We start from the raw sequence: 57,671 nt of genomic DNA, 5'->3' as shown, positions 1-57,671 counted from the left end.
ACGAAGCTCGGGGTCAGCACCCGCATGTACTTGGCCAGGATCACATAGTCAGGCTCATAGCTGTCGATAATGGCGCGAACTTGCTCTTCATGTTCGGTCCGGCTCAGATCATCGTGACTGACGGTGTGGAACGGGATATCGAACTTGCCGGTGAGCTCGGCCAGGGTGTCGTAGTTGCCGATCACCGCGACGATATCCATATCCAGCGCGCCCGCGTAGTTCTTCATCAGAATATCGCCGAGGCAGTGGGTCTCCTTGGTCACAAGGATGACGATGCGCTTCTTGCCCGCCTTGACCAGACGGCGCTGGGCGCCGGTGGGCAGGGCATCATCGAGGTCGGCCAGCAGGGTTTCGTCGTTGAAGCGCCCCTCCAGCTCGGTACGCATGAAGAAGCGGCCATTCTCGTGATCCACAAACTCATCGTTCTTGATGATGTTGAGCTGGTGCTTGTAGCAGATGTTGGTGATCTTGGCGATGAGCCCTTTGGCATCCGGGCAATCCGTGAGCAGTATTTTCTTTTCCATCTCTGTCATTTTCCGTTTGTGGTGTTGGCGCTGCTGTCTGCGCCGGCTGCGTTGTTCAGGCTCTTTTTCGGGCTCTGTTTTTTTGTTTCGGGAACTATGCCATAAACCGATCCGAGCCATAAAGAAATTCGCCAGTCATGGCCTCTCGCGCTGGCGAGCGGGCCGCAGAGCGGGATCCCGGGCGCAATGTTGAAACGCTTTTCAGCCTGCGGGGTATTTTGGCTGGTATCTGCAACCGTTTTTCTTTAGGCTGTCTGCGCTTATTCTCAGGGCGGGGTGCAATTCCCCACCGGCGGTATCCCGATTGACTCGGGGAGCCCGCGAGCGCCCGACTTGGCTGATTGCCGGGTCGGGGTCAGCAGATCCGGTGAGATGCCGGAGCCGACGGTCATAGTCCGGATGAAAGAGGATAAGACAGACCTTGCCGTGTTGGCCCTTGTGGGCTGGCCGCTGCATGCCCGTCTCTGTCTGCCTTTCCATGCCCTGATTCTGGTCCTTGTCTTGTTTAGGAGTTTTACCATGAATCAGTCTCTACTCAGTGAATTCGGTGATCCCGTTGCCCGTGTCGAAGCGGCGCTGTCTGCCTTGCGTGCCGGAGGCGGCGTGCTGGTGGCCGACGATGAAGATCGGGAGAACGAGGGCGACCTCATTTTCGCCGCCGAATCCATGACCAATGAACAGATGGCGTTGATGATCCGCGAGTGCTCCGGCATCGTCTGCCTCTGCCTGCCCGACGAGCGGGTTCGCCAGCTCGAACTGCCGATGATGGTGGAGGCCAACTCCAGCCACTACCAGACTGCCTTTACCGTGACCATCGAAGCGGCGCAGGGGGTCACGACCGGTGTCTCGGCGGCTGATCGCATCACCACCATCCGCGCAGCCATCGCAGACGGCGCCAAACCGGGTGATCTGCACCGCCCGGGTCATGTTTTCCCGTTGCGGGCGCGAACCGGTGGGGTGCTTACCCGCCGTGGTCATACCGAAGCGACGGTCGATCTGATGCAGCTGGCCGGCCTCAAACCGTTTGGTGTGTTGTGTGAATTGACCAAAGAAGATGGCTCGATGGCGCGTCTGCCAGACCTTGTTGCGTTCGGTCGCAAGCACCAGATGCCGGTGCTGACCATCGAGGATCTGGTGCAATATCGTCAATTGTTGTCAGAACGTACAGCCTGAGCCTCATACGAAATTGTAATAAGGCAAAAATTTGGTTAACCTTTGTCCGTGCCCCCACCACACGGCACTCATTTTTTAGACGAATCTGGACAAAAACTGTTCATTCAAAAAAAAATGAGGGTTTTAATGCATTTATCTGTGGTGAGGACTATGCAAAGTAGGATTTTTTTGTGCCATAATCACGCCGCTTGCTAAACGTCTGGCGAGTTCAAGGGAGCTTTAAAAATGAAAAAATTGTTGTTGGTAGGTGTTGTTGGTCTGTCCGCTCTGCTGGGCGGTTGTGCAAACACCAGCGAACTGGAAACTTCCGTTCAGAATCTGTCTAACAAAGTTGACCAACTGGCTCAAGATGTTAGCGCAGTTCGTGCTGATCAGTCCAAAATCGCTGCTGATGTTGCCGAAGCCAAGCAAGAAGCTATGCGTGCTAACCAGCGCATCGACAACATGGCTACTTCCTACAAGAAGTAATCCATGCGAAAAAAATGGCGCAGTTTTGCGCCATTTTTTTTTGCCTGAAATTCACCGTATCTCCACTATTCCCACAGCAACTTATTTCCACAATACCTTCTTCGTACTTGACCCATGAGGTCATGCCGGTCTCCCGACACTCCCCCATCATTACCAGCCAGTTCGATTCCGCTCAGTAGAGTAGACTATAGAGTTTGCGACGGTAGCTCTGTGCCGCCGGTGTGCTGCCCATGGTCGCCAGAATATCGAGATAGGTCTTTCTGGCATCGCCGAATGCCAAATCCCGCTTGAGGATCTCCAGCAGCAGTCCCAACGCATCTTCCTGACGGCCTGCCTGGTTGTATTGCACCGCCAGCTCCTGAGCCAGGGCAAAATCATCAGGCTGTTCTGCATGGCGGGCTTCCAGCGCGCGCAGCTCCGGGCTGTCTGCCGCTTGCAGGGCCAGCGCCAGTCGTGAGCTCAGGGTATGGAAGTGGCCATCCTGCGCCGCCATCGGGATGGTGCCGAGGCGCTCCTGCGCTTCATCCAGCAGGTTGAGGTCGAGGGCAGCTTGAATGAGCCACAGGCTGATGTCGTGACGTTCAGGAGCCAGCTGGTGTGCCTTGGTCAGATGGGCATAGGCGATGCTGGGCTGCTCGTCAGCCAGCGCCTGTTGTCCCTTGGCCAGCAACTCTTCCTCTTCTTTGGGGGCGAAGGCGGAGAAATACTGGCGCAGGGTGGCTTCATCCTGCGGTCCTTCGATGATCCCCTGTTCGTCAGGGCGACCCTGATGGAACAGCACCAATGCGGGCAGGGCGCGCAGGCCGAGCTGGCTGGCCAGCGGTTGCAGTTGGGGATCGTTCATATCCACCTTGGCCAGGGTGACCTGCTCATTGGCGGGCCCAACCAGTGATTCGATCAGCGGTGTCATCCCCTGGCACTCCGGCATCTGCGGAGCATGGAAATAGATGACGATCGGCTTCTTCATGGACGCATCGATAAGTTCAGCGTGAAAATTCTGGGGAGTAATGTCGACGATCATGAGTTGGACTCTTCAGAAAGGGTGTTGAGTAACATGGGGTTAAGCGAGTGGCAATTCAAGCGCTCATCCAGCCGGTAAAAGGTCACGGGGGCTGCCGTCGCCGCGAGACTGAGCCAGCCGCTGGCAAAGGGCCAATCCTGTACCTGATAAGGGGTGTCATCGAGTCGGTTGTCGAGTCGCCACCCTTCCTCCGGGATAAATCGTACCTTCTCCAGCCCCGCCGCTATGCCGCCACCGTGGGCTTTCAGTACCGCCTCCTTGCGTGACCAGAGCCGGTAGAAGGCGCTCTCCTGCTCTTGAGCAGGCTGTGCGCAGAGCCACTCATATTCACTCTGTGCATAAAAGCGGCGGGCCAGGGGGAGGGGATGATGCCGCCGTTTGCCCAGTTCGATATCCACTCCAAGCGGCCCCTGCGGGCAGAGCGCCAACACCAGCCAGCTGCCACTGTGGCTCAGATTGAACTGCCAAGCATCATCATGCAGTCCGGGCTTGCCGTGGGGGCCGTTGCAAAATTGCAGACTGGCGGCAGGTTGTTGCAGCCGCTCAGCCAATAGCTGGCGCAGCAGGGCGCGGCTCACCAGATATTCCTGACGCCGTTCAGGATGGGTCATGGCTTGCCAGATATGTTGCTCATCGGTTGACAGCCATTCAGGCAATTGAGCAAGCAGTTCCTGGCATACCCTGGCCGGTTTTAACAAAAAAAGATCGGTTTCGATCATGATTTTTCACTTTAAAAAGGTGCTGAAGCAGGGATAAAAGCCAGTTATCTAGGAGGCCCAAGGCTCTTTTTGCGATTGTATATTGTTTGGGCATGATCACATTAATTATGAAAAATCGTGCATTTCCTTGCAAAAATGTGAGCTTGATAGGGATTTTCACTTGCCTCGATAGAATTCTTGGATATAGTCGGGTGCTGTTGCCTTATAAATTGCCCTTTGGGGCCGTATTTTAACAAGATTTACTATTTAGCGGGGATAAAGGATTGCGCCACCTGATGCTACTGCTGGTCGCGCTCGGAATGGTGGGTTGTGCCTCGGCACCCCAACCCGAGGTCGCGAGCAAGATCGAAGTTTCCATGGTTGAACCTGTCATCGAACCGGAAGCTTCCCAGACACCTGATGTGAATGAAATCCTGACTGTATATAAAGAGTGGCGTGGTGTTCCGTACCGGATGGGTGGCAGCAGCCAGCGCGGTATCGATTGTTCCGCCTTTGCCCGTGAAGTGTTCCGCAATGCCGTCGGTATCGAATTACCCCGCGATACCCGCTCCCAAGTCCATGAAGGGACGCGCGTTTCCAAGCAGGATCTGGTCGAGGGTGACTTGGTCTTCTTCAAAATCAATCGTCGTCTCAACCACGTTGGTATCTATGTTGGCAATGGTGAATTCATCCACGCCTCGACTCGAGCCGGTGTGACGCGTTCCAAGTTGGATAGCCAATATTGGCGCAACAAGTTCTGGCAAGCTCGCCGGATCGATATCTGAGTCAGGCTGGACAAACGGCTCGCAGTACGGACTGTTTTTCCAACCTCACTTGAACCGGGCTCGATAGCCCGGTTTTTTATTGCCCTCGTTTAGACTTTCCCGAGTCAAATCACTATAGTGTGGGCCCGTTTTCTTCGGCAGGCTCAGCATGAAACCCCGCATCCCATCAGCCGGTGGCCCCAAGTCGGGCGACCGCAAATCCGGACTTCACTCCCGTAATCGCCATCAGGCGGGTTACGACTTTGAGGCGCTCTGCCTGCGAACTCCCGAATTGGCCGCTCATGTCTTTATCAATGACTACGGCACCCGCACCATCGATTTTGCCAATCCCGATGCAGTGAAGTCCCTCAATCGCGCCCTGCTGGCCCATCACTACGGGATTGCCCACTGGGACTTGCCTGCCGGTTACCTCTGCCCGCCTATCCCGGGACGGGTGGACTACCTGCACTGGGCGGCCGACCTGCTGGCCGAGAGCGCAGGCCAGCTCCCTACCGGCAAGGGGGTGAGGGTGCTGGATATCGGGGTGGGGGCAAACTGCATCTATCCGCTACTCGGCTGCCGCGAATATGGCTGGCGTTTTGTGGGATCGGATATCGATCCGGTCTCGGTCAAGGCGGCAACCCTGCTGGCCAAGAGCAACGGACTCGGCAACCAGATTGAGTGTCGTTTGCAGGGTAACCCCAACCATGTGTTTCGCGGCATCATAGGGCCGAAGGAGCGCTTCGCCCTGACGCTGTGCAATCCGCCGTTCCATGCATCGCTGGAAGAGGCGAGCAAGGGGACGGAGCGCAAGCTGCGCAATCTGGGCAAGGAGGTGACAGGCGCTCCTGTGCTTAATTTTGGCGGCCAGAAGGCCGAGCTCTGGTGCGAAGGGGGCGAGGCGGCGTTTCTGGCCAACATGATTGCCCAGAGCAAGGAGTTTGCCACTCAGTGCCTCTGGTTCAGCTCGCTGGTGTCGAAAAAAGAGAACTTGCCGGGGGCGAAAAAGGCGTTGAGCCGGGTGGGGGCGCGTCAGGTACGGGTGATCGATATGGCGCAGGGCAACAAGGTGAGCCGGATCCTCGCCTGGTCCTTTCTGGATGAAGAGGGATTGCGTAGCGGCTGGTCGAGCGTGCGCTGACTCCCCACAACAAGGCCCGATGAGGGCCTTTTTTCATGATGAGCCCCGCGAATTTCCCCTGCTGGCGGCATTTTTGGCAATCGATTTCCTCATTGGCAGATCGTGCTGGTTTACATGGTGTAAGTAGTTACTTCCGCCTTGGTACAGGTGTACGCCGAGATTTTTTTGCACTTACAGCTGAAACTTTAATAAAATAGGACTGGTTAGACCTCTTTACAGGCATTGAATCAAATAGGGATCGGTAGATGAAAGTTGTCGATTTTCTGAAGCGCAAGCGCGAAATTCTGGCGCAGCACCCCTTTGAGCTCAAGGATTGGCTCTCTCCGGCGATCCGCGACTACTGGCGTGAGTTTCAGCAAAAGGCACATCTTCACCCTTTGCTGGGGCGTGTGCTGGACTTGCAAGCCGAGTCCCAGAGCGAGCAGCAACAGGATGCAGCAACCGTGGCACAAGTAGCCAACGGTCAGCCTACCGTGGCTCAGGAACCCGCTGTTGAGCTGGGGGCCGAGGCGGCCGAGCTCTATGCCGCCCTGCAGGCTCGCATTGGTGAAGAGACCCATGTCGGCGAGTGGCTGCACGTCAGCCAGCAGATGATCGATCAGTTTGCTGCAGTGACCGGGGATCACCAGTGGATCCACACCGATCCGGAGCGTGCGGCCGCCGAGTCGCCTTTCAAGACCACCATCGCCCACGGCTTCCTGACCCTGGCGCTGCTGCCGCAGTTGACCGGCTCGGTCGATGAGGCCACCCCCGAGTTCCCGACCGCCCGCATGGTGGTGAACTTCGGGCTGGATCAGGTACGTTTCCCGTACCCCATCAAGGTGGACAGCAATATCCGCGCCCGCACCAAGCTGGCCCGGGTCACCCCCATCAAGGGTGGGCTGGAGCTGCTCAAAGAGATCAAGGTTGAGATCGAAGGGATCCGCCGCCCGGGTTGCGTCATCGAGTCGGTGACCCGCATCTACTTCTGAGCCCCCTCATCGGCATGAATGGTGAAACGGGCCCGCTGTCGTGTGCAACGAACAGCGGGCCCGTTTTTTTGCCTTTTGCTGCAAGGGGTGAGCCGTCAGCCATAGCGCGCCGACCCCAGCTTGATATGACTCACAAAACGGTGCGCCGTGCAGTTAGCCAGCTCTCATTTTGGCGAGTTGGCCGCGTGAGGCGATAGCATGTTATGCCACTATTGGCTTCTTACTCCCGATCCTGGAGACAATAGTGCCCATCAATAACAAGATTATTCTGCCACTGCTGCTGAGCCTCACCATCCTGCTGATCCCGACCCAGTGGATCCCGCTGGAGGGGATCACTGTCATCGAGCAGCGGGTCGTGGCCATTTTCGTGCTGGCCGCTCTCTGCTGGATCCTGGAGCCCATCCCCATCTTCGCCACCTCGGTGCTGATCATCGTGCTGGAGCTGCTGTTGCTCTCCGACAAGGGGCTCTGGTTCATGACTGCCGACAAGGCTGAACCGGGCTTTGGTGAGCTGCTCAAGTCCACCGAGGTGATGGCGACGTTTGCCTCGCCGGTCATCATGCTGTTTCTCGGCGGTTTTTTCCTCGCTATTGCGGCGACCAAATACCATCTGGACGTCAATCTGGCGCGGGTGTTGCTGCGCCCGTTTGGTCAGGATCCCCGGATCGTCATGCTGGGGCTGATGTTGATCACCGCCACCTTCTCCATGTTTATGAGCAATACCGCCACCACCGCCATGATGCTGGCCATCCTTACCCCGGTGCTGGCGGCGTTCCCCGACAAGGACCCGGCCAAAATCGGCTTTGTGCTGGCCATTCCGCTGGCGGCCAACCTCGGGGGGATCGGCACTCCCATCGGCACTCCGCCCAACGCGGTGGCCCTCAAATACCTGACCGGCGAGCATGCCATCTCGTTCGGTCAGTGGATGGGATTTGCGGTGCCCTTTGTGGTATTGCTGTTGCTGCTCGGCTGGTTTCTGCTGGGGCGCTTCTTCCCGAGTACCCTCAAGCGGATGGATCTCAAGATTGAGGGGCGCTTTATGCAGACCCCTCGCGCTTGGGTGGTCTACCTCACCTTTATCACCACCATAGTGCTCTGGCTGCTGGGGGATCTCCACGGCATGAGTTCCTACGTGGTCGCCATGATCCCGGTAGCTGTGTTCCTGACCACCGGCATCATCACCAAGGACGATTTGCACAAGATCTCCCTCGACGTGCTCTGGCTGGTCTCGGGCGGTATCGCGCTGGGGCTGGCGCTGGAGGACTCCGGGTTGGCCGAGCGGCTCATCACCCATATTCCGTTCCACGAATACTCCACGCTGGCGGTGCTGATCGGCGCCTGTCTGCTGGCAGTGGTGATGGCCAACTTTATGTCCAACACCGCAACCGCCAACCTGCTGCTGCCACTGGTGGCGGCACTGGCGGTCAGCATGCCGGAGCTGGCCGAGTGGGGCGGCAGTCATACCCTGATCCTGGCGGTCACCATTTCGGTTTCGCTCGGGATGTCTCTGCCCATCAGTACCCCGCCCAATGCGCTGGCTCACGCTACCGGTCTGGTGGAGAGTCACCAGATGGTGCGTATCGGTGTCATCATGGGGTTGGTCGGCACACTGCTGGCGATGGTATGGATCTACCAGATTGCCGCTTGGGGGCTGATCTGAGCGTACGGCCGGTTTCTCATCTGTTGCCTGCTCCATCATCGGAGAAGTGCCATGGCAGGTGATGACCAAAACAGAAAGAGGAGCCAACTTGGCTCCTCTTTCTGTTTGCAGTTGACTCAGAAACTGGCGCCCAGATTGAGCAGGTGCCTGAATTCGGTCTCTTTGTACTTTTGCTCGAGGCCGACGAAATGCACTTCGCCATCTTCCCACTCCATCTCGCTCGACCAGGAGAGGCGCAGGTGGTCGTTGAAGTAGTAGCGCAGGCCCACGCTGCCGGTCACATCTCGATTCAGAGTGATATAGGGTGAGGGTTGATCCAGATAGAGCAGATAGCGCCCCTGACTGAACAGCTCCAGTTTTTCCCGCCATATCGGGATGGGTTGGCGATAATCCCAGTTCATGCTGGCAAAGGGGTAGTCGATGATCCGGTTGCCTTTGAAGAGCAACCCAATCCCGCTCTCTTCTCTGAAGTAGGCCTTGCGCAGACCCCCTTGTGCTACGAACTCCAGCCGACGGCGCTTCTCGTTCCAGAAGCGGTAACCCGGCCCGGTACCATAGTCGAGGCTGAGGTAGTTGCTTTCCAGCATGTCATATTCGGCATTGAGCGAGCTGCGCACAAACCACTGCTGATCGAAAAAGTAGTCAATGGTCGGGTTCAGTTTGTAGTCGTGGTTATCGGTGGCGCTGTCAGACGTTTCGTAGGAGTACTCTCCGGAGAAGCTGTAGCGCCAGTCCAGATTGGCCAACTCGGTCTTGCCCTTGAAGTTGACGTTGTTGGTGTGCTTGTCCTTGTGTTTGAGCTTGATGTTGAGATCGCCACTACCGGTCCAGAGCCAGGCCTTGCGTTCATCCTGCTCATCCTTGAACAGGGTGAATCCACCTTTGGCGGTCGCCTTGGGTTTATCCTGATGCTCTAGTCGCCAGCGCTTGATGGCATCCCGCTTGACGGTAACGGCACCGGTATAGGGCAAAGAGATGCGTACCGACTCATCGCCAATCTCTTCGATGTTGCCGGTCAGACGATCGCCATTGTTCATCCAGAGAATGTCCTTGGCCCACAAGGAGTGACAGGCCAACAGGAGTAGGAGGGGCAGGTATTTCATGAGGAAAGGTGACTCCGGTGCGACTCGGGCGCTGGTGACTTAACCACTGACAAGCTGGCTGCTGATGGGGCGGGGCAGGCCATTTTTGTTCTCCAGCGCCGCCGTCACCTCATCCTGCATCACGTCAGGTGCGCTGATAAAGCTCTCTATGGCCGGTGATAACATCAGCGGGGCGCCATTTTCAAGCTCCTCTTCGGTGCGGGAGAGCGGGGAGTGTACCTCCAGCCAGCGCCGACCATCCGGTTCGATGGCGACCTTGACCGGTTGATTGATGACCCGCACCGGCGTGCCGATCGGCACAATCTTGAACAGGGCCTCGATATCGTCAGGTCGCAGCCGGATGCAGCCTGCACTTACCCGCAGGCCAACGCCAAAATCCTTGTTGGTGCCGTGGATCAGGTAGTCGCGCTTGCCATAGCCAAGGCGCATGGCGAACTTGCCAAGGGGATTCTCCGGGCCGGGGGGCACCACGGCGGGCAGGGTGATCCCTTTTTGCTCCAGCCAGGATTTGCGCACCATGGGGCCGGGTACCCAAGTCGGGTTGGGATTCTTCTCGATGACGGTGGTGGTCATCTCGGGTGTTTCGCGGCCGATATCGCCAATCCCGATGGGCAGCACGATGACCTCATTCTTCCCTTTGGGGAAGTAGTAGAGGCGCAGTTCGGGCAGATTGATGACGATCCCCTCGCGAGGCACATCAGGCAGCAGCATCTGGGTGGGCAGCGTCAAACGGGTGCCCGGCTTGGGTAAATAGGGGTCTACACCCGGATTTGCCTCAAGCAGTGCCAAAAATCCAATTTGCGTATTTTTGCCAACCAGCTCCAGATGTTCATTCTGCTGGATAATGTAATCCTCCAGCTCACCGATGAGGCGACTCCCGGCAGGTGGCAGCGGGTAGCGTTTGGCCTCTGCCTCTGCCGGCGCGGCGCAAAGCAGGATCGCTGCCAGCAGCATGGAAAGGGCAGGCGTTATGGAGAGGGGCATGAATTTTGGCAATCGCATAAGGAGATCCATCAGTTCAATCGGGGCGGAACATCATCAACACAGCCGCCATAATGGCGCGATTGTTCCTCAATCAGCCCATGATTACCAGCTTGCCGCGCACCCGCAATGATGTGGGGATACATAGGAAACCGGCCAAAATCGGCATCACCCATAAATTTGAGCGCTAAGTAGGAAAAAGAGACGCCTCATGGCAATGGGTGAATATCACGATATGGTTAATGTCGGGTGGATGCAGGGCTATACAGGGTGGCCTCGCAACGCGAACAGCACGCGCCGCATTGTGAGCCTGCTCCCAGATAGCTGATTCAGCCATTTGATATCTAAGAAATTTTTATTGCATCCTCGGCCCAGCTTGGGTAAAAATCTCTCCCCATGGAGAGATGCCGGAGTGGCCGAACGGGATTGACTCGAAATCAATTGTGGCAGCAATGCCACCCAGGGTTCGAATCCCTGTCTCTCCGCCATATAAAAAGCTCAACCTTTTGATTGGGTTGGGCTTTTTCATTTTTTTCTTTTTCTAGTATGCCATTTGGTGTCGGCTGACATACTACCAGGGTGGATTGCATTGGACATCGATCCAGTCATGTGTCCACGTATTTTTACAGATCTAGTTATCGCTTGACTCCGCCTCAAACCGGTGTTTTGTTTACGCTACTTTAATGCGCACTTCCTTCGGCATCAATTTCAGACCCTTCCTGAACATGCAGTAGGGGGTTTGCCCCTCCATCATCCTGCCCTGATGTGGTCGTTGGGTGTTGTAGTGCTCCAGGTAGCTATCCAGGTCTGTCTGCATCTGCTCTACCGACTCATACCAGGTCGTTCTCCCCTTGATACGGAAGTGTTCATCCAGCAAGGTTCGATGCAGTCGCTCGATAAAGCCGTTGCTCTGCGGCCTGCGCACCTTGGTGGTTCGGTGCTCAATCCCCTCCAGTTGCAGGAACAGCTCGTAGGGATGGTGGTCAGGGCGCCCACAGAACTCGGCCCTTTATCCGACAGGATGGTATAGACCTGTGCCTCGTGGGCCTCGAAAAATGGCAGCACCGTTTCATTGAGCACATGAACCGAGGTCACCGGCAGCTTGCTGGTGTAGAGCCACCCCCAAGCGTGGCGGCTGTAGCAGTCCAGCACCGTTTGCAGATACACCTTACCAACTCTCTTGAGCGCGCCGACGAAGAAGGTGTCGATCGCCACCAGTTCCCGGTGTAGTGAACCTCTATCTGGCGTTCGCGGAACTCGGGGCTAAAGCGTTCTAACAGCCGAATTTGCTCGTCATTGAGCTCAATAGTCTGCTCGAGGTGGGTTTTCTCGAGGCGCAACAAGCGGTCGTGTTTGGAGAGCAGGTCATGACGTTGCCACACGCCACGCACACCACCCGCACTGACATTGATACCTTACAGAGCCAGTTCTTGGGCGACCCGCAGCGGGCCGTGAGTAGGCCTGGTGAGGGAGTAATCGAGGATGGCCTGTTCAATCTCGGGTGCAACCCGATTGGGATGAGCCCCTTTACACCCGGGCAATTTGTCGAGCAATCCCTCGGCGCCATAGGTCTGGTAGTTACGGCGAATTTCGTAGAACTGCTGACGGCTGTAGCCGATGAGTTTGCAGGCTTTGCTGACGTTATTGAGCTCTTTGGCGAGCTCTAGCATGCTGAGTTTGCGACGTGCTACTTTCTCGTTGGTGGGCATACGGTGACTCCGGATAACACGGTAGGGGGACCGTTTTGTTATCCGGTTTGAAGCCGTATGACCACTCCCTTTGTGGACAACTATCAGGTGAATACCATCTCCATACACATTATTTCTGCTCCATGATGATCTGCAGCAGATCCCCCTCCAGCAGGGCGCGCTTGACCAGTGCAAAGCCGCCATAGGTCGGCTGGTTCTGGAAGCGGGCTTTCACGATGGGCAGGCCACGGTGGAAGCTCGGCAGGGATTGATGCTCGACGCAGCGACGGATGGCCGGGAAGAGGATCTCTTCGGCGGCGGTGATTTCGCCGGCGATCAGCACCTTTTGCGGGTTAAAGAGGTTGACCGTGATGGCTACCGCCCGTCCCAGATGTTCGCCGACGTTCTCGATGACGCTGCGAGCCAGTTCGTCGCCCGCCAGCGCCGCCTTGCACACCTCCTGAATGGTGATGTGCTTCTCCTGCAGCGAGCTCTGGTGGCCGCGGCTGATAAGCTCCTTCACCTTGTCGATGATCGCTTCGTTGGAGGCGATGGTCTCGAGGCAGCCGAAGTTGCCACAGTGACAGCGCTTGCCGAGCGGCTCGACCTGGATATGGCCGATCTCGCCGACGTTGCGGTTCTGGCCGAGGAACACCTGACCCTTGGTGATGATCCCCGAGCCCGTCCCCTGGTGAACACTCACCAGAATGGAGTCCATGCAGTCGCGGGACTCGCCGAAGAAGTGTTCGGCCAGTGCCAGAGAGCGGGTGTCGTTGCCGACGTAGCAGGGGAGGTTGAAGTGGTTCTCAAGCAGCTTCGCCAATCCCAGATTGCGGATCTGGTACTTGGGGGTGTAGATGACCATGCCGGATTCCGGGTTGACCAGACCCGGCATGGTCAGCGCGATGCTGATGAGGTTGCGACAACGTTCGCGGTTGGCATCGATAAAGGCGCCAATCTCTCGCAGCAGCATGTCGACCACGGGTTGCTGGTCGATCTCGGTCACCTGAATGACGTGCTGGTCGAGCTCCTTGCCATCGAGGTCATAGAGACTCAGTTGCAGGTAGCCGCGGCCCAGCTTGGCAGAGACAAACTGAAAGCGATGTTTGATGGTGGTCAGGGAGATGGCACGCCGCCCGCCGGTTGAGGCTTGCGGAGAGGTCTCCTTGATCAGGCCATGCTCGATCAGTTGCCGGGTTATTTTGGTCACGCTGGCCGGGGCCAGCTGACTCAACTCGGCAATCTTGACCCGGGAGATGGGGCCTTGCAGGTCGATGAGCCGATACACGGCTGCACTGTTGACCTGCTTGATAAGATCTACGTTTGCTATTTGTCCGCCAGTCATGATGTCACTGTTGTGTGTAGTGTCCGTTAACCACGGTCCCACGGACCGTGAAGTCCTGATCGAAGACAGTGAGGTTGGCTACTTTACCGACCTGGATACTACCGAGACGTGAGTCCCATCCAATGGCGCGAGCGGGGTAGAGGCTGGCCATTCTCAGTGCTTCATCGAGCGGTAATCCGACCTGCTTGACCAGATTTTCCACCCCCTCAATCATGGTGAGGGAGGAACCGCCGAGTGTACCATTCTCGTCGACACACTGACCATCGCGTAAAAAGACGGTGGTGCCACAAAAATCAAATTTCTCAAAGCCTTCCGGCGCTCCGGCTGCTGCGGTGGCATCGGTGACCAGCACCAGTCGCTCCCCCAGCGCCTTGTGAGCCAGACGCACGTTGGCCCAGTGCACATGGTGGCCATCGACAATGATGCCCGCATAGACATCCTTGCGATCATAGATGGCGCCCACGACGCCCGGCTCGCGACCGTTGAGGGTCGGAGTCATGGCGTTGTAGAGGTGGGTCGCAAAGCGAATACCGTTATCGAACCCGGCCATGGCCTGATCGTAACTGGCGGCAGTATGACCGGCCGAGACCAGAATGCCCGCTTCCACCAGACGGCGGATATGGGCCGGATCGTTGCGCTCCGGTGCCAGGGTGATTTTGGTGATGGCATCCGCGTTGGCGCAGAAGAAGTCGATCATCTCGTCCGCTGGCTGGCGAATTTGCGCGGCAGGGTGGATCCCCTTGCGCTTGAGGTTGGTGTAAGGCCCTTCCAGATGGACGCCCAGCACCTCGTTGGGGTGTGCAGCCATGTAGTCACGGGTCACCGCAACGGCCTGCTTCATGTCGGCATCCGGACTGGTGATCAGGGTCGGCAGGAAGCTGGTGGTACCGGATTTGAGGTTGGCCGCCTGCATGGTTGCCAGGGTCTCGACCGTGATGTCGGTGTTGAACATCACCCCGCCACAGCCGTTGAGCTGCACGTCGATAAAACCGGCGGTCAGGTTGGCGCCTTTGAGGTCAATCAGCTCGATGCCCGCAGGCAGTTCGGCTAGGTGAGAGATGGCGACAATCTTGTCGCCCTCGATAAGCACCCCGTAGCCGGTCAGCACGCAGCTGCCGGTGTAGAGGGTGCAGTTGGTCAATGCGTACATGACGACTCCTTACAGACGGCCGATGTTGGCGGCTTCCAGCTGCTGGAAGTAGCGAACGGTCTTGACCTTGAGCTCCATGGTGGAGGGCTCGTCGCACACCATCATTCCCTTCGGATGCAGTTGCAGGGTGGAGATGGTCCACATGTGGTTGACGCTGCCTTCCACGGCGGCCTGCAGGGCCAGTGCCTTGCCGTGACCGGTGACCAGGATCATGATCTCTTCCGCATCCATCAGGGTGCCGACACCCACGGTCAGGGCCAGCTTGGGCACCTGCTCCATGTCGCCACCGAAGAAGCGGGAGTTGGCGATACGGGTATCTTCGGTCAGGGTCTTGACCCGCGTGCGGGAGGAGAGAGAAGAGGCCGGTTCGTTGAACGCGATGTGGCCGTCGTTACCCACGCCACCCATGAACAGGTGGATCTTGCCGTAGGACTTGATCTTGTCTTCGTAGCGCTTGCACTCGGCCACCAGATCCTCGGCATTGCCGTTGAGGATGTTTATGTTCTCGGGACGAATGTCGATGTGGCTGAAGAAGTTGTTGTGCATGAAGCTGTGGTAGCTCTCCGGGTGATCTTCCGGCAGGCCGACGTACTCGTCCATGTTGAAGGTGACCACGTTCTGGAAGCTCACTTCACCGGCTTTGTGCAACTCGATCAGGCGCTTGTAGGTGTTGAGCGGAGTGCCACCGGTGGGCAGGCCCAGTACGAAAGGGCGATCGCTGGTCGGCTTGAACGCGTTGATGCGGTCAACGATGTAACGAGCAGACCACAGGCCTACTTGGCTGGCAGATTTCAACGGGATCAGGCGCATATGGGATACCTCTGTGTCGGGTTGCGACCGGTTTGGCGGTGGCAATTGGCTAAGACGGATTCAAGTTGTTTTATAGCGTAAATAAAGATTGCGAACTAAGCCACATCTATCCACCACCTTTATCTTGTTTGGGTGATAACGATCACGATTATCGGTTTATTAATTTGCGCAGCGAAATAAAAGCCCTAGACTGCCAATCAAGCCTTGATGGCTTATGCGTCAAACGTGATAAGCACTTAATTTCTAGAAAAACATTAACTAAGGAGAGGAACCGTGAACATTCTCGGTTATTTGCAAAAGATCGGCCGTGCCCTGATGGTGCCGGTAGCGGTATTGCCTGCCGCAGCGATCCTGATGGGGGTTGGCTACTGGATTGACCCGAATGGTTGGGGTGGTGACAGCGCGCTGGCTGCCTTCCTGATTAAAGCGGGCGCAGCCATTATCGATAACATGTCCGTACTGTTCGCAGTCGGTGTCGCTTACGGTATGTCCAAGGATAAAGACGGTTCTGCTGCTCTGGCAGGTCTGGTCGGCTTCCTGGTCGTTACCACCCTGCTGAGCCCGGGCGCTGTGGCCCAGATCAAGAGCATCCCGGTGGAGCAGGTTCCTGCCGCGTTTGCCAAGATCAGCAACCAGTTCGTGGGTATCCTGTGTGGTGTTATCGCCGCTGAGCTGTACAACCGCTTCAGCAGCGTCGAGCTGCACAAGGCACTCTCCTTCTTCTCCGGTCGTCGTCTGGTACCGATCGTAACCTCCGTGGTGATGATCGTCGTATCTTTCATCCTGATGGCCGTATGGCCGGCAATCTACGGTGGTCTGGTCTCCTTCGGTGAGTCCATCGTGAGCCTGGGCTCTACCGGTGCCGGTATCTACGCCTTCTTCAACCGTCTGCTGATCCCGATCGGTCTGCACCACGCCCTGAACTCCGTGTTCTGGTTCAACGTGGCCGGTATCAACGACATCCCGAACTTCCTGGGTGGTCAGGCTACCATCGATGCCGCTCTGGCCGCTGGCAAGAGCCTGGATCAGGTGAAAGGCGTGGTCGGTATGTACCAGGCTGGCTTCTTCCCCATCATGATGTTCGGTCTGCCGGGTGCCGCTCTGGCCATCTACCACTCCGCCAAGAAAGAGAACAAAGAGAAAGTTGCTTCCATCATGATCGCAGCTGCCTTTGCCTCCTTCTTCACCGGTGTTACCGAGCCGCTCGAGTTCTCCTTCATGTTCGTGGCGCCGGTACTGTATGTCATCCACGCCGTACTGACCGGTATCTCCGTGTTCATCGCTGCCTCCATGCAGTGGATGGCCGGTTTCGGTTTCAGTGCCGGTCTGGTGGATATGGTGCTCTCCAGCCGTAACCCGCTGGCGACCAACTGGTACATGCTGATCCCTCAGGGTCTGGTCTTCTTCGGCCTCTACTACACCGTGTTCCGCGTAGTGATTGCCAAGCTGAACCTGAAAACCCCGGGTCGTGAAGATGATGAAGAGACTGCTCCGGCTGCCGCTCAATCTACCAACCGTACCGAGCTGGCCAAGCAATACCTGGAAGTGCTGGGTGGTCAAGAGAACCTGGTCTCCATCGATGCCTGCATCACCCGTCTGCGTCTGACTCTGAAAGACCGCAGCATCGTCGATGAGCGCAAGCTGAAAGCCCTGGGTGCGGCCGGTGTGGTCAAACTCGGTGAGCAGAACCTGCAGGTGATTCTGGGCCCATTGGCCGAAATCATCGCCGGTGAGATGAAAGCCCTGCGTTAATCGAGCGACTCGCTCACCTCAAGTCTAAGTCCATTGTTGACATAACTAAGGGCCCCGCTCAGGGGCCCCATATAAAAAAGCCAAGAAAATCCAACCTTTACTTCAAATGAGAGCAGCAGTTATGAACTTGAAACATTCTCTGTTAGCCATTGCCATGTCTACCGTTTTTGTCAGCCAGGTCCAGGCAGCCGATGCCGCCAAGCAGGCCGTGGTCGACTCCCTCGCCAACAACCTGGTGGTCAAGTATGAAGTGGTCACCAACGACGGTGCCGGTGCCGGCCTCGATTGCCAGGCGCTCGGTTCCGAGTGGGCGAGCTGTGGCGTTGCCAAGCTGCACCTGACCAATACCGGTGCGGACGTGACCTCCAAAGACTGGAGCATCTACGTCTCCTCCATCCGTCGTATCCAGCGTGTGGATAACGACCAGTTCACCATCACTCACCTGACCGGCGATCTCTATCGTTTGACGCCAACCGAGAAGTTCCAGGGCTTTGCCAAGGATGCCACGGTCGAAGTGCCGCTGGTGGTGGAATACTGGGTACTGTTCGAATCTGACATCATGCCGAACTGGTATGTCGCCAGCGAAGGTGCCGAGCCGAAAGTACTGGCCAGCATGAGCAACATCAATGATGCCAGCACCTACGAGAAGCCGATGCCGGCTGATGGCTGGAAGCGTACCAAGGATGACAAGAACATCCTGATGAACAGCGAGACCCGTTTCGCAGCCAACCAGACCAGTACCCTGCTGCCGGCTGGCAAGATTGACAACCAGATCCTGCCGACCCCGATGAAGCAGGTAGTTAAAGCTGGCCCGCAGGTTGACTTCTCCACCATCAAACTCAATGCCCTGGACTTGCCGAGCGATCGCGCCGAGGCCCTGAAGGCTCAACTGACCAAGCTGGGTGTTACCCTCTCCGACACCGGCTACCCGGTGACCATCAAGCTCGGCAGCAAGCTCAAGCAGGCTGAAGGCTATGACATGACCATCGGTCAGAAGGGCACAGTGATCCAGGGTCGCGACATCGACGGGGCATTCTGGGGTGCACAATCCCTGATCTCCCTGCTGGGTGTTGATGACAAGCTGGTGAGCCCGATGACCGTCGAGGATGCACCGCGCTTTGAATACCGTGGCATGCAGACCGACGTGGCCCGCCACTTCCGCAGCCTGGATACCATGAAGAAGCTGGTTGACCAGATGTCTGCCATGAAGCTCAACGTGCTGCACCTTGGCCTGACCAACGATGAAGGCTGGCGTCTGGAAATCCCGGGTCTGCCGGAGCTGACCCAGGTCGGTAGCCAGCGTTGCCACGACGAGTCCGAAACCAAGTGCCTGATGCCGCAGCTGGGTTCCGGCCCGACCAGCGACAACCAGGGTTCCGGTTTCTACAGCAAGTCTGACTACGTGGATCTGGTGCGTTATGCCAAGGCCCGCGGTGTGACCGTGATCCCCGAAATCAACATGCCGGCCCACGCCCGTGCTGCCGTGGTCTCCATGGAAGCGCGCTACAAGCGTCTGATGTCGGAAGGCAAAGAAGCGGAAGCCAACCAGTTCCGTCTGACTGATCCGGCTGACACCTCCAACGTCACCTCAGTCCAGTTCTACGACAAGATGTCCTTCATCAACCCTTGCCAGCCAGGTGCTGCCACCTTCGTGGCCAAGGTAATGGATGAAGTTGCCCAGATGCACCAGGCCGCCGGTCAGCCGCTGACCGCATGGCACTACGGTGGCGATGAGGCGAAGAACATCATGCAGGGTGGTGGCTATCAGGATCCGGCCGTCACCAAGAAAGAAGAGCTGGTCGCCTGGAAAGGCAACGTCGACTCCAGCAAGCAGGACAAGCCGTTTGGCAAGTCCCCGATGTGCCAGAAGATGATCGACGAAGGCAAGATCAAGGAAGTGGGCGAGCTGCCGGTTTACTTCGCCAAGGAAGTGGGCCAGATGGTCAAAGACCGCGGCTTCTCTACCCTGCAGGCGTGGGAAGATGGTCTGAAGTACGCCAGCGGTGCCAAGGACTTCGCCACCGACAACACCCGTGTCAACTTCTGGGAAACCCTCTACTGGGGTGGCTTCAACGAAGCGATGAAGTGGGCGCACAAGGGTTACCAAGTGGTGCTGTCCAACCCGGATTACCTCTACTTCGACTTCCCGAACGAAGTACACCCGGCCGAGCGTGGCTACTACTGGGCAACCCGTTTCAACGACACCCGCAAGGTGTTTGCCTTCGCCCCGGAAAACCTGCCGCAGAACGCCGAGACCTCGGTTGACCGCGACGGCAACGCCTTCGTGGCCAAGGGTGACCAGGATCCGGTCAAGTTCAAGGGGATCTCCGGTCAGCAGTGGAGTGAAACCGTGCGTACCGATGCTCAGTACGAGTACATGGTCTACCCGCGTATCTTCTCCGTGGCCGAGCGTGCCTGGCACAAAGGTGGCTTCGAGCTGAACTATGTGAAGGGGCGTGAGTTCTCCGGCGAGACCAAGTTCGTCAACAAGGCCACCCTCAACAAAGAGTGGAACCAGTTTGCCAACGTACTGGGTCAGCGCGTGCTGCCGAAACTGGATCAGGCAGGTGTTGAATACCGCCTCTCCGTACCGGGTGCCAAGGTAGTGAACGGTGTGCTGGAAGCGAACGTGGATCTGCCGGGTCTGCCCATCCAGTACAGCCTGGACGGTACCAACTGGAGTGCCTATGACGCAGCAGCCAAGCCGAGCGTGAATGGCAAGGTCTACCTGCGTACCACCAGCTTCGATGGCAAGCGCACCAGCCGCGTCACCGAACTGAACTGATAGCAGTCAACCGTTAACATTAGGTGGGTCGCAAGACCCGCCTTTCCCAAGGGCGATGGCGCATCGGGTTTGGGAAAGGTTGACTGTGCGTGTGAGCCTTTGTTGTGTGTAATTGTCTGTTTTGTGTTTTTCATCACTTTCAGCCCCGCCTAGTGCGGGGCTTTTTTATGCATTTAGTGTGCAATGTGCCAAGCCACGCCGTTTTTAGCGGTGCAATGGCCGGGAAATGGCCCGGAAGTGTCAAATTCAGGTTGAGACAGCGCCCGTAATAAGGGATCATACCCGGCTTGACGGCGGGGGGATGAGGGTGCCAGCCGGCACAACTTCCGCCAGTGACGCTTTTTTGAGGTGAGCCATGAGTCAGGCGAACAGCCCAACTAACTTTATTCGTCAGATCATTGATGAAGATCTGGCCAGCGGTAAGCACAGCAGCGTGCATACCCGTTTCCCGCCCGAGCCGAACGGTTATCTCCATATCGGCCACGCCAAATCCATCTGCCTGAACTTCGGCATCGCCCGCGACTATCAGGGCCAGTGCAACCTGCGTTTCGATGACACCAACCCGGTGAAGGAAGATATCGAGTACGTAGAGTCCATCAAGCAGGACGTACAGTGGCTCGGCTTCCAGTGGAACGGCGAGATCTGCTACTCCTCCGACTATTTCGACAAGCTGCACGGCTACGCCATCGAGCTGATTGAAAAGGGTCTGGCCTATGTGGACGAGCTGACGCCCGAGCAGATGCGTGAGTACCGTGGCACCCTGACTGAAGCTGGCAAGAACAGCCCGTTCCGCGATCGCAGCGTGGAAGAGAACCTGGCGCTGTTTGCCAAGATGAAGAACGGCGAGTTCGCCGAAGGCACCGCCTGCCTGCGCGCCAAGATCGACATGGCATCCCCCTTCATGGTGATGCGTGATCCGGTTATCTACCGCATCAAGTTTGCCCACCATCACCAGACCGGTGACAAGTGGTGCATCTACCCGATGTATGACTTCACCCACTGCATCTCGGACGCGCTGGAAGGGATCACCCACTCCATCTGTACCCTGGAGTTCCAGGACAACCGTCGTCTGTACGACTGGGTGCTGGACAACATCACCATCGACTGCCACCCCCGTCAGTACGAGTTCTCTCGTCTGAACCTCGAATACACCGTCATGTCCAAGCGCAAGCTGAACCTGCTGGTGACCGAGAAGCACGTCGATGGTTGGGACGACCCGCGCATGCTGACCGTCTCCGGTCTGCGTCGTCGTGGTTACACCCCGGCCTCCATCCGCGAGTTCTGCAAGCGCATCGGTGTGACCAAGCAGGACAACATCGTCGAGATGAGCATGCTGGAAGCCTGCATCCGCGAAGACCTCAACGAGCATGCACCGCGCGCCATGGCCGTGCTGCACCCGGTGAAAGTGGTCATCGAGAACCTGGCTGCCGACGAAGTGCTGACTGCCCCGGCCCACCCGAGCAATGCCGAGATGGGTACCCGCGAGTTGAACTTCACCCGCGAGATCTTCATCGATGAAGCGGACTTCAAAGAAGAGGCGAACAAGCAGTTCAAGCGTCTGGTGCTGGGCAAGGAAGTGCGTCTGCGCAATGCCTATGTGATCAAGGCCGAGCGCATCGAGAAAGATGCCGATGGCAAGGTCACCTGCATCTACTGCTCCTACGACCCCGAGACTCTGGGCAAGGATCCGGCCGATGGCCGCAAGGTGAAAGGGGTGATCCACTGGGTCAGCGCCACTCACTCCCTGCCAGCGGAAGTGCGTCTTTACGACCGTCTGTTCAAGGTGCCGAACCCGGGCGCCGAGGATGACTTTGAAGCTGCGCTGAACCCGGAATCCCTGGTGATCATCGAGGGGGCCCGTGTCGAGGCTTCGCTCAAGAACGCCAAGCCGGAGCAGGCTTACCAGTTCGAGCGTGAAGGTTACTTCTGCGCCGACAACAAGCTCTCCAGCCCGGAGCATCTGGTGTTCAACCGCACCGTTGCCCTGCGTGACTCCTGGGGCAAGGTAGAAGGCTAAGCCGATGGGGCAGGGGAGACTCTGCCCTGTGTGCTGCCAGCGGCCTGCGCCGGACAATAAAAAAGCCAGCATCAGCTGGCTTTTTTATTGTCCGTTATCTGCAAGTCGCGGCCGACTTATTCGTCGTGCTTGCACTCACCGGTAGCACAGTGACCGTAGAGGTAGAGGCTGTGGTTGGTGAGACGGATATTGAATTTCTTGGCGATCTCGCGCTGGCGCTGTTCGATCACTTCGTCGGAGAACTCGATCACCTTGCCGCAGTCGAGGCAAACCAGGTGGTCGTGGTGCTCCTGAGTGGCCAGCTCGAATACCGACTTGCCACCTTCGAAGTGGTGACGGGTAACGATACCGGCATCATCAAACTGGTTGAGAACGCGATAGACGGTAGCGAGACCAATCTCTTCACCCAGGTCGATCAGTCGTTTATAGAGATCTTCGGCGCTGGTGTGCTGGCAATCCGGCTGTTGCAGGATTTCCAGGATTTTGACCCGGGGCAAGGTGATCTTGAGCCCGGCCTTTTTTAACGCTTGGTTGTTGTCTGCCATATTCTACTTATTCGCATTCTCGAAGGTGGGGTTATTCTGATGGACTGCCGCAGGAATGGCAACCTTGAACTCGCTTGGCCTGTCATTATAGGTCGTAGCCTCCCTAAAAATAAACCCAGCAATTCAAGGGGTTTAGCCATAAATGGCCGGTTGGATTGAAATAATCAATCGTGTCGTCCGACTTGCTGGCATGGCAGATGTTGATAAGATGTAACTTTCATATTCTGGTCGGATGAGATCCATGGATTGGCTTTTTGACAATGCGGCCTGGGTGCGCCGCGCACTCAACGCCTGGCCCCCTTTCTGGGGTGCCGGTATCAAGATAGAGACCCTGAGCGATGACTTTCGCTACTGCCGGGTGACCCTCAAATCCCGCTGGTGGAACAAGAACGCCAACCGCACCCAGTTTGGCGGCAGCATGTTTGCCATGACGGACCCCATCTATCCACTGATGCTGATGGGCTACTTCAAGAATCGCTACTACGTCTGGGACAAGGCGGGCAGCATCAACTATATCAAGCCCGGCAAGGGCAAGCTGGTGGCCGAGTTCAACCTGACCGAGGGCAAGTTGGCCGAAATCGTGGCGGCGACCGAAGGTGGCAACAAACACTTCCCCGAATTCGAGGTGACGGTACAGGACAAGAGCGGCGAGCTGGTGGCGCAGGTCAAGCGCACCCTCTATGTGCGAGCCAAACCGGAGCACAGAGGTGAATAACAGGGGAGAATGAAGGCAGGCATCGCCACTTGCAGATACAACAAGGGCCCGTCAGGGCCCTTGTTGTCAGAGGTATGAGGGGAAGCGGATTACTCCAGCTCGCCCAGGCACATCTCTTCGTGCAGCTGCTTGCACCAGCCCTTGACGCGTTCGGCAGTCAGCTCCGGCTGGCGATCTTCATCGATACCCAGACCGACAAAGTGCTTGTCATCGACCAGTGCTTTGGAGGCTTCGAACTCGTAGCCGGCAGTCGGCCAGTGACCGATGATGATGGCGCCTTTGGCTTCGACGATGTCGCGCAGGGTGCCCATGGCATCGAGGAAGTACTCGGAATAGTCTTCCTGATCACCGCAACCGAAGATGGCGACCAGCTTGTTGGTGAAGTCGATTTCGCCCAGATCGGGGAAGAAGTCGTCCCAGTCGGCCTGGGCTTCGCCGTAGTACCAAGTCGGGATGCCGAACATCAGCAGATCAAAGCTCTCGATGTCGGCCTTGCTGCTCTTGGCGATGTCACGGACTTCAATCAGGTTTTTGCCCAGCTCTTTCTGGATCATCTTGGCGACAGCTTCGGTGTTACCGGTATCGCTGCCAAAAAACAGACCTACACTTGCCATAGTGTTTAGTTACCCGTATTTGGTGTTAATGCTCAACGCTCAGACTGCAATGTCCACCGCAAAGGCGGACTCAATCTGTTGTTTCAGGATAGATTGGATCAGCTCGGCTCGGCTGATGTTCTGTTGTAACGCAAGTTGGTTCAGGCGCTCCAGCAACTCGGCCTCCACCTTTAACTCTACCCGCTTCAGCCCATTTTCCCGATCGCGCTTAAGCTGGTTACGCTTGTTGATCTTGAGCTGGGTCTCGCGGGGGAGTGGATTGGTCTTTGGCCTGCCGGGGCGCTTCTCATTTGCGAACAGATCCAGTGTTGTTCGATCAGTTTGCTGTTTGGCCATACATCACAGATGAAAATAAGTTAGCCGAGTCCTGAGCCTTCCCAGCCCAGTTCGATCAGCCCCTTGGCGACAAAACCCGCACAACCCAGAAACAGTACCAACCAGACGATAAAACGACCGAAACGGGGCACGTTGCCGCGTTTGAGCACGTCCTGAATGGCCAGGCCAATCAATATGAAAATGGCCACAAAGAATAACTTGAGGCCCAAACTTTCGATCAGGTCGATATGTTCACTTAGCATGGATTGCGCACACTCCTTATGACGGGCGCACTATATCACAAAGGATTTGAAACTGTTAACCGCCTGTCGACAGGAAATCCACAACCAATTTGTTGAACAGAGCCGGTTTTTCCGCGTGCAACCAGTGGCCGGTACCCGCGATGACACGCACCTTTGCCGCCGGGAATTGGGCCAGTGCCGTCTCGCTGTATTGGGGCTGCATGTAATCGGAATCCCCCCCCTTGATAAAGAGCACTGGCCCCTCGAAGCGGCGTTCATCCTCTGGCCAGCCCATGATGTTGGCGTAGTTTTGCTCAAGGGCGGGCACATTGAAGCGCCAACCCCAGCCATGCTCGCCTCTGGCGAAGGATTTGAGCAGAAACTGGCGCACCCCGGCGATCTCGATGTGCTGCGCCAGCATGGCTTCCGCTTCACTGCGGCTTTGCGGCGGCGTGCGCAGTGTGGCGTTGAGTCCGGCGAACACATTCTGGTGGCGGGAGTGGGGATAGGCGACCGGGGCCATGTCGGCCACCACCAGCTTGGTCACCCGCGCGGGCGCCAGCTTGGCGACCTGCATCGCCACCTTGCCACCCATCGAGTGGCCAATCAGGGTCGCTTCGGCAATATTCAGCCGATCCATCAGGGTCAGGATATCGGTCGCTTGCGCCGGATAGCTCATTTCGCTGCTATGAAAGGAGGCTCCGTGGTTGCGCAGATCGACGCTGATGACCCGGTATTGTTCGCAGAGGGCTCGGGCCAGCAGGCCGAGGTTGTCGAGGCTGCCAAACAGGCCGTGGATCAGAATAACGGCCGGGCCCTGACCCTGCTCCTTGAAGTTCAATATGCTGTTTTGTTGCAAAATGACACCTTGTCGGTCGTGGGTGCGTATTGCTGTTTTATTTAACGCACTGGAAAGAAAAGGATTTCGTCCAATAGATTGGGATTTTATGTGGTTTTTTTTCTAAAAAATCCCGTCCGGATCGGCTATCAGTGCGGCTGATCACACACTTGGCCCGCTATTATGCCGTATTCTCGATGAGATTCATGTACATCTGCCAGCCCCTTGCTTGGGCTGTCGGGTTTGCCTATGTATAATCGCCGCATCCGAATTTCGACGAGTCCAGCGCATCCCTATGAAAACCATCGAGCTTGATGACGATCTCTACTTCTATATCGCCAGCCAGACCCGGCACATTGGTGAGAGTGCCTCCGATATCCTGCGCCGTCTGCTGGAACAGCCTGCTCACCAAGGTGTGCCTGTTGCCGAGCCCGTTGCCGTCGCGCAGCCCAGTACGGTAGCCACCCAACAAGGGCTGCAAGCCCTGCTCGATTCCGGTGAGCTGCAAAAAGAAGAGAAGTCCATCAACCGCTTTATGCTGGTGCTGAGTACCCTCTACCGGGATAACCCGGAAGGCTTTACCCAGGCCACCGAAATCAAGGGGCGCAAGCGCGTCTATTTCTCGCAGGATCCCGAGGCTCTGCGTGCCAGTGGCAGCACCACCAAGCCCAAGCCGGTACCGGAGACCCCGTTCTGGGTGATCACCAACACCAACACCAGCCGCAAGCAGAATATGGTGGCCCAGCTGATGGCCAGCATGGGCTATGGCGAAGAGGTGATCGCGCAGGTGTGTGGCGCCATTTAACGATTCTTCAAGACTCAGGCCTTGCCCGCCAAGGCCGCCATTACGCAAGGAAAACGCCATGGCTCAGCATTCCCACGCCGGTCAACCGGCCCGTTTAAGCGACCTGACCAACATCCCCCGTCTGGTCAGCGCCTACTACCTCAACAAGCCGGACATGAGCCGCCCCGAGCAGCGGGTTGCCTTCGGTACCTCTGGCCACCGTGGCAGCGCCCTGCACAGCGCCTTTACCGAATCCCATATTCTGGCGGTGACCCAGGCCCTGGTGGAGTATCGCCAGCAGGCCGGCATCACTGGCCCGCTGTTTGTCGGCATGGATACTCACGCCCTGTCCGAATCCGCCTTTGCCAGTGCGGTCGAAGTGTTGGCCGCCAACGGCGTCGAGACCCGCATTCAGGCTGGCCTCGGCTTTACCCCGACCCCGGTCATCTCTCACGCCATCCTTCGCCATAACGCGGGCAAGCCTGCAGCGCGCGCTGACGGCGTGGTGATCACTCCGTCCCACAACCCGCCGGAAGATGGTGGCTTCAAGTACAACCCGCCCCATGGTGGCCCCGCCGAAGGGGAGATCACCAAGTGGGTCGAGGACCGAGCCAACGCCATTCTGGAAGCGGGTCTGGCTGGCGTGAAACGGATGCCGTTTGCCGAGGCGCTCAAGAGCCCGTTCGTGGTCGAGCACGACTATGTCACCCCCTATGTGGATGATCTGAAGAACGTGCTGGACATGGATGCCATCAAGAACGCGGGCATCAAGATCGGTGTCGATCCGCTGGGCGGCTCCGGCGTCGCCTACTGGGACGTCATCGCCAAGACCTATGGTCTGAACATCGAGGTGGTGAACTACAAGGTCGACCCGACCTTCTCCTTCATGACCCTGGATAAAGACGGCAAGATCCGGATGGACTGCTCCAGCCCGTTCGCCATGGCCAGTCTGATTGCCCTTAAAGACAAGTTCGACATCGCCCTTGGCAACGACCCTGACTACGACCGTCACGGCATCGTCACCAAGTCCGGCCTGATGAACCCGAACCACTATCTGGCGGTGGCGATCCAGTATCTGTTTACCCATCGCACCGGCTGGTCTGCCGATGCGGCCGTCGGCAAGACGCTGGTCTCTTCCTCCATGATCGACCGGGTTGCCGGCGAGATTGGCCGTACCCTCAAAGAGGTGCCGGTCGGCTTCAAGTGGTTCGTGGATGGCCTCTACAGCGGCGAGTTCGGTTTTGGTGGCGAGGAGAGCGCTGGTGCCTCCTTCCTGCGCAAAGATGGCACCGTTTGGATCACCGACAAGGATGGCTTCATTCTGGCGCTGCTGGCGGCGGAAATTCTGGCGGTGACCGGCAAGGATCCGCAGGCTCACTACGACGCACTGGAAGCCAAGTTTGGCCGCTCCAGCTATCGCCGTATCGACGCCCCGGCCAACAGCGCCCAGAAAGCGGTGCTCTCCAAGCTGGATCCTGCACTGGTAGAAGCCTCCACTCTGGCCGGTGAGCCCATCATCGCCAAGCTGACCAAGGCGCCGGGCAACGATGCCGCCATCGGCGGCCTCAAGGTGGTGACCGAGAACGGCTGGTTCGCGGCGCGCCCCTCCGGCACCGAGTCCATCTACAAGATCTACATGGAGAGTTTCAAGGGCGACGCGCACCTCGACCTCATCCAGCAAGAGGCCCAGCAGATCGTCTCTGCTGCGCTGGCCAAAGCAGGTGTATAAGCCACCTTCCAGTCGCTGACCGTTTGTCTAGTCCTGAAATAGGTTTACACATTTTCAACTAGCATTTCTCTACTCAGAACCCCCTATGTACCGCATCGGGGGTTCTGTATTTCAACGCATGATGCGGCCGCTCCGCGTTGTAAATATCCACTGCCTCACGCACCATTTCCCGCGCTTGCGTCAAATCCTGCGGGCTTTGCAACAATAACTCTCCTTTCAAAATCCCGTTCACCCGCTCCGCCAACGCATTCTGGTAACAGTCATACCCATCCGTCATCGAGCATTTCACCCCGTACCGTTCATGTAATGACTGATACAGCCCCGAGCAATACTGCACGCCGCGGTCTGAGTGATGGATTAGCTCCCCGCCGCCACGTCGTTGCTTCAGCGCTTTCTTGAACGCCATCGCCACCGATTCGGCATGCATTCCTTCGTGCACGTGATGGCCCACTATCTTGCGTGAGTAGGCATCCGTCACCAGGCTCAGGTACAGCGGCCCGCTCCTGGCGGGCAGATAGGTGATATCTGCGACCCAGACCTGCTCCGGGGCCACCGGTGTGACCTGCTCTGGCCCCGCCTTGAGCAAGTTGGGATGACGGTAGAAACGGTGAAAACTGTGGGTGGTCTTGTGATACGCCCGTCTGGGCAGCACCAGCAGGCGGTGCTCGGCCAATATCCGAAACAGCCTGTCACGCCCTACCTTGAGCCCGCCATCATCCTGACCCTGGAGCAGATAATGCAACTTGCGAGTGCCCACCCGAGGTTGTCGCAGTCGAACCTGACGCACAAAGCACACCACCTACAATCCCTGTGCATGGCGCTCGTCGGCGACCCGATTGCGCTTGTAGTAAGCCTGCCGGCTTATCCCCAGAAACAGGCAAGCCCTGACAATGGTCAGCCTCTCGACTTGCCGCTGCGAGAGGACTTGCCGGGTCGCTTTTTTACGATGGAGACGCCGTAGTCATTCTTCAGTACATCGACGACGGCCTCAAAGAACTGGGCCTTCTGGCTCATCAGCGCCAGCTGTTGCTCGAGTTCCTTGATGCGCTGTTCGGGCGTCTGGTTGTCGGGGTCAGGCATGGTGATGCTCCTGCCGGCACGTACAGAAGCCCCCTGGCTCCAATCTTGCCGACCATGTTTACGCAACCATACCAGAACGGTGGAGCGGCCCTGAATGCCATAACGCACCTGAGCCTGTTTGTAGGTGAGCTCGCCTTTTTCAATCTGCTCGACCAGTGCCAATTTAAAAGCCAGCGAGTAATCGCGCTGTGTCCGTTTCACACCTTGTCCCATCGGGTTCTCCATTTATTGGGGGGAAAGGTGTAAACCATATTCAGGACGGGACAGTTGACAAAAAAGAGGAGCCGAAGTGGCTCCTCTTGTTTATGCGCGGGTTGAGGTTATCTAGTGTTTACGCCTCGTGACAGATCCCTGTACTCGCTCGGCGAGCTTGCCAACGTTTGAAAAAGGGGCGTGCTGGCAGCTTCATCAGGAACAGGGAGAGCAGGAGCACCCCGATGCCGATCCACTGGCTGACATCCAGGGTTTCACCCACCATCAATACCCCAAGCGACACAGCCATCATGGGATTGGTGAGGGCCAGCATGCCCATCACCTCTGGGCCGTGGTGCTTTAATCCCCACAACCAGGCCCAGTAGCCCAGCGCGGTGTTGAGCAGGATCAACCAGAGTAATCCCGGCGCACTGGCCGGATCCGGTAACGGCATTGGGCCAGCTAGCCACCAGGCGAGCGGGATCAGCATCAAGCCCCCAAGCAGCAATTGCCAGGCGGTCAGCGCCAGCAGATCGTTTACCGGCCAGTGGCGCATCCAACGGCTGGATTGGCCGATCAGCACTGTGGCCAGCATGGCGCATGCAACTCCGACAGGATCCAGATTGGCAGAGGGGTTGAGCAACAGTAATACCCCAGCCAACCCCATTAATCCCAGCAGTAGCCATTTCAGGCTCGGTCGTGTGCCATCTTGCAACCAGGCCAGCAGCATCAGCACCAGCGGCAGGGTGGCACCGAGTGTACCTGCTACTGCCCCCGGCAGCCGGAAAGCCGCAACAAACAGCAAAGCGAAGAAGGCGGCAATGTTGCAAAACGCCAACAGGAACTGCTTGCCCCAGGGCAGAGGCGGCATGCGCGGATGCAACAGTAACAAGAGCAGCCCGGCAGGCAGTGCCCGCCATACGGCAACCCAGTAGGGTGAGTAGTCAGTCAGGTAGAGGCTGACGACAGCATAGGTGCTGCCCCACAGCAGTGGAGCCAGCAAGGCGATCAGCATTGGCATTATTTATCTCTTCATAAAGTATCTTCAAGTGAAGATAAATTAGCGCCAAATTGATTTATCATCAAGTATCTCGATATAAAGATAAGTAGTTGGCGATGGAATCAGATCATGTAGACCTGCTGCTGGCTCAGTGGGCCCGGCAGCGACCGGATCTCGACTGTTCTCCTATGGGGGTGCTGGGTCGGGTAGCCCGGATGGCGGCAATTGCCGGTCGTGAGGTGAGTGAAGAGCTCAAGGAGTGCGGCTTGCTTGGCACGGACTTCGACATTTTGGCGACCCTGCGTCGGTCGGGTGAGCCACTGACGCCGACAGTGCTCTACCAATCGGCCATGTTGAGTTCGGGTGCCATGACGGCCCGGCTCGACAAGCTGGCCGAGCGGGGACTGATAGAGCGGCAAGCTGCGCCCAGCGATCGGCGCAGCCTGCTGGTCTGCCTCACCGAATCGGGCAAAGCGCTTATCGACCGAGCGGTTGAGCTGCACGTGGCCAACGAGCGTCGCCTGTTGGCGCCACTGACCGAAGCGGAGCAGGCTCAGTTAGCGGCACTGCTCAAACGCTGGTTGTTGGAAAACGAATAACAAAAACGGGCCAGCAGGCCCGTTTTTGTTGGCAAATCAGTGCTTGACTCAGTAACCGCCTTTGGCCTTTTTCACCGCCAGCCCCAGCTGCCACACCGCCATGGCGTAGTGGGTGCTGTGGTTGTAGCGGGTGATGGTGTAGAAGTTGGGCAGACCGTACCAGTATTGATAGCCGGTGCCGACATCGAGGCGCAGCAGGCTCGACTCGCTGTGGTTGCCCAGGCTGCTGGTGGGGGTGAGCCCTGCGCGGCGCAGGGTGGCGACCGGGTAGCGGGTCTGGAAGCCATGCTCATAGCCGGGCAGTTGGCCCTGACCGCGCACCGCCACCGGTTGGCCTTTCTCCCAGCCGTGGGCCTTGAAGTAGTTGGCGACGCTGCCGATGGCATCCACCGGATCCCACAGGTTGGTGTGGCCGTTGCCGTCAAAGTCCACCGCATAGCGCTGGAAGCTGGAGGGCATAAACTGGCCATAGCCCATGGCGCCGGCGTAGGAGCCCTTGGGTTCGGTGGGGTCCATCCCCTCGTCGCGGGTCATCACCAGGAAGGCTTCCAATTCGCTCGTGAAGAACTCGGCGCGGCGCGGATAATCAAATGCCAGGGTGGCCAATGCATCCAGAATGCGGGTCTTGCCCATCACCCGGCCCCAGCGGGTCTCCACCCCGATAATGCCGACGATGATCTCCGGCGGCACCCCGTAGATCTGCTCCGCCCGGTTCAGCTCGCTTGCGTATTCACGCCAGAAGTTGACGCCGTTTTGCACGTTGTCGGGGGTGATGAACTTGGCGCGATAGCGGTTCCAGGCACCGGTCGGGCCGGTGGGCTTGGCGGTGGTCGGCGCCTGGGCATCCATCAGGCGGATGATCCAGTCGTAACGCTCTGCCTGTGCCAGCACCTGATGCAGCTGGGCGCTGTCAAAACCGTGCTTCTCGACCATCTTCTGGACGAATCTGTCCACATTGGCGCGATTGGCGAAGTCCCCTTTGCTAATCCCCTGGCTGTAAACGGGGCTGCGCGACGGCGTCTGGTTGATAAAGGCGCTGTTGGGCTGTGGTTTGACCACAGGCTTGGGCGCCGGGGCGCTGCTGCAGCCACCGAGCAGGGGGAATAACGACAGAGTGAGAAGAGAGGCAAGGCGACGCATAGGGTTCTCAAAGAGACTGAAAAAAAGTGCCGTCATGGTAAAACATTGTCATCCCCGTGCAAGTGTTCCGTGTGTCTTGTTTACCGCCAATTCATCGAGCGATGGATTAGCTCTCCGGTGAGGGCGGCGCGGTTCAGCGCTGGGGGTGACGCAGTGTGTGGTAGCCGCTCCAGAGCCGGGTCAGGGTGGTGATGAGGCAGAGCAGGGCAAAGCCGTAGGCAAGCGGGGCGAAGGCGGCAGGCCACAGGCACATCAGCACAAAGAGGGCGATGGTCTCGCTCCCCTCGGTGAGGCCGCCCAGATAGTAGAGGGACTTGTGGTGGTAGACCGGATTGTCGATCCCCCGCTTGCCCGCCATGATGGCAAACGCCAGAAAGCTCGAACCTGTGCCCATAAAGGCAAACAGCAGGGTGGCGGCGGGCAGCGCATTAGCGGGGGCGGCAAGGGCAAAGCCCAGCACCACGGCGGCGTAGAAGATAAAGTCGAGCGTGATGTCGAGAAAGCCGCCGCAGTCGGTGATGCCGGTTTCCCGCGCCACGGCGCCATCGAGCCCGTCCAGCAGCCGGTTGAGCAGGATGGCCGCGAGTGCCCACTGATAGCCGCCAAAGGCCAGCAGCGGCAGCGCCAGCATGCCGATGGCAAAGCCGGTGAGGCTCACCTGATTGGCACTGATCCCCGCACGGCAGAGCGGTTTGGCAAGCTGGGTGAGGGGGCTGCGGATCACGGGGATCAGATGGCGATCAAACAAGGTGAACATTCCTCGGTTAACAGTGGCATTCGGTGAGGTTGAGTATGGTGCCCGGCGCGTCTTCCGCATCGTGGGTCACCAGGATGGCAGGGATGGCCAGCGCCTTGATCTGCGCGAACACCAGTTCGCGAAAAGCGGCCCGCAGCGGCTTGTCGAGGCGGGAGAAGGGCTCGTCCAGTAGCAGGGCGTCGGGTTCCGCCAACAGCGCCCGCAGCAGGCTGACCCGCGCCCGCTGACCCCCTGACAGCAGCTGCGGCAGCTTGTCAGCCTGATCCACCAGCGCGACCTGCGTTAACGCTGTCAGTGCCTTTTCCCGCCGAGCGTATTTTCCCTTGATGGTCGCAGGCATACCGAACATCAGGTTCTCCGCCACCGTCAGATGGTCGAACAGCAGGTCATCCTGAAACAGCATGCCGATGCGCCGCGCTTGCGCAGGCAAGGTGTTGAGTGGCCGCTCGCCGAGCCTTACCTCCCCCTCCAGCCGGATCGGGCCGCTATCTGTCTGCGCGCCGGGCAGTACCCCGGCCAGCCCCGCCAGCAGGGAGCTTTTACCGCAGCCGCTTGGCCCCATCAGGGTCAATACCTCGCCGGGGGCCACTTGCAGGGCGGGCAGCGAGAGCAGCAGATTTTCATCAAGGTAAAGCCGAAGAGGCGTGGTGCTCAGCATATGGCTGTTTCCATCGTGAGAGTTCATCGTGAGCCGCCCCCCTTGAGCGCCGGATTGATCCGCGCCGGCAGCCAGAGTGCCAGCAGATAGATAACGAGCGGCAGCAGCAGTTGCAGCAGGCCGTAGAGCCCCGCCAGCCGCCGGTTTAGGCCGCTGCCGATGGCCACCGCTTCGGTGGTGATGGTGACCACTCTGCCAGCCCCAAACAACAGGGTTGGCAGATACTGGGCCAAACTCACCGCCGCCCCGACGCCGAAGGCAAACAGCAGCGGGCGCGCCAGCAGCGGCGCTTTCACCTGCCTCCAGGCTCGCCATGGCGTAGCCCCCAGCAGCAGGGCGCTCTGGGTGATCCGCGGATCGAACTGGCGATAGGGGCCGTGCAGGCAGAGATAGACATAGGGAAAGACGAACAGCTGCTGGCTCCAGAGCACCCATCCCCAGCCAATGCCGCTGCTTATCGAGCCATGTGCAAGCCAGTCCAGCCCGAGCCGGATGCCAAACAGCAGGCTCGCCTGCGGCAGCAACAGCGGCAGGCAGATAAGCCAGAGCGGCCAGGGGCGGCGGCCGGCTTGTGCCTCCAGACTGCACACCGCCATCATCAGTGCCAGCAAGCCGCTCGTCAGCGCCAGCAGCGCGCTGGTTGTCAGCAGCGGCAGCAGTGTTGGCAGCAGATCCAGCCAGTAGTGGCTGCTCCACTGGCTGGGCCAGAGGGTGGGAAAGGGCCAGCGGCGCGCCAGCGACCAGAGTAGCAGGGCCGCCAGCACCGCCAGATTGAGGATGATCAGGGTCAATGCAAAGCCTGCTGCTAGCCGGTTGGCAAAGGAGTGGGGCGCCGCCCGTTTGCCATCGAGCCAGCAGCCTTTGCCCACCTCTTGATGAAGCCACTCCAGTAATCTGAACAGGGCGATGAGCAGCGCCGTGATGGCGAGCAGCAGCAGGGCGCCGCTGGCGGTGGCGCCGCGCCAGAGCAGATCCGGGTCCTGATACCAAAGCCACAGCCTTACCGCCAGCGGGGCGGGGGCATCGGGCCCGAGCAACTGGGCGAGATCCACCACCGCCACTCCATAGGCTGCCACCGCATAGATGGGCAGGCGCAGTGCTGGCCAGAGCGCCGGCAGCAGCAGGCGCCACCAGACCTGGGGGGCGCTGAAACCGAGGCTCGCCCCCAGCCACTGCTGGCGTGCCAGCTGGATGGGTTGCTGTGCGGCCATGGCCATCAGCAGCAAAAAGGGGGTCTCTTTGAGAACGAGCAGTGCAATCAGCCCGAGCCCCCAAGGGTCGCGAATGGTCTGCCAGTCGGGAGGCAGTTCAAACCCGGTCAGAGCTGGCGAGACGAGTCGCAGCAGCCAGCCGGAGGGGGCGAGCAGAAAGGCAAAACCGATGGCAAAGGCGACGTGGGGCATGGCCAGCATGGGCGAGAGCAGACGACGGAGCAGCCCGAAAGCCCGGCTGTCGCTGTGGGCCAGTAGCAGGGCGGTCAACAGCAGGCTGCCGAGGGTTGAGGCGGCGCCAATCCACAGGCTCAGCGCAGCGGAGTGCCAAAGACCGGATTGGGCGAGCAGCAAGGCGAGATGAGAGGCGGTCATCCCCTCCGCCAGCAGTTGCCACAGCCCCGCCAGCAATGGGATGACGAAGAGCGCCAGATAAATGACCGCCATCCCCGCACGCATAGTGGGGTGGCGTGTCAACCGGCTCCACGGTCGGGAGCGGGCAAGCGGGTGACCAGCGGCACTCATCAGTGACCGTAACGCTCGGCCCAGGCTGCTTCCAGCTTGAGCTGCCAGCTGGGGTGAGGCTCGGCCACCGCTTTGAAGCGCAGTGCCGGTTGCCCTTTGGCGGGGTCAGGCAGGGCATCGGCCCGCAGCACGCTGGGATCACCCCAGAAGGCCGGATTGGCCTTGCGCGCCTGCGCTGTCGGGCTTAGCAGGAAGTTGGCCACCACCTTGGCCCCGGCGCGGGCACTGGCGTTGAAGGGGATGGCGAGAAAATGGCTGTTGGTGAGCGCGCCTTTGCTCATGGCCACTGCCTCCACGCTGGGGGGCAGGGCACCAATCTGGGCAGCGCTTTGCGCCTCCTGCGGGTTGAAGCTGATGGCCATGGCCAGTTCGCCATCATCGAGCAGCTGGCGGGTTTCGGCGGCGCTGGTGGGGAACAGCTTGCCCTTGCGCCAGAGTGCCGGGTGCAGCTCATCGAGCCAGGCCCAGAGCGGTGCTGTGAGCTTGGTAAAGTCGCTCTCGGTCGCCTCCCGATAGAGGGGGGCGGGATCCGGGGTCAACTCCAGCAGGATCTGCTTGAGAAAACTGGAGCCATGGAACTGGGGCGGTTTCGGATAGGTGAAGCGGCCGGGATGGGCCTTGGCCCATGCCAGCAGGGCTGCTGCCGAGGTGGGTGGGCTGGCGACCTCTTCGGTGTCGACCATCAGATTGAGCTGGCCGATGCCCCAGGGGGCTTCCAGCCCTTCTACCGGCAGGGTGAAGTCCTCACTCACCGGCAGGCTGCTGTCGACCAGCGCCATGTTGGGTAGCTCGGCGGTAAAGGGCGCGCCGAGCAGTCCCTGCTCCTTGAGCGCCTTGAAATTCTCGCCGTTGACCCAGAGCAGGTCGATGGGGCCGCCAGCTTGCTTGCCCGCCTGCTTGTTGGCCAGCAGCTGGCTGACGCTCTGGGCGATATCATCCACCTTCACCTGCACCAGCTTGACCTGATAGTCGCGCGCCAGCTCCTGCCCGGCCCACACCAGATAGGCGTTGATCTCCGGGCTGCCGCCCCAGGCGTTGAAGTAGACGGTCTGCCCCTTCGCCTCCTCAAGGGTCTGTTGCCAGTTGCCGTCTGGATTGGCCGCCAACAGCGAGCCGCTGGCGAGCAGTGGCAGGGCGCACAGCAGGGCGTTAAGTCGCTGTTTGAGCCAAGAGTTGCGGTGCGAGTTGAGGTGTGAGCCGAGCAGTGAGAATGGCTTGAGCATAAATGTTTCCCTGATTGTCAGGCGCCACGGCGCCAGCGGTGATAACGGGCCAGCAACGCCAGCATCCGAGTGGGCTGGTGGGCCCGTTTCCATTCACCCGCCACATATTTGTTCCCCTCCATCAGGGTGGGATAGGCGTGAATGGTGCCGAGGATCTTGCCTAGGCCGAGGCGGTGACGCATGGCGAGCACGAACTCGGCAATCCGCTCACCGGCGTGAGTGCCCACTATGGTGGCGCCAAGGATAGTATCCTTGCCCGGGATGGTGAGCACCTCGACAAAACCGTGGCGCTCGCCATCGGCGATGGCGCGATCCAGCTCGGCCAGCTCGAAGCGGGTCGCCTCGAAGGGAATCCCCTGCGCTTCGGCCTCCTTGCGATTGAGGCCGACCCGGGCAATCTCCGGCGTGGTGTAGGTGGCCGCCGGAATGACCCGATAGTCGGCCCGAAAGCGCTTGAACTGGCCAAACAGGGCATTGACCGCCGCATACCAGGCCTGATGGGCTGCGAAGTGGGTGAACTGGTAAGGGCCCGCTACGTCTCCCACCGCCAGTATGCTGGGGAAGTTGGTGGTGAGGAAGCCATCGACCGCTATGGTGCCGCGGGGGGCCAGCTCGACCCCCAACGCTTCGAGCCCGAAGCCGCTGACGTTGGCGACCCGCCCCAGTGCCAGCAGCAGTTGATCCCCTTCCACCACCTGTGTCTCATCGCCACGGCGCAGTTGCAGCCGGATGGGGAGATCCCCCTTGGCTGCGGGCAGATAGTCGGCTCGCTCGGCGCACCAGCCGGTGAGCACCCGCACGCCGTCGTGGGCCAGCTGTTCCGCCAGCAGCTCGGCCACCTCCCGCTCTTCACGGGGCAGCAGCTGATCCGAGAGCTCGACCAAGGTAACGGGCACCCCTAGCATGGCAAAACTCTGGGCCAGCTCGCAGCCGATGGGGCCGCCGCCCAGCACCAGCAGGCGGCGCGGCGGGGTGCGCAGCTGCCAGAGGCTATCCGAGGTGAGGTAAGGCACCTGATCCAGCCCCGGCAGCTTGGGCACCAGCGGTCGGGCGCCGGTGGCGATGACGATATGGCGGCTGGCAAGGCGCTGGCCGTTAACCTCCACCTCCCAGGGAGAGACCAGCCGCGCCTCCCCTTCGATGCATTCCACTCCAAGCCCCTGATAGCGTTCGATGGAGTCGTGTGGCTCGACCTCCTTGATAACCTCAGCCACCCGCGCCATCACCGCCGCAAAATCGGCGCGGGAGTGGCTTGGGCTAAAGCCCAGCTCGTCGGCTTTACGCTGCTCTGCGGCAAAGCGGGCGCTTCGGATCAGCGCCTTGGAGGGGACGCAGCCACTGTTGAGGCAATCGCCCCCCATCTTGTGCTTCTCGATGAGCGCCACCTTGGCCTTCACCGCTGCCGCGATATAGCTGGTGACCAGTCCACCGGCACCGGCACCGATCACCAGCAGGTTGTAGTCATAGCGAGCGGGTTTGCGGTAAGGGGCGAGTTGGCGCCGCAGCGCGAGGTGCGCGGTCAATTTCTTGACCAGCCAGGGCATCAGCCCCAGCAGGGTCAGCGCCACCATCAGGCCGGGGGAGAGGATATTGCCGGTGCTGGTTAACTGGCCAAGCTCGCTGCCCGCCAGCACGTAGACGAAGGTGCCGGGCAGCATGCCAAGCTGGCTGACCCAGTAGTAGGTGCTGACTCTGATGGGGGTGAGCCCCATCAGCAGATTGACCAAAAAGAAGGGGAAGATGGGGATGAGGCGCAGGCTCAGCAGATAGAAGTCCCCCTCCTTCGCCATGCCAGACTGAAAGGTGGCCAGCTTGTCGCCAAAGCGGGCGGTGACCCAGTCGCGCAGCAGAAAACGGGCGCTGAGAAAGGCCAGGGTTGCGCCTATGCTGCTGGCGAAGGAAACCAGCAGCAGCCCCCATGCAACGCCGAACACCGCGCTGCCACCCAGGGTGAGCAGGCTGGCGCCGGGCAGGGAGAGAGCGGTGCTCAGCACATAGATAAGCACGAACAGCAGGCTGGCCGAGACAAAGTGGCTGTCGACCCATTGCGCCACTGCCGCCTGCTGGGCCTGCAAGGCGTCCAGAGTGAGGTAACGGCCAAGATCGAGGGCAAAAAAGGCGCCGATAAGGCCCCCCATTACCAGTGCAAGCAGCAGGCGGGTCCGGTTCATCAGGCGTCCTTGCTGTCTGGCTGGGCAGGGCGTTCCGGTTGCACCGGCAGCTGGCAGAAGCCCTGCGGCGCGATATCGAGGGCGGCGTTGAACTTGGCCGACATGTTCTGGAATGCGATAAGGCCGGTCAGCTCCACCATAGCGTCGTCGTCGAACCAGGGCTTGAGGCGGGCCGCCTGCTCATCGCTCACCCCATCGAGGCCGGTCATCGCTTCTGTGTAGTCGAGCACTGCTTTTTCCCGCTCGTCAAACAAGGGGCTTTCGCGCCAGTTGGCCAGCGCCTCCACCTTCTCGCTGGAGCCCGCTCGCTTTACCAGGGTCATGGCGTTGATGTCGACACAGAAGCGGCACCAGTTGAGCTGGGAGACCCGCACCGTCACCAGAGAGCGCAGCACGGGATCGATGGGAGAGCGCTTGCGGTTGATGACGCCATAGAGGGTGGCGACGGCGGCAAAGAGGCGCGGCGAGCGGCCCCAGCACTTGCCCGGAATAAGTACCTGACCATAGTTGCGCTTCTGCAGCCAGAAAAAGGGGCGGATAAACCAGGCATATTCCCGGTCGGGTTTGACCTCAACGCGCATCAGTTACCTTCTTGTTGTTTCACACTTACGGTTTCAAATTGGGTTTGTAGGCCTGACCAAGGCGCTCGTTCAGGCGGATCAGGAAATCCTCGATCCGCGCCCGGTTGGCGCCCAGATCGCTTTGTCCCTGACGGGAGGCTGATCGCATATCGATGCGGGTCTCTTTGGGGCCAGCAAAGACCCGCAGCGCCACATCATCCTGAAAGCCGAACCAGCCGGTGGTAACCACCGCATCCAGACCATCCGGGCTGGGTCGCACCTGCCAGCCCAGCTCCTGCATCAGTTCGTTGGCTTCAATCAGCACTTCGGCAGGAGAGGCCCTGGTAAAGAGAGGACCGGGTTTTGCCTCAACTGCTTTCAGCGGTGCGCTATTAATTGGCAGATCCTGCGCCGTTCTGAGCTCTGCCGCCCAGCGTAACTGGGGGGGATTGTAGGGATCTGTGCTCACATCGTTGATCAGCGGCATGCGCAGCGCCTGTGCCACAAAGGTCAGCGGCAGCAGCAGTGGCAAGGCGCCAAAGCCGCTGGCATAGCGGTTACGGCTCCAGGGCAGGCGTACCAGCAAGATCAGGGAGACAAGGGCTCCGATGAGACAGATCGCAAAACCGATCCACCAGGGCCAGAGATGAAAGCGGCTGCCGAGGGCGCCAGCGAGCGGGAGTAACCAGGCCAGCAGGGGCCACAAGCAAGAGCGGGGCATAGCACGGGATCCATCGTCGAATGTGGACAATGCCGAGAAGGATAAACTTAATTGCCTGATAACGTTAGTAAATTGATGAGCGTTTGGCGTGGTTTTGGCCAGTTTTGCGAGGGGAATGCATAGGGAGGTGAAGCCCGCCTGAGGGGAGCTTCACCGAGAAGATGGTCAGTTGCGATGACTTAGTTGCGATAGAGCACTTTGATCAGGTGAAAGCCGAACTTGGTGCGCACCGGCCCCAGCACCTTGAGCAGTTCACCCTTGAAGACGGCATCGTCGAAGGGCTTGACCATGTCCCCCTTGTTGAACTCCCCCAGATCGCCGCTGCGTTTTGCAGAAGCGCAGGTAGAGAAGCGCTTGGCCATCTGGCCGAAGTCGGCTCCCTTCTCGATCTTCTCCTTGATCTCCAGACACTGTTTTTCGGTCTTGACCAGAATGTGCTGGGCACAGGCTTTTTTCATCGGGGCGCTCCTGGGAGTGATGGCGAAGGTTGTTAACGCCAAGGGTGGTAGCAAATCGGGGCGCAAGAGTACCCCAATTTGCCACCGGCGTCAGCCATCACAGCCCTCCATTTACCGGCGATCGTCAGCCTTGTTATTGGCGAGCGCGGGTGGCCAGCACGGCGCGGGGGCGCGCTTGCCAGATGATCTCCAGCCCGAGCAGGGCGTAGAGGCTCCAGATGGCCAGCGGATTGAGCCACTCCCCCCCCAGTTGCAGGGTCATCAGAGCGCAACCTGCCAGCAGCAAGGTGATCCCCGGCAGCCGCCAGTGGGCGGGCAGGGGGGCCAGCAGCGCCATCGCCAGCAAAATGCCGAGGCCAAACGGCAGGTTCAGGGCGGTAAAGGCCAGCGCCTGCTGGCCACTCATGCCGGTCAGCAGGGCCAGCAGGGCGCTGCAACAGGCGAGGAAGGTGATGAACTCGAGACGATCGGCAATATAGTCAGCCATCTGTTCGCTACGTGCATGCATGATGTGTCTCCTTCAGTTGATGGTTCAAGTGTGAGGGAGGGACGTCTGCAAAGGCAGCGGGATAATTCGATTGCGCTGAACGAGCAATTCTTAATCACCCGCTACGGCGGGCTTTGGCGTGTGCCGGGCCTGTTAAACGGTGAGGGTGGGGCTATGCCGACAAACTCTGTCGTGGTGGGTTTCTGGTTGCAAAGAGAGGAGGAGAGGTGACAAATGGTGCCTGATGGTGGGGTGAGCCTTATTCAGGGCAGGTCAATTCGCTTCCATCGGGAAAGCGGGCGGCGTCATTGTCAGCAAAATGTGTGATTTGTGGTCAACCTCTTAAAAGATATGGTGAATTTGCCAATGGCGCCGCGCTGTCGCTGGCCGATGCCTATGTTAGGATAAGGTTCGCCATTTTTCTGGCGCGCATTTTTGTGTCACGGCCATGCACTGCATGGCGTGCTGCGCCGCATTCGGGGTTGGCCCGAAAGGGCGCCGGTTTCCTTCACCACAGATTCAGGAATATTGACCTTTGACAGGATGCATTTCATCCCTGCTGGCAGGGCGTTCACTGTCTGGCTCTGCCTTTCGCCGCGGCCTGCGGGTTCTGGGGGTGGGCCTGTTGCTGTCGCTGCTGGCTTCGCCCGCGTTTGCTGCCAAGCTCACCTATCAGGTCAAGGGGTTGAAAGGGGAGAACAAGGATAACGTTGAAGCCTACCTCAATGCCCTGCCGGTCTATCAGGAGCGGCAATACCGCCCGGCCCGCGCAAAAATTACCGAGAGCGTGCAAAAGGCGCTGCAGGTATATGGCTACTACCAGCCGAAAATCACCCTGAGTCGCGACAAGAAAACCCCGTCCAAAGTGGTGATTGAGGTGGATAAAGGGGAGCCGGTCATCGTCTCCCGCCTCGATATTCTGCTGGAGGGGGATGCGGGCAGCGACGAGCTTTACAGCGCCCTGCTGGACAAGTTGCCCCTCAAAGAGGGCGAGCCCCTCAACCACGCCAAGTATGAATCCATCAAGGCGGATCTGGGCAGCCTCGGGCTGGCCCGTGGTTACTTTGATGCCAAGCTGACCAAGAGTCAGGTCAAGGTGTTTCCGGACAAGGGGACGGCGGAGATCTTTATTCTGTTCGAATCGGGCCATCGCTACCGTTTTGGCGAGATCCGCTACGATGCCACCCCCGAAGCGCTTCACCTTATTCGCCCGCTTATCAACATCAAGAGCGGCGACCCCTATCTCGCCATCCGTCTGGCCGAGATGTCGCAGGATGTCTCCTCCACCAAGCTGTTCCGTCAGGTAGATATCAAGCCGGTATTGAGCGAGGCGAGCAACTATCGGGTTCCCATTGCGGTGACGCTGGATAACCGGGTCGATCACGAAATCGAGACCGGTATCGGTTATGCCACCGACGTAGGCCCGCGGATGAGTGCCACCTGGGAGAAGCCCTGGGTCAACCGCTATGGTCATCGTCTGTTTGCCACCGCCAAGGTGTCGGCGCCGGAGGCAGAGCTCAGCTTCGACTATCAGATCCCGGTGGGCAACCCGCTGCGGGACTACTACTCCATCCAGACCGGCTACCAGTACAAGGACAACAACGATACCCGCTCCGATCTCACCACTATCGGTGTGCACCGCTGGACGCGGCGGCCGGAGAGCTGGGATCGGGACGTCTTTATCCGGCTGGAGAACGAGATCTATACCCAGGGTGCCGACGAGGGGAACAGCTTGCTGCTGATCCCCGGGGTCTCCTGGTCCCGGCTGCGGGTGCGCGGCACCCTGGTGCCCGATTGGGGGGATCGCCAGCAGCTGACGCTGGAGTTCTCCGATCCCAGATGGGGCTCCGACATCAGCTTTATGCGGGTGTGGGGGCGCAGCAAGTGGCTGCGAACTCTTGGCGATAACCACAGATTCCTGATGCGGGCCGAGCAGGGGGCCATCATAGGTGACAGCTTCTCGTTGGTGCCGCCGTCTTTGCGCTTCTTTACCGGTGGCGATCAGACGGTGCGCGGCTTTGGTTACGAGAGCATCTCCCCCACCGGGCCGGATGGCAAGCTGACTGGTGGCCGCTACACCAGCGTGGCCAGTCTGGAATACAACTACCGCTTCAGCGAGAAGTGGCTGGGGGCCATGTTTGTGGATGGCGGCACCTCCACCACCGATTACAGTGAGCCCTGGAAAATAGGTACCGGCGTCGGTGTGCGCTGGGTCACCCCCATCGGTCAGGTCAGGTTGGATCTGGCGGTCGGGGTATCGGAAGAGGACAAGCCCTTGCGGCTGCATTTCGCATTGGGGCCTGAATTATGATGTTGTCTAAACGCTTTTTTCTTTGGCCGCTGCGGCTGTATCTTGCGCGGGGGTCTGCATTGTGATCTGGCTAAAACGTATTTTTCTCTGGCTGATGGGGCTGGTGTTCCTGCTGCTCATCGGCGTCAGCCTGCTGGGCTTTACCCATCAGGGCAACAAGTGGTTGTGGCAACAGGCCAAGGGAGCGCTTCCTTCTCTTAAGGGGGAGCTGGTGGCGGGTCAGCTTGGCTATGGCTGGACCCTGGAAGGGGTGGGCTGGCAGGATGAGCTGGTGGATGTCACGGTGGATCGCGCCGTGCTCGACTGGGATCTCGGCAAGTTGCTGCAGGGCAAACTCTGGATCAAATCGCTTGAAGTGACTCATCCGGTGGTGAAGGTGGCCGACTCGGAGCCTGCACCGGAAGAGCCTTCCGAACCCTTTGTCTGGCGCCCGCTGCCACTCAAAATTCAGGTCGACAGCCTCAAGGTGGCCGATCTCGATCTGGCGGTGCCCGGCGTGGCCGTGACCCTGGGGTCCCTCGATATCGGCGCCACCCTCAACCGCAAGGGGCTGATTGTACGCGGCCCGGTGCTCGATAACCTGAAGGTGACGCTGGATGACGCGGCACCCTCCAACACAGCCAAATCCGCCAAGCAGCCGGCCGCTAACGAGAAGCAAGCCGGTGCTGCGGTGGCGCGCAACGACAAGGCCAGCGCCAAGACAGCCAAACAGGGTAAAGGGACGCCAGCTGCGAATACGGCAAAGGCAGCCCCCATTCTCCTGCCCGCCATTCACCTTCCTTTCCCCATCCAGCTGGAAGGGGTCAGTGCGACCCGGGTGCAATATAAGCAGGGCGAGCTGATCGAAGGGCTCGACAAGCTGCTGCTGTCGGCCACTGCTGCCGACGATCGCATCGAGCTGCGCGAGCTCTCGCTGCGCCACGCCATGGCCGATCTGGCGCTCAAGGGACACATCCAGCTCAGTGACGACTACCCGCTGGCGGTGACGCTGGATGCCAAGGCCCGCAAGGGGCTGCTGGATGGCGAGCTGCAGGGTGAGCAGGCCACGCTGGCGCTGAACGGTTCGGTTGGCAAGCTGGGGTTGGCGTTGTCGGCCAAGGGGCCGGTTGCCGCCAATCTCAAGGGCTCGCTGGCCGCCCTCGACCCGGATCTCCCTTTTGATCTGGCCCTCGACTGGAAGAGCCTCGATTGGCCTCTTCACAAGCCAGCCAAAGATGAGCCGAGCTATCGGCTGGACAAAGGGAGCCTGACTGCCAAGGGCAAGCTCTCCGGCTACCAGTTTGCCCTCAATACCTCCGGCAAGGGGACCGATGTCCCCCCCTTCAAGCTCGCGCTGGACGGCAAGGGGGATCTGGAGCGGCTCAGCAAGATCGCCTTGCAGCTCAACGCCCTCAAGGGGGAGCTCAAACTCGATGGCAAACTCGCCTGGAACAAGGGGGTTGAGTGGCAGGGGACCACACTGTTCAAGGGGATCAATCCGGCCGAGCTGCTGCCCGAGCTGAAAGGGACGCTGGCCGGTGAGCTGGAGAGCCGTTTCGTGATGAACGAGGCGGGCCACTGGGAGCTGAAACTGCCCAAGCTCAAGGTGGATGGCAAGCTCAACCAGTATCCGTTGGCCCTCAAGGGGGAGCTCAGCGGTAACGACAAGATGGAGTGGCAGATCCCAGCGCTCTCGCTGCAAAGTGGCCCCAACCAGTTGCAGGCCAAGGGCAGTATCAGCAGCGCCCAGTGGAAGCTCGATGCCAACCTGCAGGCTCCCCAGCTGGGGGGCATCTATCCTGGCCTGAAAGGGGATATCAAGGGACAGGTGAAAGTCAGTGGCAATCAGCAGACGCCAAAAATCGATGCGGATCTGGCCTCCGACCGGCTCTACTATGCCGGCACCGACCTGAAGGGTATTAGCCTCAAGGGCAATGTGGCGATCGGTGCCAAACCGGCCGGTGAGCTCGCGTTGTTGGTGGCGCAGCTGAAACAGGGGGATACCAAGCTCAGCCAGCTGGCCTTGAACCTCAGCGGCGATATCAGTCAGCATCTGTTGACCCTGACCATGAAGGGTGACCCTGTTGCGGCCAACCTCAAACTGGGTGGCGGCGTGCGCGGGGATCACTGGCGCGGGGCGCTCTCCGAGTTGCGGCTGAAAACCCCGCTGCGCCGTTGGGACTTGAGCTCCCCCTGGGCGCTGGATCTCGATCTGCCGCGTCAGCGGCTGGCGATGGGAGATCTCTGCCTCGGCTCCCAGGGGGCCAGCCTCTGCGTCAAGGGGAGTCAGGTCTCCGCTGCCCAGGGCACTCTGGAGTTTGCTTTGAGTGAGTTTGATCTCAAGCGGCTGCGCCCCTGGTTGCCGGACAACTTCCGCTGGCAGGCGATGCTCTCGGCCGATGGGCGTGCCAGCTGGCGTGGCAATCAGCCGACCCTGCATGCGGTGGTGCGTACCACGCCGGGCACTTTTGTGGCAGATGGTCTCAAGACCGACTATCAGCAGCTGGCTCTGGCCCTTGATTTCGAGCGGCAGCAGGCGGCCATTCGCCTCGATTTTGCCTCCAAACAGATCGGCAATATCGATACCGATCTGCTGATCAGGGAGCCCGCCGGTCGCGGTCTGCTCGGTGGTCAGCTCAAGTTTGACGATCTCAAGCTCAATACCTTTGCGCCGCTAATCCCTGAGGTGCGCTCCCTGCAAGGGATCATCTCCGCCGATGCCCGTTTCGACGGCACGCTGGCGGCCCCCCTGCTGTTTGGCCAGCTCAACCTGCGTGATGGTGAAGTGCAAACTCACTCTGACATGGTGACCCTGACCAAGCTGGTGACCCGCCTCAAGATCGAGGGCAACCGCGCCGAGCTAGATGGCTCCATGCTGGTGGGCAAGGGGCCGCTGGCGTTGGGCGGCTGGCTCAGCTGGGCCAAGATGCCGGTCAGCGGCAGTCTCACCATTCAGGGCAAGGATCTGGAAGCGCAATATCCGGGCATGGGCCGGGTCAGAGTCTCGCCCGATATCGCCGTGTCATTGGGAGAGGAGACCCGCATTACCGGTCAGGTGGATATTCCCTGGGCGCGCATTCTGGTCAAGAGCCTGCCGGATTCGGCGGTGGCGGTCTCTGATGATGTGACCGTGGTCTATGATGATCTGCCTCCGGCTCCCAAGCAGGCGAGCCTGCCGCTGGCGATGAAGGTGGCGATCCGCCTTGGCAACGATGTGAAGCTTGATGCCATGGGGCTGAAGACCGATGTCTCCGGCGGTCTCAATATCCGTCAGGATCCCGAGAAACCGCTGGCAGGCAACGGCCAGCTGGTGCTGACCAATGGCCGTTTCAAGGCCTATGGTCAGAACCTCATCATCAAGGAGGGGCGGATCCTCTTCTCCGGTCCGCTGGATCGGCCGTTCCTCAACATCGAGGCCAACCGGGATCCCGATACCATCGAGGGTCAGGTGACGGTCGGGGTGCGGGTGACTGGCCCTGCGAGCAAGCCTGAAATCACTGTCTACTCCGAACCGCAGATGGCGCAGTCGGAACAGCTCTCCTATCTGCTGCGTGGCAAAGGGTTGCAGACTGGCGGTGAGGATGGCGGTTTCAACGGTCTGCTGGTGGCCGGTGCGGTGAGTCAGGCCAACGGCGTGGTGTCGAGTATCGGCGAGTCGCTCGGGATGAGCGATGTCTCCCTCGATACCGCGGGCAGTGGTGACAACACCCAGGTGACTCTGTCGGCCTATCTGCTGCCGGGTTTGCAGTTCCAGTACGGGGTCGGGGTCTTCAGTCCCATCGCCGAATTCAAGCTGCGCTACGAGGTATTGCCAAGGCTCTATCTGCAAGCGATGAGCGGGGTGGCTCAGGCGGTCGATATCTTCTATCGCTTTACTCTGTAACGCTTCATCCCGTAACAGGGCTGATATGAACGTAAACGGGAGGCGCAGACCTCCCGTTTTTTATTGCGCGATTGGCTGCAGGCAAACAGCGATAAGGGGCTGGAGGGCAGAGGAATAACGGATTGGGCAGACCAGAAATGCGAAAACCCGGCGCCAGGCCGGGTTTTCTGAATGATGGTGGAGGGAGAAGGATTCGAACCTTCGAAGGCAGAGCCGTCAGATTTACAGTCTGATCCCTTTGGCCGCTCGGGAACCCCTCCACGGGGTATTGCTTTCAACTTGTCGCACTTGAGAAATGGTGGAGGGAGAAGGATTCGAACCTTCGAAGGCAGAGCCGTCAGATTTACAGTCTGATCCCTTTGGCCGCTCGGGAACCCCTCCACAAGTGCGAGGCGCATACTAACAGATCTTCCGGTTTTGTGAACCCCCAAGCAGGATTTTTCCATTAAAAGAATTGGATTTGTGGCCGATAACCAGTGAAATCGCCATTTTCGAGAGTTATCTCATGCTGCCCAGTTCAACCCGTAATCACCTGCTCGTTGATGAGGGCCAGTTGGGGCAGCGCCTCAACCGTGACCTGCAGCATGGGGATCGGGCTGATTTCCGGCTGCATCTGGCCCTGCTGACCGATGCGGTGGAGGAGCAGCCCTGGTTTGATGCCAAACCGGCGGCCACTTCCCAGAGCCGTGACTGGCGTCTGCACTTTGATCTGCGACCGGCAGAGGTGCTGGTGGCTGAAGGGGTGGGGAGTGACTGCAGTGCCATCAATGAGCGGCTGCAGCAGGGGGGAAGCATGGTGGATGTGCGGCTCTGGCTGGTGCTGCAAACACCGCCGCTGGCGGTCAAACAGCCACTGCTCGATGAGGCTGTCTACGACAACCTGTCACCGCTGGCGCGGGAGCGGTTGCAAGGAAAGCTGGCCGATATGCCGAGGCAGGAAGATCCGCTGGTATTGCTGCCGATCCTCGACCGTTTGCAAGAGGGGGTGGATACCCGGTTGCACTGGCTCAGTTGATGGCGCCTGTTCACTGGTGTAATGCTGTGCTTGTCGGCAAATCACAGGCAACAAAAAGGCGGGTGACCCCGCCTTTATGCTCTTTAGAATTTTTAGCCTTGCGGCATGCTATCAAGCGTCAGCTTCATCCGGTTGCGGCTGCTCTTTGAGCGCGGCATTGGCACGACGGGCAATCGGCTTTTCGGTGTGACGGTTGAGTTGGCGCTCCAGTTTTTGCCCCAGTTCGTTGATGGCGGCGTAGAGATCCTCATGCTCTGCCTGGGCAAACAGTTTGCCGTTGGGGATGCCAGCACTAGCTTCGACAGTGAACATCAGACGCTCTTTGGAAACAATCACATGGGGTGTGATGAGAGGCACCTGAAGACGTTCGAGCTTTTCAAAACGGGATTCGATGCGCTCGCGGATAGCCGGGGTGATGTCGATGATTTTGCTGGTAATTTCGATTTTCATATTGGCCCCCTTCGGGTCGTCTTGCTTGTGTCTCACCTTCAGATTACTCATTGGTAAAGATTGAAATGTGATCCATGTCACATAACCTTCCCTTGGCTATTCAGCAACTTATAAATTGTGATCTTTTCCGGTTTCGTGCCAAAAACAGCTTGAGCTCCATGAAACTGGCAGGCAGTATGACGGGAATAGGATCGTTTCTGTCCCTTCTTGGCAGCACTTCGTGTCGACCTCATGTCCGGTTTTCACTGCTTGATATCGCATGTTTGTACTCTTCCCTCGCAACCTCTGATCTGATGAGCGGCAGGGGGCGTTGCTATGCCTGATTGGACATCAAACGTGGTTGGTTGTTGTGTTGGAGTGGTAAATGAAGCAGCAGGCCACGCAAGTCATGTGGTTTTTCGATCGGCAACATGATCAGTGGAGTCTCTCTGATCAGGGGGCCTACCAGCAGTGGCAAGGGGAGGGCAATCATCCCTGGGCCGCTCGCCTGTTACCGGAAGATGAGGCAGGCTTTGCCGACTTTCTCGTCCGGCTTCATGAATCGTATCTGCCCGAGCAGTTTATCGGCCATCTGAAAGATGATCAGGGGCAGCTCAACCATGTGCTCTGGAGCGGCCAGTTTGTGCCCACCCAGCAGATCTGCTGTGGCTGGCTGGCCCCTCTTGATACCGCCAACAGTGCGGTCTCCTCCCTCAACCTCTCGCTGCCATTGCTGCAAACCACCCTGCTCACCCAGTTGGCGCAGGCGCTCTCTGCCCGCACCGGGCTCGATTTCTTCAATACCCTGGTCAGCCAGCTGGCCCATATCCTCAAGGTGGATGCGGTCTGGGTGGGTGAGTTGTGCGGTGCAGATCGGGTCAAAGTGCTGGCTGCCGACGGGTTGTCGCTTAAAGACTACCCGCTGGCGGGCTCCCCCTGTCAGGAGCTCTACAAGCAAGGGGCCATCTGTTTCGAGGTGATCGACGAGTCGCAGGAGTATCAACCCTGGCTGGCCGCCGGGCAGACTTATTATGGTCAGCCGCTGTTTGATGCCAGAGGCCAACTTCTGGGCCATCTGGCGCTGCTCTATTCGGCCCCGGCAGATACCAGCAATCTCACCTCGGTGCTCAATACTTTCTCGGTACGGATGGTGGCCGAGCTGGAGCGATTGCAATCAGATGCCCAGATGCGCCTCTCTGCCGTTGCATTCGAGACCCACGAAGGGATCATCATTACGGATCCGGGCTTCAAGATCCTGCGGGTCAACAATGCCTTCAGCCAGATCACCGGCTTTGACAGCCAGTCGGTGCTGGGCCTGCATCTGGAAGAGGATCTCTGGCCCAATCTGGGTGGGCTCGGCTACGAGCTCAATACCCTCAGCCGCTGGCAGGGGGAGACCCAGCGTCGCCATGTCGATGGTCACACCTATCCCCAGTGGGAGATAGTGACGCCGGTGCAGGATGAGAAGGGGGTGATCAGCCACTTTGTCATCTGTTTTGAAGATATTTCCGAGCGCAAGGCGGCCGAGCGGCGCATCCAGGATCTCGCCTATTACGACGAGCTGACCGGATTGCCCAATCGCCGTCAGTTGCACGAGACCCTGGTGCAGACCTTCAACGAGGCGACCCGTGACGGTCTGATTGGCGCGCTGCTCTTTATCGACCTCGATCACTTCAAGACCATCAACGACTCCCTCGGCCACGCCACCGGTGACTGGCTGCTCAAGGAGGTCGCCGCCCGTCTCAAACGGTTGGTGAGACAGGGGGATTGTCTGGCCCGCCTCGGCGGTGACGAGTTTGTGTTGCTGCTGCCATCGCTCTCGGCCAGCCCGCCCCAGGCGGAGATGCAGGCCGATATCATTGCCGAACGGCTTATCACCGAGATTGCCGCTCCTTATACCTATGTGGGGCAAGTGCTGCACATCGGCGCCAGCGTTGGCATTACCCTGTTTCCGGATCGGGAGCAGGGGGTCGATGATCTGCTCAAGCAGGCGGATACCGCCATGTATCAGGCCAAGTCCGCTGGCCGCAAGACCCGTCGTTTCTTCGATGCCTCGATGCAGCAGCAGGCGGATCGCCGTCTGCTTATTCACAACGAATTGCGCAACGCCCTCAGCCAGCAAGAGCTGACCCTCTACTATCAGCCCCAGCATATGGTCGATGGCGGCGATATCATTGGTGTCGAGGCGCTCATTCGCTGGCAGCCGGCCGGTCGCTCGCTGGTCTCGCCGGCCGAGTTTATCCCCATCGCCGAGGAGACGGACCTGATTGTCGATATCGGCAACTGGGTGCTGCACGAGGCGTGCGCCCAGTATGTGCTGTGGGAGGAGAACGGCATCCACATTCCGCAGATCTCGGTCAACGTCAGTGCCAAGCAGTTCCATGCCACCGATTTTGTCGAGCGGATCCACGATGTGTTGGAGCAAACCGGCATGGATCCGGCCTGCCTCAATCTGGAGATCACCGAATCCGTGGTGCTGGGTCATGCCGAGGACACCATCAGCAAGATGACCGAGCTCAAGGAGCTCGGCATCAGCTTTGCCATCGACGATTTTGGCGCCGGTTACTCCTCTCTGAGCTACCTCAAGCGGCTGCCTGCCGATGAGCTCAAGATCGACCGATCCTTCATTCAGGACATCCCGAAAGATGGTGACAACATGGCCATCGTCGAGGCGGTGATCGCCATGGCCCGCCATATGGGGTTCAACGTCACGGCGGAAGGGGTGGAATCCCGCCAGCAACTGGAGTTTCTCAAGGCGCAGGGGTGCAGTTTCTATCAGGGCTATCTCGCCTCCAAGCCGCTGCCGGTGCCCTATCTGGAGAAATATGTACAGCGGCTGACCAGACCGGAGCAACTGCGCGAAATGCAACTGAGTGAGGCAGAAAAATAGTCCCTGCTCCCCGCTGTAGCGCTGCCCGGCAACGGGTAGAATGAGAGGCAGTAGACCTACCGCCACCGGGCGGTGTATTGCCCTCAATGGAGATGTTCAGTGAAAGCTGTATGGGGAATTGTTTTGTCGGCGCTGTTCGTGCCGGCCCTGATGGCGCAGACTGCCGACCAGACGCTCTACCGTCAGGCGTATGACGCCGTACGGGCCAATGATCAGGCCCGTTTCCAGCAAATTCGTGCCCGTTTGACCCATTACCCCCTGCTCCCTTACCTCGATTACTATCAGCTCGCCTTTCGTCCGGGGGCGGCGGATTACAACGATGTGATCCGCTTTATCCGCCAGCATGGGGATACCCCCCAGTCCAACCGGCTGGAGCGCAGCTATCTGACCTATCTGGCCCAGAGCCAGCAGTGGTCGCAGTTCCTGCGCTTCTATCCGGCCAAGCCGAGCTCCACCGACCTGCTCTGCATGCACTATCAGGCGCTCTATTACACCGGCAAGCCGAAAGAGGCGTTGCAGGGGGCGGGCAAGATCTGGATGAGCGGTCAATCCCGTCCCGATGCCTGCTCCCCGCTGTTCCAGCTGTGGCAGGCATCCGGTCAGCGAACCCAGGAGAAGATCTGGCAGCGGATGACGCTGGCGTTCGAGGCGGAAAACCCCAATCTTATCCGCCATCTTGGCGCTACCCTGGGTAGCGGCTTGCAAAGCTATGGCGATCAGATGGTGACCCTGTTCGAGCAGCCCGCCAAGGCGATGAACCCGGCCTATTTCAGCAGCAATCCCTATTCCCGCAAGCTGCTCTCCCTCGGCTTGACCCGCTATGCCAATCAGGAGCCTGAGTCGGTGCTGCGCCAGCTTGCGCTGTTTCGCAGCCGTTTCGGCCTGACCCAGGCCGAGGTGAAACCGGTAGAGCGTGCCATTGCCCGCCGCCTGCTGCTGGATCGCTCCATTGCCCAGCGCAGCTGGGTCGACAGCACTGTGAAAAAGCTGGCGGATCCCGACATTACCGAGCTGCGGGCGCGACTGGCCATCTGGGAGCAGGATTGGCGTGGCCTCTCCGGCTGGGTGAAGATGATGCCGATGGCCCGTCAGAAAGAGGATCGCTGGCGCTACTGGATGGCGCGCTCCCTTGAAGTGCAGGGGCAGCAAAAACCGGCGCGGGATCTTTATCTGGAGACCGCCAACCTGCGCGGTTTCTACGGCTTTATGGCAGCCCAGCGCACCGGCGTGCCCTATCGCATCAAGAACCAGAGCGTCAAGCATGTACCGGACTGGCGCACGGCCAGCCAGCGCTGGCCCTTCCTGTTGCGGGTGCGCGAGCTGCTGTCGATGAACGAGATTGCAGCGGCCCGTTCGGAGTGGATCCACAATATGGATCGCAATCCGGTGGCCCAGCGCATCGAGTTTGGTCATATCGCCCTCAATCAGGGCTGGCACGAGCTGGCCATTCTCGCCAGCATTCGCGCCGAAGCGTGGGATGCCCTCGACCTGCGCTTCCCGCTGCCGCTCAAACGCACCTTCTCCCAGATGGCGCAAGAGCGTACCATGAACACCAGTTTGCTCTATGCCATATCCCGTCAGGAGAGTGCCCTCTATCCGCTGGCCCAGTCGCCGGTGGGGGCGCGCGGTCTGATGCAGTTGATGCCTGCCACCGCCAAAGAGACAGCCGGCAAGCTGGGGGTGCCCTATCGCAACGAGCAGCAACTGTTTGATCCGACGATGAATATTCGTCTGGGGAGCGCCTATCTCAAGCGCTTGCTGGATGTCTATGACGGCAACCGGATCCTGGCGGCGGCCGCCTACAACGCCGGACCGGGACGGGTAAAACGCTGGCGAGAGCAGAGTGACAACAAGCCGATGGACGTGTGGGTCGAGAGTATTCCCTACAAGGAGACCCGCAACTACGTACAAAACGTGTTGTCGTTCGATCTCATTTATCAGCACAAGCTGCAGCAGCCGCTGCGCTTCATGTCGGAGCGGGAGCTCAATCACGCCTATTGAGTCGGGGGCCGCAAGCCGGCCCCTGTTTTCAAATTTCCCTGCTGCCGGGTATCATCGGGTAAGGTTTTGTTACCAAAGGAAACATGCCTGGTGACCTGGCTCCGGGAATTGGATCAGGCCGCAGGATATACTCGGGCGTCGGCATCGACAGGTTCCCCCACAATAAAGGAATGGATAGTGGCAACGATTAAAGACGTTTCTCAGCTGGCAAATGTGTCTATCTCCACCGTGTCGCGGGTTATCAACAACACGGCACAGGTAGCACCGGAAAAGCGTGAGGCCGTACTGGCGGCCATGAAGGAACTGAATTTTCGACCCAACAGTTTTGCCCAGGCTCTGGTCAGCAAGCGTTCCAACTGCATTGGCGTGCTGGTTGGCGACCTCTGCGGTGGCCCCTTCTTTGCCCAGATGATGCGTGGCATCGAGACCATGGTCGATCAGGCCAACAAGTTCACCATCGTCATGTCTGGCAACCACGATATCGCGCGCGAGCGTCACGCCATTCAGGCGCTGCTGCAGCGCCAGTGCGATGCGCTGATCCTCCACAGCAAGGCGCTCCCGGACGAGGAGCTGAGCGAGCTGGCGGCAGGCTCTACCCCCATCGTCTTTATCAACCGTCAGGTGCCGGGCTTTGAGGATCGCTGCGTCTGGCTCGATAACCAGGCGGGGATCACCACCGCGTGCCAGCACTTGCTGGATGCCGGTCATCGCAACATAGCCTTTATCACCTCCGATGATGAAGAGTTTGTCGATGGTCAGCAGCGGATGGCCGGTTACACCCAGACCCTGGCCAGAGCCGGGATCGCCTTTGATCCTGCACTCGTCAGCCGCGCCTTTGCCGACGAAAATGGCGGCTATGTGGCGATGAGTGAACTGCTGGCCCGTGGTGTCGAGTTCACGGCCGTGCTCGGTTTCAACGACGGTATGGTGGCGGGGGCGATCTCTTGCCTGCTGGAGCGGGGTTACAAGATCCCGCAGCAGGTGTCAGTGGTGGGGTTCGACGATATCCCCTACGCCCGCTACATCTATCCCAAGCTCACCACGGTGCGCTACCCCATCGAGGAGATGGGCAGCCGCGCAGCCGAGCTGGCGCTGCGTCTGCTCGATCACAAGCCGGTGGACGGCTTGGCGCTCAAGTTTGAAGCCCAGCTGGTGGAGCGTGAGTCAGTCGCCTGACGTGCGTCAAACAGTGAACAACAAGGTGGCCCCATCGGGGCCACACTCTTTTCTGAGTTATCTCTCTAATCCGCTATTTATCCCGCCAGGGCGATCCGCTGCTGACGGCGCGCCTCCACCCCTTCTGCCACCATATCGAGCAGTTGCCTTGTCTGTTCCCAGCCGATGCAGCTATCGGTGATCGACTGACCGAAGCGTAGCGGTTTGCTGCCAATCTCCTGACGCCCTTCGCAGATAAAACTTTCCACCATGATGGCGGCGATGGCATGGCTACCAGCGCCCAGCTGGTCGGCGATATCTCGGGCAACCAGCAGTTGGCGGGCATGTTGTTTCTGGCTGTTGCCGTGGCTGCAATCGATCATCAGCCGGGGTGAGAGATGCTGCTGGCGCAGCAGCTCGCCAGCCTCTGCCACATGACTGCTCTGATAGTTGGGTTGGCGGCCACCGCGCAGGATCAGGTGGCAGTCGGGGTTGCCATGGCTGCGCACCAGTGCCAGCTGGCCATCACCGAAAGGCTGGGTATAGAGGTGGGCCGCCCGGCTGGCGAGGATCGCCTCTACCGCGATCCGGATATTGCCGTCGGTCCCGTTTTTAAAACCGATGGGGCAGGGAAGGGCCGAGGCCAGTTGGCGGTGGAGCTGGGATTCGGTGGTGCGGGCGCCAATGGCCCCCCAGCTGATGAGATCCCCCAGATAGAGCATGCTGGTGAGATCGAGAAATTCGGTGGCACAGGCGAGCCCTTCCTGTCCAAGGGTCAACAGTAACTCCCGGGCCTGGGTTAGTCCCTTTTCCAGTTGATCGCTGCCATCGAGGTCGGGATCGAAGATAAATCCTTTCCAGCCGAGCGTCGTGCGCGGCTTTTCGAAATAGGTGCGCATCACCAGTTGCAGCTGCTTCCCGTATTGGCCCTGCAGTTCAGCCAGCTGGCCACCATAGTCGCGGGCGGCTGCCGGATCGTGAATGGAGCAGGGGCCGATCACCAGCAGCAGGCGGTCGTCCTCTCCCTGCAGAATATGGCGGGCTTGCTGACGGCTGCGTGCGATCTGGCGAGCGAGCCGTGCCGGACAGGGTCTGGCCTTTAACATCTCGTCAGGGGTGGGCAATGTGGCAAGGGATGAAGCATTCAGAAGTGAGGTGAACATGAGCGATCCTGATGAAAATGGAAATCTGCATGCTCTTTGCTGTCCAGTGGGGATCTTCCCCTTATTCTCTTGGTTAACAGAGCGCGGGCATGGGCCCGCGCTCTGTTATATCGGCCTTGTCTACCTTAGAAGCGGGCTGAGCCGCTGACGTAGTAGCTGCGACCCGGTTCGACGTTCTGGAAGACAGTATCTTTCTCTTGCAGGCGCACGTCGGTCAGGTTGTTGATCCCCAGTCTCAGGTCAAAGTTCTCGGTGACTTTGAAGCCGGTGCCGAGATCGAAGGTTTGATAGCTGGGCAGCTTGTGCAGTACGACAACCTTGTTGACGGTCTGCTCGGCAAACTGGGTGCCGGTGTAGGTGGTGCCGACAAAGGCATTTACCCGCTCGGTGGCCTGCCAGGTGATCTTGGCGTTGGCCTTGTGCTCCGGCCGCTCGGGCAGAGCCTGGCCCTGATCGCCTTCCGCCTTGAGGTAGGTGTAGTTGGCGCCAAGGTTGATATCGTCGGTCAGATCGAGCTTGCCGGTCAGCTCCAGCCCCTTGGTGGTGGCCTTCTCCAGGTTGTACCAGGTGCGGTCAGTGGAGTTCGGCAACTGCTTGAAGGTGAGCATGTCGTCGATGTCGGAGTAAAACAGGGTAGCGCTGGTTTCCCAGACCCCTTCTCCTGCGATGACACCCAGCTCGTAGTTGGTGCTGGTTTCCGGCTTGACCTTGTCACTGCCATAGATGCGGCAGCTGCCGCCGCAGCTCTCGATGCTGTAACCGTTGGAGTACTGGTGTGGTGCCGGTGCCTTGAAGGCCTGGCTGACACCGCCTTTCATGGTCACCACATCGTTCAGTTCGTACACCAGATAGCCGCGCGGGGTGAAGTGGCTGCCGTAGATCTCGTGGTGATCGTAACGGCCGCCCAGTGTGAAGGTCAGGCTGTCGGTCAGGCCAATTTCGTCCTGAGCAAACAGCGCCTCCTGAGAGTGACTCTCTTTGCCGCCGATATCCTTGTAACTCACCGCATCCACCAGCTCCCGATCCAGATATTCACCACCCAGGGTCAGGTAGTGGTTGGCCAGCGCCAGGTTGGTGTAGCCCTTGAGGGTCAGGGTGTTCTCTTCCAGTTCGCGCTGCTGCGGGGCCGAGTAGCTGGTATTGAAATCATCGATCTGGGAGCTTTCATAGTTGGCCATGACGGTGGTGTCACCCCAACTCCAGTTCCCCTTGTGGGTCAGGCCAAACAGGTTGCGATCGTTCTGCTGCTGGCGGCTGTGCACCTTGTTGCCTGTTTTACGGAAGATATCGAGAGGCCGCTCATCCTGGTTGTAGAGATAGTCAAACTCGAAGCGCTGCTGCTCATCCACCAGCCAGCTCAGGGTGGAGGCAAAGTTGCGGGTCTGCTTGGCTTCGATGAGGGGGATGCCATCGGCCGCTTCCGGCGGAGTCCAGGCCTGACGGTCGTACACTTCACCGTTCATCCGGATCAGCAGGTTGTCGGTCAGCGGGCCGGTAAAGCCCAGGTTGGTTCTGTGCTGATCGCCGCCATCCTTGCCCTCGATGGCTTTGAAGTCGGCATCGGCCGCCGCTTGCCAGGTTTTGCCCGGCTGCTTGGTGATGATGTTGATGACACCACCGATGGCATCGGAGCCGTAAAGTGCCGACATGGGGCCACGGATCACCTCGACCCGCTGGATCATGCCAAGGGGGACCGGGGTGTTGTCGAAGTTGCCGCCGCGCCACAGGGCATTGGAGGAGGAGAGGCGTTTGCCATCCACCAGCACTAGCGTGTACTTGCCGGACATGCCGCGAATGCCGATATCGCTGCGGCCATTGGTGTCAGCTTCAGCCTGAATGCCCACTTCGTGGCGCAGCAGGTCGGCAAGATCATTGACGGGCGCGGCGGCGATCTGTTCTGCGGTGATGACAGAGATAGAGGCCGGTGCCGAGCGGGTATTGTGCGCCGTGGTGGTGACGGTAATCACCTCATCGGCTTGAGGGGCGTTGCTGGCGGCGATCGCTTGCTGGGTCAGCAGGGTGACGATGGTAGTGGCCAGCAGGCTGGGAGCAATAAAACGGGAGGTTGAGGATTTCATTATTTACATCTTCCATAATATACAAATGATAAGCGTTATCATTATCAAATTGAATTTGCTCCGATCGCAACTCTTTTTTATCGGCGAAGTTAAGTTTCGTTCGTCACCCTCTTTTGACTAAAAAGAAGTTAATGAAATTGATTCTCATTTGT

General features: G+C 59.1%; 46 protein-coding genes, 3 tRNA genes, 2 pseudogenes and 1 riboswitch (1 of these 52 cut by a window edge). Of the genes and pseudogenes, 20 read left to right on the top strand and 31 right to left on the bottom strand.

Features of this window, described 5'->3' with window-relative positions; all coding sequences use genetic code 11:
- A protein-coding gene (gene purU, locus VF684_RS03800; RefSeq protein ID WP_019445959.1) for a formyltetrahydrofolate deformylase crosses the window boundary here: on the bottom strand, positions 1–524 show its 5' portion. The gene continues 313 nt to the left of window position 1, outside the view; only the first 524 of its 837 coding nucleotides appear in the window; its start codon is at positions 522–524; the stop codon falls past the left edge of the window.
- Between the two features lie 258 nt (positions 525–782).
- A riboswitch (FMN riboswitch) is annotated at positions 783–939 on the top strand.
- A gap of 104 nt (positions 940–1,043) precedes the next feature.
- Between purU and ribB the strand changes: the two genes are divergently transcribed.
- Together ribB and VF684_RS03790 are read left to right on the top strand one after the other, a co-directional pair.
- Positions 1,044–1,697: a 3,4-dihydroxy-2-butanone-4-phosphate synthase gene (ribB, locus tag VF684_RS03795; protein WP_005334344.1), complete on the top strand. Its 654-nt coding sequence runs from the start codon at positions 1,044–1,046 to the stop codon at positions 1,695–1,697.
- A gap of 225 nt (positions 1,698–1,922) precedes the next feature.
- Positions 1,923–2,165: an Lpp/OprI family alanine-zipper lipoprotein gene (locus tag VF684_RS03790; RefSeq protein ID WP_005334342.1), complete on the top strand. Its 243-nt coding sequence runs from the start codon at positions 1,923–1,925 to the stop codon at positions 2,163–2,165.
- 172 nt (positions 2,166–2,337) lie between these two features.
- Here VF684_RS03790 and VF684_RS03785 read toward each other — a convergent pair whose 3' ends face one another.
- On the bottom strand, positions 2,338–3,186 hold the full coding sequence (locus tag VF684_RS03785) for a tetratricopeptide repeat protein (protein ID WP_201913568.1): 849 nt from the start codon (positions 3,184–3,186) through the stop codon (positions 2,338–2,340).
- Positions 3,183–3,905, bottom strand: a complete 723-nt coding sequence (locus VF684_RS03780) for a 4'-phosphopantetheinyl transferase family protein (protein WP_201913575.1) — start codon at positions 3,903–3,905, stop codon at positions 3,183–3,185. Before VF684_RS03780 ends, VF684_RS03785 begins: the two co-directional genes overlap by 4 nt.
- A 275-nt stretch (positions 3,906–4,180) precedes the next feature.
- On the opposite strand from VF684_RS03780, the gene VF684_RS03775 reads away from it, so the two are divergent.
- The 4 genes from VF684_RS03775 (at position 4,181) to VF684_RS03760 (ending at position 8,420) form a co-directional block, all read left to right on the top strand.
- On the top strand, positions 4,181–4,669 hold the full coding sequence (locus VF684_RS03775; RefSeq protein WP_005334331.1) for a C40 family peptidase: 489 nt from the start codon (positions 4,181–4,183) through the stop codon (positions 4,667–4,669).
- Between the two features lie 148 nt (positions 4,670–4,817).
- Entirely contained in the window at positions 4,818–5,789 is a 972-nt protein-coding gene (gene rlmF, locus VF684_RS03770) for a 23S rRNA (adenine(1618)-N(6))-methyltransferase RlmF (protein WP_279474899.1), read from the top strand.
- A gap of 245 nt (positions 5,790–6,034) precedes the next feature.
- Positions 6,035–6,760 carry a MaoC family dehydratase gene (locus VF684_RS03765; protein WP_139440174.1) on the top strand — a complete coding sequence of 242 codons (726 nt, stop codon included), beginning with the start codon at positions 6,035–6,037 and terminating at the stop codon, positions 6,758–6,760.
- 244 nt (positions 6,761–7,004) lie between these two features.
- Positions 7,005–8,420: an SLC13 family permease gene (locus tag VF684_RS03760; RefSeq protein ID WP_139734315.1), complete on the top strand. Its 1,416-nt coding sequence runs from the start codon at positions 7,005–7,007 to the stop codon at positions 8,418–8,420.
- A gap of 116 nt (positions 8,421–8,536) precedes the next feature.
- On the opposite strand, the gene VF684_RS03755 is transcribed toward VF684_RS03760, so the two are convergent.
- Both VF684_RS03755 and VF684_RS03750 read right to left on the bottom strand, forming a co-directional pair.
- A complete protein-coding gene (locus VF684_RS03755) occupies positions 8,537–9,523 on the bottom strand; it encodes a DUF481 domain-containing protein (protein ID WP_139440176.1) in 987 nt (328 codons plus the stop codon).
- A gap of 39 nt (positions 9,524–9,562) precedes the next feature.
- Positions 9,563–10,525 (bottom strand): L,D-transpeptidase family protein, encoded by a 963-nt coding sequence (locus VF684_RS03750; protein ID WP_139440177.1) that lies wholly within the window; start codon positions 10,523–10,525, stop codon positions 9,563–9,565.
- A gap of 377 nt (positions 10,526–10,902) precedes the next feature.
- On the opposite strand from VF684_RS03750, the gene VF684_RS03745 reads away from it, so the two are divergent.
- Positions 10,903–10,992: transfer RNA gene (locus VF684_RS03745), tRNA-Ser, on the top strand.
- A 182-nt stretch (positions 10,993–11,174) separates the two neighbouring features.
- Here the strand turns inward: VF684_RS03745 and VF684_RS03740 are convergent.
- The 4 genes and pseudogenes from VF684_RS03740 to nagB all read right to left on the bottom strand — a co-directional run bounded on the left by VF684_RS03740 (position 11,175) and on the right by nagB (position 15,497).
- Positions 11,175–12,213, bottom strand: a pseudogene (locus tag VF684_RS03740) (IS481 family transposase).
- A gap of 109 nt (positions 12,214–12,322) precedes the next feature.
- Positions 12,323–13,537 carry a DNA-binding transcriptional regulator NagC gene (gene nagC, locus VF684_RS03735; protein ID WP_120415258.1) on the bottom strand — a complete coding sequence of 405 codons (1,215 nt, stop codon included), beginning with the start codon at positions 13,535–13,537 and terminating at the stop codon, positions 12,323–12,325.
- 4 nt (positions 13,538–13,541) lie between these two features.
- On the bottom strand, positions 13,542–14,687 hold the full coding sequence (nagA, locus tag VF684_RS03730) for an N-acetylglucosamine-6-phosphate deacetylase (protein ID WP_139440179.1): 1,146 nt from the start codon (positions 14,685–14,687) through the stop codon (positions 13,542–13,544).
- Positions 14,688–14,696: 9 nt separating this feature from the next.
- The gene (gene nagB, locus VF684_RS03725) at positions 14,697–15,497 is read right to left on the bottom strand and encodes a glucosamine-6-phosphate deaminase (RefSeq protein ID WP_005334308.1); all 801 of its coding nucleotides are present in this window, start codon (positions 15,495–15,497) and stop codon (positions 14,697–14,699) included.
- Positions 15,498–15,770: 273 nt separating this feature from the next.
- Between nagB and nagE the strand changes: the two genes are divergently transcribed.
- From nagE to glnS, 3 genes are all read left to right on the top strand, one after another.
- Positions 15,771–17,249: an N-acetylglucosamine-specific PTS transporter subunit IIBC gene (nagE, locus tag VF684_RS03720; RefSeq protein WP_076492426.1), complete on the top strand. Its 1,479-nt coding sequence runs from the start codon at positions 15,771–15,773 to the stop codon at positions 17,247–17,249.
- A 121-nt stretch (positions 17,250–17,370) separates the two neighbouring features.
- Positions 17,371–20,034: a beta-N-acetylhexosaminidase gene (locus VF684_RS03715; protein ID WP_440173800.1), complete on the top strand. Its 2,664-nt coding sequence runs from the start codon at positions 17,371–17,373 to the stop codon at positions 20,032–20,034.
- A 355-nt stretch (positions 20,035–20,389) separates the two neighbouring features.
- Positions 20,390–22,051 carry a glutamine--tRNA ligase gene (glnS, locus tag VF684_RS03710; RefSeq protein WP_005334302.1) on the top strand — a complete coding sequence of 554 codons (1,662 nt, stop codon included), beginning with the start codon at positions 20,390–20,392 and terminating at the stop codon, positions 22,049–22,051.
- A gap of 116 nt (positions 22,052–22,167) precedes the next feature.
- Here glnS and fur read toward each other — a convergent pair whose 3' ends face one another.
- A complete protein-coding gene (fur, locus tag VF684_RS03705) occupies positions 22,168–22,596 on the bottom strand; it encodes a ferric iron uptake transcriptional regulator (RefSeq protein ID WP_005334301.1) in 429 nt (142 codons plus the stop codon).
- 241 nt (positions 22,597–22,837) lie between these two features.
- Between fur and VF684_RS03700 the strand changes: the two genes are divergently transcribed.
- On the top strand, positions 22,838–23,311 hold the full coding sequence (locus tag VF684_RS03700; protein ID WP_005334300.1) for a DUF4442 domain-containing protein: 474 nt from the start codon (positions 22,838–22,840) through the stop codon (positions 23,309–23,311).
- Positions 23,312–23,400: 89 nt separating this feature from the next.
- On the opposite strand, the gene fldA is transcribed toward VF684_RS03700, so the two are convergent.
- The 4 genes from fldA to VF684_RS03680 are packed head-to-tail and all read right to left on the bottom strand — an operon-like array spanning position 23,401 to position 25,341.
- Positions 23,401–23,925, bottom strand: coding sequence for a flavodoxin FldA (gene fldA, locus VF684_RS03695; protein ID WP_005334298.1), 525 nt, complete (start codon positions 23,923–23,925; stop codon positions 23,401–23,403).
- A gap of 39 nt (positions 23,926–23,964) precedes the next feature.
- Entirely contained in the window at positions 23,965–24,261 is a 297-nt protein-coding gene (ybfE, locus tag VF684_RS03690; RefSeq protein WP_005334297.1) for a LexA regulated protein, read from the bottom strand.
- A 20-nt stretch (positions 24,262–24,281) separates the two neighbouring features.
- The gene (locus tag VF684_RS03685; RefSeq protein ID WP_005334296.1) at positions 24,282–24,503 is read right to left on the bottom strand and encodes a DUF2788 domain-containing protein; all 222 of its coding nucleotides are present in this window, start codon (positions 24,501–24,503) and stop codon (positions 24,282–24,284) included.
- Positions 24,504–24,558: 55 nt separating this feature from the next.
- Positions 24,559–25,341: an alpha/beta fold hydrolase gene (locus VF684_RS03680; protein ID WP_279474906.1), complete on the bottom strand. Its 783-nt coding sequence runs from the start codon at positions 25,339–25,341 to the stop codon at positions 24,559–24,561.
- Between the two features lie 274 nt (positions 25,342–25,615).
- On the opposite strand from VF684_RS03680, the gene seqA reads away from it, so the two are divergent.
- Together seqA and pgm are read left to right on the top strand one after the other, a co-directional pair.
- The gene (gene seqA / locus VF684_RS03675; RefSeq protein ID WP_075115494.1) at positions 25,616–26,125 is read left to right on the top strand and encodes a replication initiation negative regulator SeqA; all 510 of its coding nucleotides are present in this window, start codon (positions 25,616–25,618) and stop codon (positions 26,123–26,125) included.
- A gap of 58 nt (positions 26,126–26,183) precedes the next feature.
- Positions 26,184–27,833, top strand: coding sequence for a phosphoglucomutase (alpha-D-glucose-1,6-bisphosphate-dependent) (gene pgm, locus VF684_RS03670; RefSeq protein WP_279474908.1), 1,650 nt, complete (start codon positions 26,184–26,186; stop codon positions 27,831–27,833).
- Positions 27,834–27,906: 73 nt separating this feature from the next.
- Here pgm and VF684_RS03665 read toward each other — a convergent pair.
- Both VF684_RS03665 and VF684_RS03660 read right to left on the bottom strand, forming a co-directional pair.
- Positions 27,907–29,126: pseudogene (locus VF684_RS03665) on the bottom strand (IS3 family transposase).
- Positions 29,127–29,244: 118 nt separating this feature from the next.
- Positions 29,245–30,126, bottom strand: a complete 882-nt coding sequence (locus VF684_RS03660; RefSeq protein WP_139441560.1) for a DMT family transporter — start codon at positions 30,124–30,126, stop codon at positions 29,245–29,247.
- A gap of 95 nt (positions 30,127–30,221) precedes the next feature.
- On the opposite strand from VF684_RS03660, the gene VF684_RS03655 reads away from it, so the two are divergent.
- A complete protein-coding gene (locus VF684_RS03655; RefSeq protein ID WP_005334289.1) occupies positions 30,222–30,704 on the top strand; it encodes a MarR family winged helix-turn-helix transcriptional regulator in 483 nt (160 codons plus the stop codon).
- A gap of 48 nt (positions 30,705–30,752) precedes the next feature.
- Here the strand turns inward: VF684_RS03655 and mltB are convergent, their stop codons facing one another.
- The 10 genes from mltB to VF684_RS03605 all read right to left on the bottom strand — a co-directional run bounded on the left by mltB (position 30,753) and on the right by VF684_RS03605 (position 40,636).
- The gene (gene mltB / locus VF684_RS03650; protein ID WP_139441559.1) at positions 30,753–31,844 is read right to left on the bottom strand and encodes a lytic murein transglycosylase B; all 1,092 of its coding nucleotides are present in this window, start codon (positions 31,842–31,844) and stop codon (positions 30,753–30,755) included.
- 133 nt (positions 31,845–31,977) lie between these two features.
- Positions 31,978–32,592 (bottom strand): CDP-alcohol phosphatidyltransferase family protein, encoded by a 615-nt coding sequence (locus VF684_RS03645; RefSeq protein WP_139441558.1) that lies wholly within the window; start codon positions 32,590–32,592, stop codon positions 31,978–31,980.
- A 16-nt stretch (positions 32,593–32,608) separates the two neighbouring features.
- Positions 32,609–33,259, bottom strand: coding sequence for an ATP-binding cassette domain-containing protein (locus tag VF684_RS03640; RefSeq protein ID WP_139441557.1), 651 nt, complete (start codon positions 33,257–33,259; stop codon positions 32,609–32,611).
- Between the two features lie 23 nt (positions 33,260–33,282).
- Positions 33,283–34,917, bottom strand: coding sequence for an ABC transporter permease (locus VF684_RS03635; RefSeq protein WP_162516416.1), 1,635 nt, complete (start codon positions 34,915–34,917; stop codon positions 33,283–33,285).
- A 77-nt stretch (positions 34,918–34,994) separates the two neighbouring features.
- A complete protein-coding gene (locus VF684_RS03630) occupies positions 34,995–36,218 on the bottom strand; it encodes an ABC transporter substrate-binding protein (protein ID WP_234879910.1) in 1,224 nt (407 codons plus the stop codon).
- 17 nt (positions 36,219–36,235) lie between these two features.
- On the bottom strand, positions 36,236–38,389 hold the full coding sequence (locus VF684_RS03625; RefSeq protein WP_440173793.1) for an FAD-dependent oxidoreductase: 2,154 nt from the start codon (positions 38,387–38,389) through the stop codon (positions 36,236–36,238).
- Complete coding sequence (locus VF684_RS03620; RefSeq protein WP_021231092.1) at positions 38,389–38,970, bottom strand: carboxymuconolactone decarboxylase family protein; 582 nt, start codon at positions 38,968–38,970, stop codon at positions 38,389–38,391. Before VF684_RS03620 ends, VF684_RS03625 begins: the two co-directional genes overlap by 1 nt.
- 25 nt (positions 38,971–38,995) lie before the next feature.
- Positions 38,996–39,670, bottom strand: coding sequence for a DUF1499 domain-containing protein (locus VF684_RS03615; protein WP_139441554.1), 675 nt, complete (start codon positions 39,668–39,670; stop codon positions 38,996–38,998).
- A gap of 179 nt (positions 39,671–39,849) precedes the next feature.
- The gene (locus tag VF684_RS03610) at positions 39,850–40,128 is read right to left on the bottom strand and encodes a peptidylprolyl isomerase (protein WP_005334269.1); all 279 of its coding nucleotides are present in this window, start codon (positions 40,126–40,128) and stop codon (positions 39,850–39,852) included.
- A 133-nt stretch (positions 40,129–40,261) separates the two neighbouring features.
- Entirely contained in the window at positions 40,262–40,636 is a 375-nt protein-coding gene (locus VF684_RS03605; protein ID WP_069555247.1) for a hypothetical protein, read from the bottom strand.
- A 514-nt stretch (positions 40,637–41,150) separates the two neighbouring features.
- Between VF684_RS03605 and tamA the strand changes: the two genes are divergently transcribed.
- Complete coding sequence (tamA, locus tag VF684_RS03600) at positions 41,151–42,926, top strand: autotransporter assembly complex protein TamA (protein WP_139730561.1); 1,776 nt, start codon at positions 41,151–41,153, stop codon at positions 42,924–42,926.
- Positions 42,927–42,987: 61 nt separating this feature from the next.
- Positions 42,988–46,788 carry an autotransporter assembly complex protein TamB gene (tamB, locus tag VF684_RS03595; protein ID WP_279474910.1) on the top strand — a complete coding sequence of 1,267 codons (3,801 nt, stop codon included), beginning with the start codon at positions 42,988–42,990 and terminating at the stop codon, positions 46,786–46,788.
- Positions 46,789–46,963: 175 nt separating this feature from the next.
- On the opposite strand, the gene VF684_RS03590 is transcribed toward tamB, so the two are convergent.
- Positions 46,964–47,048 (bottom strand) — tRNA-Tyr (locus VF684_RS03590).
- 36 nt (positions 47,049–47,084) lie between these two features.
- Positions 47,085–47,169: transfer RNA gene (locus tag VF684_RS03585), tRNA-Tyr, on the bottom strand.
- A 124-nt stretch (positions 47,170–47,293) separates the two neighbouring features.
- Between VF684_RS03585 and VF684_RS03580 the strand changes: the two genes are divergently transcribed.
- Entirely contained in the window at positions 47,294–47,803 is a 510-nt protein-coding gene (locus VF684_RS03580; protein ID WP_440173788.1) for a VC2046/SO_2500 family protein, read from the top strand.
- A 111-nt stretch (positions 47,804–47,914) separates the two neighbouring features.
- Here the strand turns inward: VF684_RS03580 and hpf are convergent, their stop codons facing one another.
- Positions 47,915–48,253: a ribosome hibernation-promoting factor, HPF/YfiA family gene (gene hpf, locus VF684_RS03575; protein WP_005334257.1), complete on the bottom strand. Its 339-nt coding sequence runs from the start codon at positions 48,251–48,253 to the stop codon at positions 47,915–47,917.
- A gap of 364 nt (positions 48,254–48,617) precedes the next feature.
- Here hpf and VF684_RS03570 point away from each other — a divergent pair, with 364 nt between their 5' ends.
- The 3 genes from VF684_RS03570 to VF684_RS03560 all read left to right on the top strand — a co-directional run bounded on the left by VF684_RS03570 (position 48,618) and on the right by VF684_RS03560 (position 54,299).
- Positions 48,618–51,122, top strand: coding sequence for a putative bifunctional diguanylate cyclase/phosphodiesterase (locus VF684_RS03570; protein WP_279474911.1), 2,505 nt, complete (start codon positions 48,618–48,620; stop codon positions 51,120–51,122).
- A gap of 99 nt (positions 51,123–51,221) precedes the next feature.
- Positions 51,222–53,123 (top strand): transglycosylase SLT domain-containing protein, encoded by a 1,902-nt coding sequence (locus VF684_RS03565; RefSeq protein WP_201998379.1) that lies wholly within the window; start codon positions 51,222–51,224, stop codon positions 53,121–53,123.
- Between the two features lie 177 nt (positions 53,124–53,300).
- Complete coding sequence (locus VF684_RS03560) at positions 53,301–54,299, top strand: LacI family DNA-binding transcriptional regulator (protein WP_040066127.1); 999 nt, start codon at positions 53,301–53,303, stop codon at positions 54,297–54,299.
- A gap of 77 nt (positions 54,300–54,376) precedes the next feature.
- Here VF684_RS03560 and VF684_RS03555 read toward each other — a convergent pair whose 3' ends face one another.
- Together VF684_RS03555 and VF684_RS03550 are read right to left on the bottom strand one after the other, a co-directional pair.
- Positions 54,377–55,441 carry a 3-deoxy-7-phosphoheptulonate synthase gene (locus tag VF684_RS03555; protein ID WP_139441549.1) on the bottom strand — a complete coding sequence of 355 codons (1,065 nt, stop codon included), beginning with the start codon at positions 55,439–55,441 and terminating at the stop codon, positions 54,377–54,379.
- Between the two features lie 125 nt (positions 55,442–55,566).
- Entirely contained in the window at positions 55,567–57,519 is a 1,953-nt protein-coding gene (locus tag VF684_RS03550) for a TonB-dependent receptor domain-containing protein (protein ID WP_139441548.1), read from the bottom strand.
- Positions 57,520–57,671: the final 152 nt, after the last annotated feature.

Source organism: Aeromonas sp. Lyrl_2, assembly GCF_051948815.1.
GTDB classification, from domain to species: Bacteria; Pseudomonadota; Gammaproteobacteria; order Enterobacterales; family Aeromonadaceae; genus Aeromonas; species Aeromonas veronii.
Note: the sequence above shows the minus strand (reverse complement) of the source record. Positions and strands in the feature narration are given on the sequence as shown.

What these genes read in the sequence shown, in the direction of transcription:
- ribB (WP_005334344.1), top strand. Translation starts at nt 1,044, where the DNA reads ATGAATCAGTCTCTACTCAGTGAATTCGGTGATCCCGTTGCCCGTGTC.
- VF684_RS03790 (WP_005334342.1), top strand. Translation starts at nt 1,923, where the DNA reads ATGAAAAAATTGTTGTTGGTAGGTGTTGTTGGTCTGTCCGCTCTGCTG.
- VF684_RS03785 (WP_201913568.1), bottom strand. Translation starts at nt 3,186, where the DNA reads ATGATCGTCGACATTACTCCCCAGAATTTTCACGCTGAACTTATCGAT.
- VF684_RS03780 (WP_201913575.1), bottom strand. Translation starts at nt 3,905, where the DNA reads ATGATCGAAACCGATCTTTTTTTGTTAAAACCGGCCAGGGTATGCCAG.
- VF684_RS03775 (WP_005334331.1), top strand. Translation starts at nt 4,181, where the DNA reads ATGCTACTGCTGGTCGCGCTCGGAATGGTGGGTTGTGCCTCGGCACCC.
- rlmF (WP_279474899.1), top strand. Translation starts at nt 4,818, where the DNA reads ATGAAACCCCGCATCCCATCAGCCGGTGGCCCCAAGTCGGGCGACCGC.
- VF684_RS03765 (WP_139440174.1), top strand. Translation starts at nt 6,035, where the DNA reads ATGAAAGTTGTCGATTTTCTGAAGCGCAAGCGCGAAATTCTGGCGCAG.
- VF684_RS03755 (WP_139440176.1), bottom strand. Translation starts at nt 9,523, where the DNA reads ATGAAATACCTGCCCCTCCTACTCCTGTTGGCCTGTCACTCCTTGTGG.
- VF684_RS03750 (WP_139440177.1), bottom strand. Translation starts at nt 10,525, where the DNA reads ATGCGATTGCCAAAATTCATGCCCCTCTCCATAACGCCTGCCCTTTCC.
- nagC (WP_120415258.1), bottom strand. Translation starts at nt 13,537, where the DNA reads ATGACTGGCGGACAAATAGCAAACGTAGATCTTATCAAGCAGGTCAAC.
- nagA (WP_139440179.1), bottom strand. Translation starts at nt 14,687, where the DNA reads ATGTACGCATTGACCAACTGCACCCTCTACACCGGCAGCTGCGTGCTG.
- nagB (WP_005334308.1), bottom strand. Translation starts at nt 15,497, where the DNA reads ATGCGCCTGATCCCGTTGAAATCTGCCAGCCAAGTAGGCCTGTGGTCT.
- VF684_RS03715 (WP_440173800.1), top strand. Translation starts at nt 17,371, where the DNA reads ATGAACTTGAAACATTCTCTGTTAGCCATTGCCATGTCTACCGTTTTT.
- glnS (WP_005334302.1), top strand. Translation starts at nt 20,390, where the DNA reads ATGAGTCAGGCGAACAGCCCAACTAACTTTATTCGTCAGATCATTGAT.
- fur (WP_005334301.1), bottom strand. Translation starts at nt 22,596, where the DNA reads ATGGCAGACAACAACCAAGCGTTAAAAAAGGCCGGGCTCAAGATCACC.
- VF684_RS03700 (WP_005334300.1), top strand. Translation starts at nt 22,838, where the DNA reads ATGGATTGGCTTTTTGACAATGCGGCCTGGGTGCGCCGCGCACTCAAC.
- fldA (WP_005334298.1), bottom strand. Translation starts at nt 23,925, where the DNA reads ATGGCAAGTGTAGGTCTGTTTTTTGGCAGCGATACCGGTAACACCGAA.
- ybfE (WP_005334297.1), bottom strand. Translation starts at nt 24,261, where the DNA reads ATGGCCAAACAGCAAACTGATCGAACAACACTGGATCTGTTCGCAAAT.
- VF684_RS03685 (WP_005334296.1), bottom strand. Translation starts at nt 24,503, where the DNA reads ATGCTAAGTGAACATATCGACCTGATCGAAAGTTTGGGCCTCAAGTTA.
- seqA (WP_075115494.1), top strand. Translation starts at nt 25,616, where the DNA reads ATGAAAACCATCGAGCTTGATGACGATCTCTACTTCTATATCGCCAGC.
- pgm (WP_279474908.1), top strand. Translation starts at nt 26,184, where the DNA reads ATGGCTCAGCATTCCCACGCCGGTCAACCGGCCCGTTTAAGCGACCTG.
- VF684_RS03660 (WP_139441560.1), bottom strand. Translation starts at nt 30,126, where the DNA reads ATGCCAATGCTGATCGCCTTGCTGGCTCCACTGCTGTGGGGCAGCACC.
- VF684_RS03655 (WP_005334289.1), top strand. Translation starts at nt 30,222, where the DNA reads ATGGAATCAGATCATGTAGACCTGCTGCTGGCTCAGTGGGCCCGGCAG.
- mltB (WP_139441559.1), bottom strand. Translation starts at nt 31,844, where the DNA reads ATGCGTCGCCTTGCCTCTCTTCTCACTCTGTCGTTATTCCCCCTGCTC.
- VF684_RS03640 (WP_139441557.1), bottom strand. Translation starts at nt 33,259, where the DNA reads ATGCTGAGCACCACGCCTCTTCGGCTTTACCTTGATGAAAATCTGCTG.
- VF684_RS03635 (WP_162516416.1), bottom strand. Translation starts at nt 34,917, where the DNA reads ATGGCGGTCATTTATCTGGCGCTCTTCGTCATCCCATTGCTGGCGGGG.
- VF684_RS03630 (WP_234879910.1), bottom strand. Translation starts at nt 36,218, where the DNA reads ATGCTCAAGCCATTCTCACTGCTCGGCTCACACCTCAACTCGCACCGC.
- VF684_RS03625 (WP_440173793.1), bottom strand. Translation starts at nt 38,389, where the DNA reads ATGAACCGGACCCGCCTGCTGCTTGCACTGGTAATGGGGGGCCTTATC.
- VF684_RS03620 (WP_021231092.1), bottom strand. Translation starts at nt 38,970, where the DNA reads ATGCGCGTTGAGGTCAAACCCGACCGGGAATATGCCTGGTTTATCCGC.
- VF684_RS03615 (WP_139441554.1), bottom strand. Translation starts at nt 39,670, where the DNA reads ATGCCCCGCTCTTGCTTGTGGCCCCTGCTGGCCTGGTTACTCCCGCTC.
- VF684_RS03610 (WP_005334269.1), bottom strand. Translation starts at nt 40,128, where the DNA reads ATGAAAAAAGCCTGTGCCCAGCACATTCTGGTCAAGACCGAAAAACAG.
- VF684_RS03605 (WP_069555247.1), bottom strand. Translation starts at nt 40,636, where the DNA reads ATGCATGCACGTAGCGAACAGATGGCTGACTATATTGCCGATCGTCTC.
- VF684_RS03580 (WP_440173788.1), top strand. Translation starts at nt 47,294, where the DNA reads ATGCTGCCCAGTTCAACCCGTAATCACCTGCTCGTTGATGAGGGCCAG.
- hpf (WP_005334257.1), bottom strand. Translation starts at nt 48,253, where the DNA reads ATGAAAATCGAAATTACCAGCAAAATCATCGACATCACCCCGGCTATC.
- VF684_RS03570 (WP_279474911.1), top strand. Translation starts at nt 48,618, where the DNA reads ATGAAGCAGCAGGCCACGCAAGTCATGTGGTTTTTCGATCGGCAACAT.
- VF684_RS03555 (WP_139441549.1), bottom strand. Translation starts at nt 55,441, where the DNA reads ATGTTCACCTCACTTCTGAATGCTTCATCCCTTGCCACATTGCCCACC.
- VF684_RS03550 (WP_139441548.1), bottom strand. Translation starts at nt 57,519, where the DNA reads ATGAAATCCTCAACCTCCCGTTTTATTGCTCCCAGCCTGCTGGCCACT.